Annotated in this window: 52 protein-coding genes and 3 pseudogenes; 32 read left to right on the top strand and 23 right to left on the bottom strand. The window is 72.7% G+C overall.

All coding sequences use genetic code 11. The annotated features are described in order from the left end of the window. Positions 1 to 73: 73 nt before the first annotated feature. Positions 74 to 514, top strand: coding sequence for a hypothetical protein (locus ACFWIS_RS27745; protein WP_380460247.1), 441 nt, complete (start codon positions 74 to 76; stop codon positions 512 to 514). Between the two features lie 131 nt (positions 515 to 645). On the opposite strand, the gene ACFWIS_RS27740 is transcribed toward ACFWIS_RS27745, so the two are convergent. Both ACFWIS_RS27740 and ACFWIS_RS27735 read right to left on the bottom strand, forming a co-directional pair. Next, positions 646 to 1071 (bottom strand): hypothetical protein, encoded by a 426-nt coding sequence (locus ACFWIS_RS27740; protein WP_380460249.1) that lies wholly within the window; start codon positions 1069 to 1071, stop codon positions 646 to 648. Positions 1072 to 1486: 415 nt separating this feature from the next. Further along, complete coding sequence (locus ACFWIS_RS27735) at positions 1487 to 2524, bottom strand: hypothetical protein (protein ID WP_380460251.1); 1038 nt, start codon at positions 2522 to 2524, stop codon at positions 1487 to 1489. Positions 2525 to 2615: 91 nt separating this feature from the next. On the opposite strand from ACFWIS_RS27735, the gene ACFWIS_RS27730 reads away from it, so the two are divergent. Both ACFWIS_RS27730 and ACFWIS_RS27725 read left to right on the top strand, forming a co-directional pair. Then, on the top strand, positions 2616 to 4532 hold the full coding sequence (locus ACFWIS_RS27730) for an SMI1/KNR4 family protein (RefSeq protein WP_380460253.1): 1917 nt from the start codon (positions 2616 to 2618) through the stop codon (positions 4530 to 4532). Next, entirely contained in the window at positions 4529 to 5110 is a 582-nt protein-coding gene (locus ACFWIS_RS27725) for a hypothetical protein (RefSeq protein WP_380460255.1), read from the top strand. The genes ACFWIS_RS27730 and ACFWIS_RS27725 overlap by 4 nt, the downstream gene beginning before the upstream one ends. 318 nt (positions 5111 to 5428) lie before the next feature. Here ACFWIS_RS27725 and ACFWIS_RS27720 read toward each other — a convergent pair whose 3' ends face one another. Together ACFWIS_RS27720 and ACFWIS_RS27715 are read right to left on the bottom strand one after the other, a co-directional pair. Continuing rightward, positions 5429 to 5575: a hypothetical protein gene (locus tag ACFWIS_RS27720; protein ID WP_380460257.1), complete on the bottom strand. Its 147-nt coding sequence runs from the start codon at positions 5573 to 5575 to the stop codon at positions 5429 to 5431. Positions 5576 to 5614: 39 nt separating this feature from the next. Next, positions 5615 to 6547, bottom strand: a complete 933-nt coding sequence (locus tag ACFWIS_RS27715) for a LysR family transcriptional regulator (RefSeq protein ID WP_380460259.1) — start codon at positions 6545 to 6547, stop codon at positions 5615 to 5617. Positions 6548 to 6718: 171 nt separating this feature from the next. On the opposite strand from ACFWIS_RS27715, the gene ACFWIS_RS27710 reads away from it, so the two are divergent. Beyond that, positions 6719 to 7564: an alpha/beta fold hydrolase gene (locus ACFWIS_RS27710; protein WP_380460260.1), complete on the top strand. Its 846-nt coding sequence runs from the start codon at positions 6719 to 6721 to the stop codon at positions 7562 to 7564. A gap of 682 nt (positions 7565 to 8246) precedes the next feature. Here ACFWIS_RS27710 and ACFWIS_RS27705 read toward each other — a convergent pair. Further along, on the bottom strand, positions 8247 to 9143 hold the full coding sequence (locus ACFWIS_RS27705; protein ID WP_380460262.1) for a LysR substrate-binding domain-containing protein: 897 nt from the start codon (positions 9141 to 9143) through the stop codon (positions 8247 to 8249). 136 nt (positions 9144 to 9279) lie between these two features. Between ACFWIS_RS27705 and ACFWIS_RS27700 the strand changes: the two genes are divergently transcribed. Then, the gene (locus tag ACFWIS_RS27700; protein ID WP_380460264.1) at positions 9280 to 9786 is read left to right on the top strand and encodes a nuclear transport factor 2 family protein; all 507 of its coding nucleotides are present in this window, start codon (positions 9280 to 9282) and stop codon (positions 9784 to 9786) included. 436 nt (positions 9787 to 10222) lie between these two features. Here ACFWIS_RS27700 and ACFWIS_RS27695 read toward each other — a convergent pair whose 3' ends face one another. Beyond that, on the bottom strand, positions 10223 to 11125 hold the full coding sequence (locus ACFWIS_RS27695; RefSeq protein ID WP_380460266.1) for a LysR family transcriptional regulator: 903 nt from the start codon (positions 11123 to 11125) through the stop codon (positions 10223 to 10225). 159 nt (positions 11126 to 11284) lie between these two features. Here ACFWIS_RS27695 and ACFWIS_RS27690 point away from each other — a divergent pair, with 159 nt between their 5' ends. Continuing rightward, positions 11285 to 11578 carry a DUF1330 domain-containing protein gene (locus tag ACFWIS_RS27690; protein ID WP_380460267.1) on the top strand — a complete coding sequence of 98 codons (294 nt, stop codon included), beginning with the start codon at positions 11285 to 11287 and terminating at the stop codon, positions 11576 to 11578. A gap of 146 nt (positions 11579 to 11724) precedes the next feature. On the opposite strand, the pseudogene ACFWIS_RS27685 reads toward ACFWIS_RS27690, so the two are convergent. Beyond that, positions 11725 to 12194 (bottom strand): annotated as a pseudogene (locus ACFWIS_RS27685) (IS630 family transposase); the annotation flags it as partial. Positions 12195 to 12454: 260 nt separating this feature from the next. Between ACFWIS_RS27685 and ACFWIS_RS27680 the strand changes: the two are divergent. The 5 genes and pseudogenes from ACFWIS_RS27680 to ACFWIS_RS27660 all read left to right on the top strand — a co-directional run bounded on the left by ACFWIS_RS27680 (position 12455) and on the right by ACFWIS_RS27660 (position 16013). Next, positions 12455 to 14044: an amidohydrolase family protein gene (locus ACFWIS_RS27680; protein WP_380460269.1), complete on the top strand. Its 1590-nt coding sequence runs from the start codon at positions 12455 to 12457 to the stop codon at positions 14042 to 14044. 45 nt (positions 14045 to 14089) lie between these two features. Continuing rightward, positions 14090 to 14305, top strand: a pseudogene (locus ACFWIS_RS27675) (transposase); the annotation flags it as partial. 197 nt (positions 14306 to 14502) lie between these two features. Continuing rightward, positions 14503 to 14688 (top strand): hypothetical protein, encoded by a 186-nt coding sequence (locus tag ACFWIS_RS27670; RefSeq protein ID WP_380460271.1) that lies wholly within the window; start codon positions 14503 to 14505, stop codon positions 14686 to 14688. Positions 14689 to 14827: 139 nt separating this feature from the next. Next, positions 14828 to 15436 (top strand): hypothetical protein, encoded by a 609-nt coding sequence (locus ACFWIS_RS27665; RefSeq protein WP_380460273.1) that lies wholly within the window; start codon positions 14828 to 14830, stop codon positions 15434 to 15436. Between the two features lie 211 nt (positions 15437 to 15647). After that, a complete protein-coding gene (locus tag ACFWIS_RS27660) occupies positions 15648 to 16013 on the top strand; it encodes a hypothetical protein (protein WP_380460320.1) in 366 nt (121 codons plus the stop codon). Positions 16014 to 16025: 12 nt separating this feature from the next. Here ACFWIS_RS27660 and ACFWIS_RS27655 read toward each other — a convergent pair. Continuing rightward, positions 16026 to 16322: pseudogene (locus ACFWIS_RS27655) on the bottom strand (leucine zipper domain-containing protein); the annotation flags it as partial. Between the two features lie 247 nt (positions 16323 to 16569). Here ACFWIS_RS27655 and ACFWIS_RS27650 point away from each other — a divergent pair. The 4 genes from ACFWIS_RS27650 to ACFWIS_RS27635 are packed head-to-tail and all read left to right on the top strand — an operon-like array spanning position 16570 to position 18913. Beyond that, positions 16570 to 17010 carry a DUF2690 domain-containing protein gene (locus ACFWIS_RS27650; RefSeq protein WP_380460275.1) on the top strand — a complete coding sequence of 147 codons (441 nt, stop codon included), beginning with the start codon at positions 16570 to 16572 and terminating at the stop codon, positions 17008 to 17010. A 38-nt stretch (positions 17011 to 17048) separates the two neighbouring features. After that, entirely contained in the window at positions 17049 to 17834 is a 786-nt protein-coding gene (locus tag ACFWIS_RS27645; protein WP_380460313.1) for a PIG-L deacetylase family protein, read from the top strand. A 37-nt stretch (positions 17835 to 17871) separates the two neighbouring features. Beyond that, positions 17872 to 18120, top strand: coding sequence for a DUF6879 family protein (locus tag ACFWIS_RS27640; protein ID WP_380460277.1), 249 nt, complete (start codon positions 17872 to 17874; stop codon positions 18118 to 18120). A gap of 4 nt (positions 18121 to 18124) precedes the next feature. Further along, positions 18125 to 18913, top strand: coding sequence for a hypothetical protein (locus ACFWIS_RS27635; protein ID WP_380460279.1), 789 nt, complete (start codon positions 18125 to 18127; stop codon positions 18911 to 18913). A gap of 128 nt (positions 18914 to 19041) precedes the next feature. Here ACFWIS_RS27635 and ACFWIS_RS27630 read toward each other — a convergent pair whose 3' ends face one another. Then, positions 19042 to 19977 carry a CAP domain-containing protein gene (locus ACFWIS_RS27630; protein WP_380460281.1) on the bottom strand — a complete coding sequence of 312 codons (936 nt, stop codon included), beginning with the start codon at positions 19975 to 19977 and terminating at the stop codon, positions 19042 to 19044. A gap of 707 nt (positions 19978 to 20684) precedes the next feature. Between ACFWIS_RS27630 and ACFWIS_RS27625 the strand changes: the two genes are divergently transcribed. After that, positions 20685 to 20906 carry a hypothetical protein gene (locus ACFWIS_RS27625; protein WP_380460283.1) on the top strand — a complete coding sequence of 74 codons (222 nt, stop codon included), beginning with the start codon at positions 20685 to 20687 and terminating at the stop codon, positions 20904 to 20906. A 196-nt stretch (positions 20907 to 21102) separates the two neighbouring features. On the opposite strand, the gene ACFWIS_RS27620 is transcribed toward ACFWIS_RS27625, so the two are convergent. The 3 genes from ACFWIS_RS27620 to ACFWIS_RS27610 form a co-directional block, all read right to left on the bottom strand. Then, a complete protein-coding gene (locus ACFWIS_RS27620; protein ID WP_380460285.1) occupies positions 21103 to 21975 on the bottom strand; it encodes a ketopantoate reductase family protein in 873 nt (290 codons plus the stop codon). A gap of 91 nt (positions 21976 to 22066) precedes the next feature. After that, positions 22067 to 22822, bottom strand: a complete 756-nt coding sequence (locus ACFWIS_RS27615) for a hypothetical protein (RefSeq protein ID WP_380460287.1) — start codon at positions 22820 to 22822, stop codon at positions 22067 to 22069. Further along, the gene (locus tag ACFWIS_RS27610; protein ID WP_380460288.1) at positions 22819 to 23337 is read right to left on the bottom strand and encodes a hypothetical protein; all 519 of its coding nucleotides are present in this window, start codon (positions 23335 to 23337) and stop codon (positions 22819 to 22821) included. The genes ACFWIS_RS27615 and ACFWIS_RS27610 overlap by 4 nt, the downstream gene beginning before the upstream one ends. Before the next feature lie 563 nt (positions 23338 to 23900). Here ACFWIS_RS27610 and ACFWIS_RS27605 point away from each other — a divergent pair. The 3 genes from ACFWIS_RS27605 (at position 23901) to ACFWIS_RS27595 (ending at position 27527) form a co-directional block, all read left to right on the top strand. Next, positions 23901 to 24674 (top strand): ABC transporter ATP-binding protein, encoded by a 774-nt coding sequence (locus tag ACFWIS_RS27605; protein WP_380460290.1) that lies wholly within the window; start codon positions 23901 to 23903, stop codon positions 24672 to 24674. Between the two features lie 5 nt (positions 24675 to 24679). Beyond that, positions 24680 to 26071, top strand: a complete 1392-nt coding sequence (locus ACFWIS_RS27600) for an FtsX-like permease family protein (RefSeq protein WP_380460292.1) — start codon at positions 24680 to 24682, stop codon at positions 26069 to 26071. Positions 26072 to 26327: 256 nt separating this feature from the next. Further along, positions 26328 to 27527 carry a sensor histidine kinase gene (locus ACFWIS_RS27595; RefSeq protein ID WP_380460294.1) on the top strand — a complete coding sequence of 400 codons (1200 nt, stop codon included), beginning with the start codon at positions 26328 to 26330 and terminating at the stop codon, positions 27525 to 27527. A 124-nt stretch (positions 27528 to 27651) separates the two neighbouring features. On the opposite strand, the gene ACFWIS_RS27590 is transcribed toward ACFWIS_RS27595, so the two are convergent. Beyond that, the gene (locus ACFWIS_RS27590) at positions 27652 to 28317 is read right to left on the bottom strand and encodes a response regulator (RefSeq protein WP_380460296.1); all 666 of its coding nucleotides are present in this window, start codon (positions 28315 to 28317) and stop codon (positions 27652 to 27654) included. Positions 28318 to 28528: 211 nt separating this feature from the next. Here ACFWIS_RS27590 and ACFWIS_RS27585 point away from each other — a divergent pair, with 211 nt between their 5' ends. Both ACFWIS_RS27585 and ACFWIS_RS27580 read left to right on the top strand, forming a co-directional pair. Then, positions 28529 to 28942, top strand: a complete 414-nt coding sequence (locus ACFWIS_RS27585) for a MarR family winged helix-turn-helix transcriptional regulator (RefSeq protein ID WP_380460314.1) — start codon at positions 28529 to 28531, stop codon at positions 28940 to 28942. Beyond that, positions 28939 to 30450 carry an MFS transporter gene (locus ACFWIS_RS27580; protein ID WP_380460298.1) on the top strand — a complete coding sequence of 504 codons (1512 nt, stop codon included), beginning with the start codon at positions 28939 to 28941 and terminating at the stop codon, positions 30448 to 30450. Before ACFWIS_RS27585 ends, ACFWIS_RS27580 begins: the two co-directional genes overlap by 4 nt. A 453-nt stretch (positions 30451 to 30903) precedes the next feature. On the opposite strand, the gene ACFWIS_RS27575 is transcribed toward ACFWIS_RS27580, so the two are convergent. Beyond that, the gene (locus ACFWIS_RS27575; protein WP_380460300.1) at positions 30904 to 31410 is read right to left on the bottom strand and encodes an ArsR/SmtB family transcription factor; all 507 of its coding nucleotides are present in this window, start codon (positions 31408 to 31410) and stop codon (positions 30904 to 30906) included. 57 nt (positions 31411 to 31467) lie between these two features. On the opposite strand from ACFWIS_RS27575, the gene ACFWIS_RS27570 reads away from it, so the two are divergent. From ACFWIS_RS27570 to ACFWIS_RS27560, 3 genes are all read left to right on the top strand, one after another. Further along, positions 31468 to 32385, top strand: a complete 918-nt coding sequence (locus ACFWIS_RS27570; RefSeq protein WP_380460302.1) for a S41 family peptidase — start codon at positions 31468 to 31470, stop codon at positions 32383 to 32385. Between the two features lie 368 nt (positions 32386 to 32753). Further along, positions 32754 to 33836 (top strand): lactonase family protein, encoded by a 1083-nt coding sequence (locus tag ACFWIS_RS27565; RefSeq protein WP_380460304.1) that lies wholly within the window; start codon positions 32754 to 32756, stop codon positions 33834 to 33836. 331 nt (positions 33837 to 34167) lie between these two features. Next, the gene (locus ACFWIS_RS27560) at positions 34168 to 35430 is read left to right on the top strand and encodes a hypothetical protein (protein WP_380460306.1); all 1263 of its coding nucleotides are present in this window, start codon (positions 34168 to 34170) and stop codon (positions 35428 to 35430) included. Between the two features lie 52 nt (positions 35431 to 35482). Here ACFWIS_RS27560 and ACFWIS_RS27555 read toward each other — a convergent pair whose 3' ends face one another. Then, positions 35483 to 36391, bottom strand: a complete 909-nt coding sequence (locus ACFWIS_RS27555) for a LysR substrate-binding domain-containing protein (protein WP_380460308.1) — start codon at positions 36389 to 36391, stop codon at positions 35483 to 35485. Between the two features lie 280 nt (positions 36392 to 36671). Here ACFWIS_RS27555 and ACFWIS_RS27550 point away from each other — a divergent pair, with 280 nt between their 5' ends. The 4 genes from ACFWIS_RS27550 to ACFWIS_RS27535 all read left to right on the top strand — a co-directional run bounded on the left by ACFWIS_RS27550 (position 36672) and on the right by ACFWIS_RS27535 (position 40855). Next, entirely contained in the window at positions 36672 to 37478 is an 807-nt protein-coding gene (locus ACFWIS_RS27550; RefSeq protein WP_380460310.1) for a gamma-glutamyl-gamma-aminobutyrate hydrolase family protein, read from the top strand. A gap of 86 nt (positions 37479 to 37564) precedes the next feature. Then, a complete protein-coding gene (locus ACFWIS_RS27545) occupies positions 37565 to 38242 on the top strand; it encodes a FadR/GntR family transcriptional regulator (protein ID WP_380460316.1) in 678 nt (225 codons plus the stop codon). A 68-nt stretch (positions 38243 to 38310) separates the two neighbouring features. Beyond that, positions 38311 to 39750, top strand: coding sequence for an amino acid permease (locus ACFWIS_RS27540; protein ID WP_380460318.1), 1440 nt, complete (start codon positions 38311 to 38313; stop codon positions 39748 to 39750). 88 nt (positions 39751 to 39838) lie between these two features. Further along, positions 39839 to 40855, top strand: a complete 1017-nt coding sequence (locus ACFWIS_RS27535; protein ID WP_380460312.1) for an asparaginase — start codon at positions 39839 to 39841, stop codon at positions 40853 to 40855. A 167-nt stretch (positions 40856 to 41022) separates the two neighbouring features. On the opposite strand, the gene ACFWIS_RS27530 is transcribed toward ACFWIS_RS27535, so the two are convergent. From ACFWIS_RS27530 to ACFWIS_RS27515, 4 genes are all read right to left on the bottom strand, one after another. Then, positions 41023 to 42501 carry a SulP family inorganic anion transporter gene (locus tag ACFWIS_RS27530; protein WP_380463004.1) on the bottom strand — a complete coding sequence of 493 codons (1479 nt, stop codon included), beginning with the start codon at positions 42499 to 42501 and terminating at the stop codon, positions 41023 to 41025. A 44-nt stretch (positions 42502 to 42545) separates the two neighbouring features. Then, positions 42546 to 43136, bottom strand: coding sequence for a carbonic anhydrase (locus ACFWIS_RS27525; protein WP_380463006.1), 591 nt, complete (start codon positions 43134 to 43136; stop codon positions 42546 to 42548). 212 nt (positions 43137 to 43348) lie between these two features. Next, positions 43349 to 43693, bottom strand: a complete 345-nt coding sequence (locus ACFWIS_RS27520; RefSeq protein WP_380463009.1) for a hypothetical protein — start codon at positions 43691 to 43693, stop codon at positions 43349 to 43351. A gap of 461 nt (positions 43694 to 44154) precedes the next feature. After that, on the bottom strand, positions 44155 to 44427 hold the full coding sequence (locus ACFWIS_RS27515) for an HPr family phosphocarrier protein (protein WP_380463012.1): 273 nt from the start codon (positions 44425 to 44427) through the stop codon (positions 44155 to 44157). A gap of 368 nt (positions 44428 to 44795) precedes the next feature. Between ACFWIS_RS27515 and ACFWIS_RS27510 the strand changes: the two genes are divergently transcribed. The 3 genes from ACFWIS_RS27510 to ACFWIS_RS27500 all read left to right on the top strand — a co-directional run bounded on the left by ACFWIS_RS27510 (position 44796) and on the right by ACFWIS_RS27500 (position 48634). Next, on the top strand, positions 44796 to 45557 hold the full coding sequence (locus ACFWIS_RS27510; protein ID WP_380463015.1) for a DeoR/GlpR family DNA-binding transcription regulator: 762 nt from the start codon (positions 44796 to 44798) through the stop codon (positions 45555 to 45557). Then, the gene (pfkB, locus tag ACFWIS_RS27505; RefSeq protein WP_380463018.1) at positions 45554 to 46513 is read left to right on the top strand and encodes a 1-phosphofructokinase; all 960 of its coding nucleotides are present in this window, start codon (positions 45554 to 45556) and stop codon (positions 46511 to 46513) included. Before ACFWIS_RS27510 ends, pfkB begins: the two co-directional genes overlap by 4 nt. A gap of 105 nt (positions 46514 to 46618) precedes the next feature. Continuing rightward, positions 46619 to 48634 (top strand): fructose-specific PTS transporter subunit EIIC, encoded by a 2016-nt coding sequence (locus ACFWIS_RS27500; protein ID WP_380463020.1) that lies wholly within the window; start codon positions 46619 to 46621, stop codon positions 48632 to 48634. A gap of 166 nt (positions 48635 to 48800) precedes the next feature. Here the strand turns inward: ACFWIS_RS27500 and ACFWIS_RS27495 are convergent, their stop codons facing one another. The 4 genes from ACFWIS_RS27495 to ACFWIS_RS27480 form a co-directional block, all read right to left on the bottom strand. Further along, positions 48801 to 49586, bottom strand: coding sequence for a hypothetical protein (locus ACFWIS_RS27495; protein ID WP_380463023.1), 786 nt, complete (start codon positions 49584 to 49586; stop codon positions 48801 to 48803). Beyond that, positions 49583 to 50113: a SigE family RNA polymerase sigma factor gene (locus ACFWIS_RS27490; RefSeq protein WP_380463026.1), complete on the bottom strand. Its 531-nt coding sequence runs from the start codon at positions 50111 to 50113 to the stop codon at positions 49583 to 49585. The genes ACFWIS_RS27495 and ACFWIS_RS27490 overlap by 4 nt, the downstream gene beginning before the upstream one ends. Positions 50114 to 50244: 131 nt before the next feature. After that, complete coding sequence (locus tag ACFWIS_RS27485) at positions 50245 to 51228, bottom strand: expansin EXLX1 family cellulose-binding protein (protein ID WP_380524024.1); 984 nt, start codon at positions 51226 to 51228, stop codon at positions 50245 to 50247. Between the two features lie 195 nt (positions 51229 to 51423). Further along, on the bottom strand, positions 51424 to 54075 hold the full coding sequence (locus ACFWIS_RS27480; RefSeq protein ID WP_380463031.1) for an RICIN domain-containing protein: 2652 nt from the start codon (positions 54073 to 54075) through the stop codon (positions 51424 to 51426). Between the two features lie 291 nt (positions 54076 to 54366). Here ACFWIS_RS27480 and ACFWIS_RS27475 point away from each other — a divergent pair, with 291 nt between their 5' ends. Further along, entirely contained in the window at positions 54367 to 54729 is a 363-nt protein-coding gene (locus ACFWIS_RS27475; protein ID WP_380463034.1) for a DUF1304 domain-containing protein, read from the top strand. Positions 54730 to 54876 lie beyond the last annotated feature (147 nt).

The raw sequence follows: 54876 nt of genomic DNA, 5'->3' as shown, positions 1-54876 counted from the left end.
GCGGCCGAACCCCTGGAGGCAGGGTCCGTACGAAGAGCGGTGGAACTCCCGATCACGGAAGGGGTGGCAACCAGTGGACAATGATCTGCGGCGTGCGTCCGTTGTGGCGCTCGGCGAGCTCGGGCGAAGCCGTGACTACCGCGATCGGGCGGACGCAGGTCGCGGATTGGCGGCCCTTGCCGAGATGCAGGAGGCCGTCGGGCCGCTGTTGGAGCTCATGCTCGACCGGGATGACACCTTCGTCACCCGAGCGACCGCAGAAGCCGTGCTTCGGCGAAAGGACAGGGTGGGGCTGGCGATGGTCGCCTCCGTGCTGGCAGCCGCCGATACGAATCACATCGACTGGATCCACACCGCAATCGTCGATGTGTTCGGCGTGTGCTCCTCCGACCGTGACGACGCAGTACGACTGACGGAAGAGATCGCACGGGACATCGATGATCGCGTCTGCCGGGGAGCTCGTCTGCTACTCGAGATCCTGGCCGAGCTCGATCCCGTCCTCCGCCCCGCATAGCGCGACGCGGACGCCGGCGCGGGCGCCCGGACGTCCGACGACACGGAACGTCGCGTCTGAACCTCGAACTCGTTCCGGCCTCCCACCTCTACCCCGGCCGCCTCGAGTGCGCCCTCAGTGCCGGGCCGTGGTCATCCGGCCGCCGGGGCCCGGTGGATCGCCTCAGGAGTTCCGACCGCCAGAACGACGTCTGCCCCGTCTTTCCATGAACGCAGCGAGTCGCCGGATCTCCTGTGCACCTGAGCGGAACCTCCGATCCCTTCCACCTTGACCGTCATGGCTTTCTCGCCGCAGCCGAGGGTCGTGAATGTGAAGGGGCTCAACTGGGCGGACGCCACGGTATACGTTCCGGCGAGGACCTTCCCCGGGAAATCCACGTGTGTATCCGCGAAGGAGCCGGGGGCGGGACGCGACGATCCGACGGAGTCCGGGGCGGTGGCGGTCGGCTCGGCGAGTCCGTCCGGCAGGAGCGCCACCTGGCAGGAGCCGTTCCTGACGGCGAGGACGACGGTGGCGACGAGACTCACCGCCCCCCAGCGCCGGCTGGATCGTTGCATGCTCTCAACTCTCATCCATCGTCCAGGCGTTGTAGCAGAACCGTACCGGCTTCCTCACCTCGGCGCGGCTGCCGGATGCGGCCCCGGGAAGTCTGGATTCCGAGACAGTCGGCGGGGCAGCCGCCGTTGGCGGGCGGCGCGCGGGCGTTCGAGGGGTGGGGCGTCCGGTGGGGCCCAGCCGTCGGGGCCGGGGGTCGGGAGGGGGTGGTCGAGGAGGACGGCGGGGGCCATGGCCAGGCGGTCGGGGGTGACGGTGTTCGGTTCGAAGACGAGTTCCGGTATATGGGTGGCGATGGCTTTGACGATGCGTCCGGTCATGGTGTTGGAGTCCGGTCACCGGCGTCCCTCGCTCGGTCGCAGTTGTTCAGCGTCTGGCCGAGTTCGGTCCGGCGGAGCTGTTCTCGGGTGGCTGCGGTCAGTGGGGGTTCCGGTTGTCGGTCGCCAGTACGTCGCCGGGCACCGTCGAGCCCGCCTGGCGTCGCAGCGTGCCGATCGCCGGGTCGGAGATGGAGACCGTGAGCCGGTAGGGCGGCTGGCCGGTGATGGTGTTGTGGGAGTCGGTCGGTGCCATCAGGCGTTGCTGGACGGCGAAGCCGTCGAAGCCCGGGCACAGGGCACCGGCGGGGAGGGTCACCTGTACGGACGCCCCGTTCTCGGGTCCGACGTGGACGGTGTCGCCCGCGTCGGGCGGGGTGTCGTCGTCGGGTGTGAGCGGGAGGCCGTGGGCGCCGGCGACCAGGCCGTTCGGGCCCTCGATCTCCACCGCCACGCCTTGCGGACCGAGTGGCGCGGAGAGGTCCAGCGCGCGGTCGCCGGGGCCCGGGCCGAGCTGCAGGCCGATGGTGAAGTGCCCGGGGTCGTCCGCCGAGGCCCGTGAGAACCCGTAGGAGCCGAGGACGAGTTGCGGTCCCGGCGGTGGGGTGTCCGGTGCGTCCGACGGTGATCCGGCGAAGGTGAAGGACGCGGGTGCCGGTTCGAAGTGGTGGAAGCCCTTGGTGCCGCACCTGGTGCCGTCGGAGACCCCTCCGCCGGGCAGTGCGACGTCCACGGTCGGCCGGGGCGATGCGGGCACGGCGAGCGGGGTGCGCGCCGCCGGGCCGTTCCGGTTCAGCAGACCGGCCGGGTCCGTTCCGACCGCGACGGCCAGCAGTGCCGCGAGCGCGGTGACCGCGATCAGTGCGGTGCGCGGGCGTCCGGGCCGGGTCCACCTGGAGCGGGCCGTGCCGGAGGCCGCGCCGGGTACCCAACGGCGGCCGCCCGGGTCCACCGGCGGTTCCTCCCGCCACTGCGCGGCGAGCATCCGGGTCCGGGCGGTCGGCTCCTTGACGGCGGCGTCCTTGATGAAGCGCCCGTCCAGCACGAGGCCCTCGAACGGGTCGGGTCTCGCCTGGTTCGGCGCCGTCGGCTCCGGCTCGCGGGAAGGGGGCTGGTGGGGGTCCTCGGCGGTTGGCACGGCGTCAGTATGCCCGCCCGTCCGGGGCGCGGCCGCCTCTGCCGCCCGGCAGCACGGAGCGGTGTCAGTGACGGCTGGCAGCATCGGGCCCATGACGAATGCGACACCGTTCGACTGGCGGCCGTTCCTGCTCGGGTGGAGCGGGGAGTGGTCAGACGCCCTGCCGTCCGATGACGAGACGCGACGTGAGGAGGACGAGGCGGCCCGGCGGGCGCGGTGGCTGGGGTTCCCGCCGGCGTCCGAGGAGCGGATCGTGGCCATGGAGGAGCGCCTCGGTCGGCGGATGCCCCCGTCGTACCGGCAGTTCCTCAAGGTCACCGACGGGTGGCGGCACGCCGGCGAGTTCATCGGGCTGCTGGCGGGCACGGCGGACGCGCGCTGGCACGGCAACGAGTCCGGGCTCGCGGACATGTTCGAGGAGTACCTGGACGACGACGCCGACGAGGCCGAGTGGCGGGAGGCGGGTATCTGGCGGCGCGGGCTCCAGCTCGACGTCGAGTCCGACATCACCCACGTCCTGCTGGATCCCGAGGACGTGGACGAGGACGGCGAGTGGGCCGTGTACACGTGGGCGAGCTGGCGGGCCGCGCCGCCCGAGCGGTACACGAACTTCGTCGAGTTCATGCGGGACATGCACCGGGAGTTCCACCGCCTGCGGGCCCACCGTGCCGACGGGGAGCCGGAGTTCGCCAACGACCTGACGCGGGAGCTGGACGCCCGGGTGGAGCGGGCCCGGCTGGAGGCGCTGCGCGGCGACTGGGAACGGGCCGGGCAGGCGCTGGACGAGGCGAAGGAGTACGGCCGGCCGCGGGCCGCCGGGCTGGGGGACCAGATACGCCGTCTGCTCGGACGGACGTACATGGTGTACTTCGAGGGCGTGGTGACCGACCCGCGGTACGCGCCCGAGCTGCTTCCGGCTCTGGTCGCCGAGCACGTGGCGCACTCGTACCGGGACGACGCCACGCTGATGTTCCACCTGCGGGGAGCCGGGGACGACGTGGTGTCGCTGGCCTACGCGACGCTGGAGCAGGTGCGCAACGGCACGTACCGGTACACGGCGGTCGGACCGTTCGGGGAAGCGGTCGAACGGGCGAGGCGGTCGGCCCGGTGGGGCGACACCGACGGGGCGTGGCGGACGCTGATGGACGCCCTGCCGGCCTGGCAGCCGCTGGGCCCCGACCACCTGGCGCCCCTGGGGTGGGTGGCCGACCCCCTGCTCGGGCCGCTGCTGACCCCGGAACGGGGCCGCGAGCTGCTGTCCACCCCCAGGGGTGGTCAGCCGGGAGAGGCACCGTTCCGCTCGGCGGACCTCGACCCGGACGGTCTGGCGTGGCTCGCGGACCCGGACGCCCAACACAACCTCACGTCCTACCGGTTCGTCCTGGTCGAAGGTGTGGAACCGGCGGACCTGCCCGGACGCCTCGCGGACGGGGACGAGGCGGCGCTGAACGATCCCATGACCTCCGACGAAGCGCGCCGCCGATCGATCGGCGGGGGGACGGTCCTGTCGCCCGTCGACGACAAGGCCCTCATGGCGGTCGGCCGGGCGGGTGCCCGTTGGAGCTTCGCCTTCGAGAGTGACCCCGCGCACTTCGTCCCGCAGCGCTTCGCCCTGCAGCGGTTCGTCTCCCCGGTCGCTGCTGCTGCCGCCGGCGAGGGCGCCCGCGCGGTGGTCGTGTGGAGCGGCCTGAGGACCTCGCACGGGGAACCGTTCTTCCACCTCTCCGTGGCGCAGGACGGCGCCGAGCAGTACGCCTTCACGTACGCGGGCGGAGAGATCCGCCGAACCGGGCGGATACCACGGGCGTTGGACCCGGAACGGTTCTTCGGCTCCCAGGGTCAGGACACCGGGGCGGAGCGCTCGCTGCTGGAGGCCGTGAGCGCCGAGTTCGGTGTCCGTCTGCCACGCCACGCGCTCACGAACCGGCGGCTGCACACGTTCACCACCCGCTCCTGGACGCGACCGCCCAGAGACGGGGAGATCCGAGGAGGAGGGGATTCGTCGTGAGCTTCCTGGGGATGTGGTGCCTGGTGCCCATGGCCGCCGACACCATCACGCACTACTGGAAGGACCTGGCCCCGGCGGTCGAGGCCGAGGCCGCGCTCCCGGCGTCCAGGGACCTCCTCCGGTGGTGGCAGCAGGCGGGCAGTTCCGAGGCGACCATGCACCGGTTCCTCGACGCTGCCGGCCCGTCCGCACTGGACGAGAGGATCTGCGTCGTCTACGAGGCCTGGGAACGCGGCCACGACGAGGCCCTGCCCCACCTCGCGGTCGCCGCCCGCAAGGCCTACCCGGCAGCCGCCATGGCCTTCGCCCTCGGACCCGAGCGCCATGCCGGACTGCCCGGCTGGTTCGGGGACCTCGCCCTCACCCCCGAACAGGTCCGCCAGGCCCTCCCCGCCGTCGAACGGGCCTTCACCTGGACCACCCGTACCCGGGACCAGGCCGGGCAGTTGCTCGCCGCCGCTCTCCACCCCGAGGGCGACCAGGAGGACATCGACACCCTCCTCGACGGGGTACCCCCGGTCTGGCGCGCCGCTGCCGACGCCGGCCGAGGCCTGCTCGGGGCGCAGTTCATCCCCTGACCGGTGACACCGTCATCGCGACCGTTGCCGGCCCCTACCGCCTTATACCGCCTTGTACCGCCTTGCCAGCGCTCCGGCCTGACGCACCTCGGCGGGCAGGCGTCGCCCCATCGCATGGTCCCCCGAGGAGACTCCCGTGCCAGGTGGCAGGGCCGACGCCGGTTCGGTAGATGGCCTGTTGGAGGTCGGCCAGCGCTTGGCCGCGGGGGCCTTCGTGCTGAGCGGCGGCCGCGCCGCTCGCGACGGCGAGAACTCCGAGGGTGGCCAGGAGCCGGCCGGTGAGTGCGACGTCCACGGGGGCGCCGTCCTTTCGTGCTGTCAGGCGAGGGAGAGGCCGAACTTGTCGATGACCGGCGAGATCGGGGTGTACAGCGGGGTGTCGTAGCAGCAGGGCCGCCCGTCGGCCACGGGACCGCAGATGACCTTCTCACCGCCGCCGGCGACGATGACGTCCCGGGCTTGCATGTCCTCGCCGCCGTCGATGCCGGCGAAGACCGGCCCGAATCACGTGTGGGGCCGGAGCCGGTCGTCGAGTGCGGCACCGACGTCGGGGCACGTCTTCCGGATGGTGTCGAGGAAGGCGTGGAGCACCGGGGAGTGATCGCGGGCCGTGAAGGACAGGACGAGATCGGGCAGGGGCGTGCGCGGGGTCACGTCACAGAACCGCACTCCCGGACGCGGGACCGCCCTCATGCGGGACGGCCCCAGGCCCACGCCAACGCCCGAGGCGGCGAGGCCGATGATCGTGTGCATGTCCCTCGCGACGGTCGCGCCGCCGAGGGCCGATGAGTCCGTGCCCAGCAGGGTACGCAGTCCGGCGACTACCGCGGGCTCGTCCTCGCCGGCCGACACGATCAGCGACTGTCGCCGCAACTGGTCGGCGCTCACCGACTGTTGACCCGCGTACGGGTGCGCCGTACTGACCACGGCGATCACGTGGTCGCGTCCGATCGGGACGGACACGAGGTGCTCGGCTCCGGCGCCCCGTGGCGGGCCGAGGGTGAGGGCCACGTCCAGCTCCCCGGCGACGAGCGCCGAGCTGCTGCGGCTGGTCGCCATCTCGTGCAGTTCCAGTCTCACGTCGGGCCGTTCACGGCCGAACCGGCTCAGGACGCCCGGCAGCGGGTCGAGCAGTGCCGAGGCGATGAAGCCGAGGCGCAGACGTCCGGTCTCGCCGCGCGCGGCCCGGCCCGCGTCGACCGTGGCGGCCGCGATCTCGTCGAGCGCCCGGCGTGCCCGCGCGAGGAACGCCTCACCGGCGGCGGTCGGGAACACCCCCTGACGGGTGCGGTCGAACAGCCGGGCCCCGACCTCGCGCTCCAGGTCGGCGATCTGCTTGGACAGCGGCGGCTGCGCGATGCCCAGCTCGCCGGCCGCCCGACCGAAGTGTCCGTGCTCGGCGAGAGCGACCGCGTACCGCAGGTGTCGCGCTTCCATGACGCGCCCTCCATCCCGTCAGTCCCGTCGGTCCCGTCGGTCCCGTCGGCCGCGTTGCTCCCGTCGGTCCCGTCGATCCCATCGACTGCCGACAAGACCTCAAAGATATCGCCACGTCACTTACCAGATCTATGAATGGATGGCGCGGTGGTTCCTGTCTGGAATGGAGCCATGAAGAACGCACCGCTGACCGACACCCTCTTCGTCTTCGTGCACGGCGCCTGGCACAGCTCCGGACAGTGGGCGGCGACGCAGCGCGCGCTGGCCGGACTGGGCGCTGCGAGCGTGGCCGTCGACCTGCCGGGGCACGGCTTCGACGCACCCCTGCCCACCGGGTACCTGCTGCCCGGTCAGCCGGGCCTGCTGACCGAGAGGTCACGGCTCGCCGCCCTGACGATGGACGACTGCGCCGAGGCAGTACTGAGCGTCCTGCGCCAGGTGCGTCACCACCGCACCGTCGTGCTCGTCGCGCACAGCGCGGGCGGCGGTCCCGCCTCCCTGGCCGCGGAACGGGCGCCCGAGCTGGTGGACCGGCTCGTCTACCTGTCCGCGTTCGTCCCGGGCGGGCGGCCGCGGTTCCGCGACTACCTGGCCTCACCCGAGAACGCCACCGCGCTCGGCCGGAACCTGAACCTCGGCGACCCCGAGGCCCTGGGCGCCATCCGGATCAATCCGCTCTCACCGGATCCCGCCTATCTCGACGAACTGCGGGAAACCCACTACCACGACACCCCGCCGGACCGCTTCGACCGGTGGCGGTCCGCGCTGAGCCCCGATCTGCCCCTGGCGATCCCGACGGCTCGGGTCATCCTGACCGCGGCACGGTGGGGACGCATCCCACGAACCTTCCTGCGCTGCGCCGAGGACCGGGCGCTGCCACCGGCCACGCAGGACCTGATGATCGCGGAAGCCGACCGGGCCTTCCCCGGTAACCCGTTCACCGTGCACACCCTGCCCGGCAGTCACACCCCGTTCGCGGCCCGGCCGGACGAGCTCGCCGCGGTCCTCGCCTCGTGAGCCGGCGTCGGCCCGTGAGCCGGCCTCGCCTCGTAAGTCGGCCTCGGCCCGTGAAGGGTTACCCGTCCCTGAGCGCGGGACGGCCTGCGGCCGGTGGCGGCGGGCGGCAGCACCCAGGACCGGTGGGCCGCCGTCGTCGGACCCGATGCCGCCACGCACTGGGCCCCGGCCGGGTTCGACACCGCAACCCGCACCCTCGGCGTCCTGGCCGAAGCCCCGGACCGGGCCACCCAGCTCCGCCCGTCCTGTCGTCGCTGCGGCTCCGTCCCGGGGTGGATCGTCCTCACGGCGAGAACCGGATCAAGAGGCGGAACTAGTGCCTTGGTTGCAGCGACGACGAGGCGGGCTCTGGTGCGGTGCCGGTCTACAGGGCAGTCTCGTATTCGATGACTTCGGTGTGAGTCAGGCCCGGGACGCGTTTCCGCAGCGGGTGCATGGCGGTGATCCGGCCAGTAGACGACCCAGACCAGTTCGTGCTCCTCGACTCCGGACACCGCCAGCCGTCCCGCGTAACTGCGGTCCAGGTCCTCCTGGGCTGTGCGCCTGGCGTACTCGCGGTCGATCACGCCCGGTCGCATCCCGTATGACCGCTTGGGTGACCGGTGGTCTTCGCGCCTGGGCCGGGGCCGTCATGCCGGGGTGATCCGCTCGACGGGTGAGGCCGGCTTCGGGCGGGGCGAGGCTAACCCTCGGCGCCCACGAGGTCTTGGGCCGCGTGGCTGAACGCCTCCGTGGCGGGCGTCGCGCGGTCACGGTGGTGGAGCAGGCCCCACCGCACCGGGGGTGCGTCGGCCAGCGGGCGGTAGGCGACATCGGGGCGGGGGTGGTAGCGGCGGGCCTGGGCGCCGAGCGGGAAGCCGGCCCGGCCCGTGCCGACGAGGGTCAGGATCTCGTTCAGTGTGCCGCCCTCCGGGCCGGATGGGATCGGTCGGCCGGTCGGCGTCCGCATCGGGGTGCGGTCGGCGCGGAAGGACTCCGGTACGGCGGAGGGAAGTTGGACGAGCGGGATCCCGGCCAGCTCCTCCAGTGTGACAGAGTCCTGCTGCGCGAGCGGGTGACCGGCGGGCAAGGCGATCATCCGGGGCTCACTCACCAGGACCGGACCCGCCACCAGATCGGGCTCGCGCAACGGGTACTCCGCGAACACCAGGTCCACCTCGCCCGCGCGCAGCAGGCCTATGCGGTCGACGAGTTCGGCCTCCCGGAGCACCGCCTCCCAGCCGGGCAGCCGTTCCCGGAACCGCTCCGCGACGCCGACGAGCAACTGCCCGGCCGCCGGGCCCGCGAACGCCACCCGCAGTGTTCCGGTGCGGCCGTGCCCGGCGTCGGCGACCCGCCGGACGGCGGCGCCTACCGCCTCCCACGCGGGCCGCAGCTCTTGCGCCAGCTGCGCCCCGAGCGCGGTCGGCTCCACCCGGCGGCTCGTCCGGACGAACAGCGGTGCGCCGAAACGCCGTTCCAGCTTCCGTACGGTCTGGCTGATCCGTGCGGTGGAGACGTGCAGCCGCTCAGCCGTCCGCCCGAAGTGCAGTTCCTCGGCGAGCGCCAGGAATGCCTCGATTTCGTGCCGCTCCAGCATCCGTACCGCCTCTCTCCAGCTACATCGTTAATCTTCGCTTCACGATCGTTGCGCAGCCTCTCATTGATCGTCCGACCGCTCCGACGGGAGGGTGGACCCATCGCCCAACGACAGCCACCCAACCGGGAGTTTCACCGTGTACGTCACCACTGACCGCGCCCTCGCCGCACCCGCCTCCGACCCGGCCGCCGTCGCCGCCGAGCTTCGCGACCGGACGGAGATCCTGGACGCCCTTCTCCGCTTCGGCCTCGGCCAGGACCTCCACGACCGCGAGCTCTTCGCCTCCTCCTTCACCCCGGACGCCGAACTGGACTTCCGCCCCGCGGCCGCCGCATGGGGCGCCGAGCCCCCGGTGATGGTCGGCCGGGACCACATCGTGACGACCATCCTCGGCATGTTCGCCGGGCGGGTGGCCACCACCCATCAGGTCACCAACCCCCGTATCACCGTGGCCGGCGACCGGGCCCGGCTCACCGGCCTCGTCGAGGCGCAGCACCTGCTGACCGCCGCCCCCGCGACGCGCGCGCTGCTCAAGAACCGCTACGACGTCGAGCTGCACCGTGACGGTGAGCGCTGGCTGATGCACCGGGTGCGGATCGACAACGTGTGGTTCACCGGTGAGCCGCGGGCGATCTTCGGGTGAGCGCCTCGGAGACCCAAGGAGCCCGATCACTGCGAGCTTCACCGTCCCGGGGCTGCGGCTCCCGGTCCAGGGCCCCCGTCGCCTCACACGCCGAAAGGGGGCAGCCGCGCCACGCGTGTCTGCCCCCGGCCTCGGGGAGCAATGGAACGGTGGTTGGTGTCGAGCGCTGACCGACGCCATGGACGCCGTTGACGACGGGTGTTCCCGCCGGCTATCCGTGCCTGTCCGGTTCGGCGTCGGCGAAGGCGCGCTATCCGTCGAGATCTCGGGCTGGGCAAGGACGTCGCCGCGGTGTACGACTCGGACCGAATCCGGGCCGTCATCGGATGCTGATCTGCCGGCGTAGTGAGGTCGTGTCGGACATTCAGCAGGTCCGCCGGACCCCGGTCTTCGGCCTCGCCACCGCAGGCGTCCGGCTCGCTCGACCGCTTGTGCGTCAGTCCGGCAGCCAGTGCAGCTCGTGCGCCAGGGTTTTGGCGGCGGCACGGATGCGGCGGTGCAGTGGCGACTGCTCGCGTGGGAGGACGAGGTGGATCGTCAGGCTGGGTGCGCCCCGCAGCGGTCGCCAGGTGAGACCGGCCGGTTGTGCCGTGGCCGCGGCTTCTCCGGCCGGGGCGAGCGTGACCCCGTCGCGCAGGTCGCGCTGGGACATGTCGAAAGAGACTGCGGACGTGTGGAATCGGGGCTGTGGTTGGGTGTCTCGGAACAGTGCGGACAGCTGATCGTGGATCACGGGGTTGGCCGCACGGTCCGGGAGGCGCAGCGGGTACGCGGCCGCGTCGGCGACCTCGATCTCCGGGTGTTCGGCCAGCGGATGGTGTTGCGCCAGCTGGACACCGACGCGCGCACGCCGCAGCAGGAACCGGCGCACGCCACGGCCCGGCTGTTCACCGCGGGTGATCCCGGCATCGATGCGGCCGTCGGCGACCGCGGGGGAGATCTCCGGTGTCGCCATCGGGACCGCGCCGACCTTGAGTCCGGTGTTGTCGCGAATCAGCCTGTCCACCAGGGCGGGTGCCGTCTCGGCCCCGGCGCTGAGGCTGTATCCGATGCGCAGGGTGCCCAGTTCACCGGCCGCCGCGCTCCGGGCGGTGTCCCATGCCCGGTCCAGCGCCGCCAGCGCGGGCGGCGCGGACTCCGCCAACGCCGCACCGGCCGCGGTCAATACGACGCTACGCGTGTTGCGGGCCAGCAGGGCCGTGCCGAGTTCCGCCTCCAGCCGGCGCATCCGGGCGCTGAGCGCGGGCTGTGCGATACCGATCCGTGCGGCCGCGCGGGTGAAGTTCAACTCCTGTGCCAGCACCAGGAAGTACCGCAGGCTCACCGTATCCGGTGCCACGTGCCCTCCCTGCCGATTGATAACGATCCGTTCTGAGTCTATTCCGTACCGGTCTTTCCCCCGGGCGCACATCAAGCCCTAGCCTGCGCATGCCGGGATCGATCGATCTGAGTGTCGATTCGAAGTCGGACCTCGTCCGGCCGAACACAGGAGGATTCCATGGCCAAGGGCTACTGGGTCAGTGTCTACCCCGCCATCTCCGACCCTGGGAGGCTGACTGCCTACGACAGGCTGGCCGGTCCGGCTGTCCGGGCTGGGGGCGGGCGCCTCCTGTCCCGTGGCGCTCGAGTCGTCGCCCGTGAGGCCGGAATCACGCAACGCGCCGTTCTGATCGAGTTCGACAGCTTTGAACAGGCCGTCGCGGCATACGAGAGCGAGGCGTACCAGAAGGCGCTGGCGGCCCTCCCCGACGGCTTCGAGCGCGACCTCCGCATCATCGAAGGCATCGACTGACGGGCGGGCCCGGCCAGCGCCGAGCAGCCGTCACCTGAGACGCACACGGTGCTGAACGACGACTCGCGAGACGAGTTCGAAGCCGGGGTGGTCGGTGCCGTCGAGGGTGAAGTAGCGCACGGCGGTGAACTGGGCCTCGATCCGGACTTGGACCGGTTCTTGGTTTTCTTGATGTGGCCGTAGAGCTGGTCCTTGCCCAGGTCGTAGGCTGCGAACAGGTGCCGCACCCCGTGCGGGCGGGTGTAGGTCGCCCGTTGGCGGGGTCTGGGCTCGCGGTCGGGGTCCTGGTGTCTGCCGCTGTGTTCGGCCTGCTGCCGGCCGGGGTGGGGCTGGAGGTTGAGCGGGCCGAACTCGTCCATGCGGAAGATGACTTCGGGCTCACCTTCCTCGGGTATGACCTCGCCGTCGGCGATCGCGTAGAGGTGTTCGACGCCAGCCTTCTTGGCCGCGCAGTCGGGGTTGCGGGAGGCCTTCCAGGTCTTCACGCTTTGAAGAGGAGACGCCTTCCTCGCGGAGCAGGACCCGCAGGCCCTCGTGGCTGATGTCGTCGACCACCCCCCTCGGCGACCAGGAAGTCGGCCGGCTTGGCCGGGCTCCAGGTCGAGAACGGCAGGCCGCCTACCCGGACGTGCCAGTCGATCAACTCTGGGCGGTGTCTGCCGAGCGACACGAGCCCGGCCGCCGGACGGGGACGTTGTCCAACCGTGCCGGCAGCGGCCATCGTGGAGTTCTCAGTGGACGGCCGGTTTCGGACGGCCGTGCCCGGGTTCCACTCATCGGGTGAACCCCACCCCTGAGTGGGGCGCTGCGAGCTGACGGCCTGCCAGGATTGCTCGGGTTCGAGTACGAATCACTTCGGCGACCAGGGAGATACCGATGACTGGCAACCCGCAAGCGGGCCAGACACAGCAGAACCAGCCCGGCCCGTATGACATTGTCCTCGTCGGGGGGCGCGTGGTGGACCCCGAGAGGGAGGTCGACGAGGTCCTCAACGTGGGGATCACGGGAGGCCGGGTCGCGGCGATCGCACCCGAGCCGCTGGAGGGCACGACGGTGATCGACGCCGAGGGCCTGGTCGTCGCCCCCGGGTTCATCGATCTCCACTCGCACGGCCAGCAGCTGCCCGCAGCGTGGATGCAGGCCTTCGACGGGGTGACCACCGCGCTCGAACTGGAATCGGGACTGCTGCCGATCGGGGAGTTCTACGACAACGTGGCCGCCGAGGGCCGCCCGATCAACTACGGCGCCTCCGTCGCGTGGACGTACGCCCGCATCGCGGAGAAGGAGGGCCTGGAGCCCAAGGCTGATCTGGTGTGGTTCCAGGAGGCGTTCTCGCGCGACGGCTGGCAGAACAGCCTGGCCGACGACGGCGAGGTCGAGCGCATCATCGCCCGCGTCGAGAAGGGACTGCTGGAGGGCGGCCTGGGCATCGGCATCAACGGCGGCTACGCGCCGGGCTACGGGCGCAAGGAGTACCACGCGCTCGCCAAACTCGCCGCGAAGCACAAGGTGCCGACCTTCACGCACGTGCGCTACCTCTCCGTCCAGGAGCCGGAAAGCGGCTTCGAGGCGCTCGGCGAACTCATCTCCCTCGCCGCGGCGACCGGCGCGCACATGCACATCTGCCACCTCAACGCCAACGCCGGCCGGGACGTCAAGGCCTGCGTGGAACTCATCGCCGAAGCTCAGGAGAACGGCGTACCGGTCACCGTCGAGTCGTACCCCTACGGCGGGTGCTCGAGCACCGTGGGTGCGGAGGTCTTCCGGGGGGACTGGCTCGCACGCTGGGGGGCGGAAGACGCCTCGGTGATGGAGCTCAACGGCGAACCGATGACCCAGGAGAAGATCGACGAACTGCAGAAGAACGCGCCCGGCACCGTCGTCAACATGCACTTCCTGCACCCCGACGACAAGCCCGAGGACGCCGAACTGCTCGACCTGTCCGTGCTGTTCCCCGGGGCCGCGATCGCGTCGGACGCGATGCCGTGGGTGAACAAGGACGGCACCCTGGTCGAGGGCGATGTCTGGCCGCTGCCCGCGGAGGCCTTCGCTCACCCGCGGTCGGCCGGCTGCTTCTCCCGCTTCCTCTCCCGCTGGGCGCGTGGCGCCGACGGGGAGAAGCCCAAGGTGTCGCTGGTCGAGGCGATCCGCAGGACGAGCCTCATCCCGGCGCAGATCCTGGAGAAGTCGGTGCCGCAGATGCGTAGCAAGGGCCGGATCCAGGTCGGCGCGGACGCGGACATCGTGGTGTTCGACCTCGCCACCGTGCAGGACAACGCGACGTTCACCGCGCCCGCGCAGCACTCCACCGGCTTTCGGCACGTCCTCGTGAACGGAACTCCCATCATCCGGGACGGCAAGGAGCTCCTGGAACAGCGCCCGGGCAAGCCGATCCGCCGAGCCCGAGCCACCACCCTGCCCGGAGCGCCGGGTACCGGTGCGGCCGAGCGCGTCGAAGCGAGCTGAGCCGCACGCCCAGCGTTCAGCGACCGTGTGCTGCAGAGTGTCCGGGTGCGTGTTGATCTCGTTCCGGACGACCTGTGGGAGCGGGTGGCCCCGTTGCTGCCACCCGCTCCCGACCGACGACACCGCCGTCCCGGGAGACATCGCGTTCCGGACAGGACAGCCCTCGCCGGCATCATGTACGTGCTGCGGACCGGTGTCGCCTGGCGCGACGTCCCCGCTGAAACCGTGGGCTGCTCCGGTGTCACGGCTTGGCGCCGGCTGCGGGACCGGACCGAGGCCAGCCGGAGCAGGAGGAGCTGGTGCACCCGGAGCTCGTGCACCGGGAGCTGGTGCACCCGGAGCCGGAGCAGCGGGCAGCGGGCAACGGGCGCAAGCCTGTGAAGAGCCCGCCGAGCGGCTCGAGTACCGCCTCGCCCAAACCCTCCGGCTCCCCTTCACCGCACGCCGGGGGAGGCCACGTGTCGTCACCCCTGCTGCACCCCGGCCGCTTCGGCCGCGGCAACGCCCCGCTGCCGCGCAACCTCCTGCTGCTGTTCTTCATGCTCCTGTTCGTTCCCGCGATCGCCGCCGGAGCCATCGCCTGGCGTCGCGGCAGGGCAGGGCGCCGCACCGACGAATCCTCAGGGGCACCATGGGACAGGTAAGGGGAGTGATCGACATTGTCGCCGGATTCGTCGTCGCCGGGGGCGCTGCTCTCCTCAACAGCCGTAAGACCAGGCGATCGGCCTCGACGGACGAGGCGCGCGCGACGACACGGCCGAGTACCTGACGATGATGGTCGGTGTGTTGTACGCCTTGGTGCTGGGCGTCGCGCTGGTTTCGGCGTGGGAGGCCAAGGACGACGCCAATACCGACATCAGTGCCGAGGCGGGGGCACTGCAGCAGACGTATCTGCTCGCCGACGGGCTGCCACCCGCCGACGCCCAGCGGGCCCGCTCGGCGACGATGACCTACGCCGCCTACGTGCGGGGCGAGGAACGGCCCCTCATGGAGCAGCGCGAACCGCTGGGCGCGCGCGGCTGGGTGCTGCTGCACGATGTGCAGAACGCGTGGGGGTCCTTCGAGCCCACCAGCAGCGCGCAACTGCAGCTGGACCAGCCGGCGTTCGGGCAGATCTCCGCCGCTTACCAGGCCCGCCACGGTCGGGAGGCGGACGGACGCCGGGGCATGTCGGGCGTCTTGGGGTTCGGCCTGATCGCCGGCGGTGCGCTCACCCTGGGCCTGATGTTCCTCTTCGGGATCGAGCGCAACCGTACCCATCTGGTTCTGGCGGCGGGCTTCACCAGCCTCATCGCCTTCATGGTCGTCCTCATCTACGCCTTGAACTCCCCCTTCGGAGGCCCGCTCGGCCTGAGTCCCGTGCTCTTCACCGACGTCGGTCTCGGCGGCTGAGACGGTGCCCGTCGGGTGACACGAGGGCGCCGGAGCCCGTGAGCCAGGGGCTTGTTCGCGGGCGCGAAGCGTCAGGCAAACGTCCGGCCAACAGCGTTCCTCGACCGGCGGCGCACGGGCAGAATGCTGCGCGGACGGCCAGGCGCCCCGCGCCGGGGGGCATGGTTGTCCACCGTTTCAGCACCCCGGGCCCACGGATCACGGAGGAACCATGCGTCGTCGTATCGGAGCAATCATCGCTGCCGCCTCGCTGACGGGCATCAGCGTCGTCGGCCTGTCGGGAGCCGCCCACGCCGGGACGACCGGCTCGGTGAGCATCTCGGTTCCCGGCTGCATCGGCCATCTGAACCTCTCGGCCAACTGGGCCTACGGTCACCTGGACTCTTACACCACCACCTGCTGGCTGACCATCTTCGACCGGAACGACCAAACCGGGGGAAAGACCTCCCAGACCATCTCCTACGGGCCCGGTGGAAGCGGCGACACCGGGCAGTTCTACCACGACAGCGTCGTCCACGCGGTCGCCATAGCGATCTCCAACGGCAGCCAGAGCACCGGCTCGGCCTGGTACCACTGAAGCGGGGGCGGGGTTGAGCCGCAGGAGGTAGGCGATGCGGGCTGGGCCCCAGCGTCGCAGGACGCGGACCTTGATGATTCGCCGCTCGGTGTGGGTCGGGGTCCGGCGCGGGCTGTGGTGAGGCCGGCTGGAGCGGTCGCTCATGCCGGCCTCGCCGAGCGCGCGGTAGCGGTCGGCCCAGCGCTTCGCGGTGGTGGGCGAGACCTGGAAGCGCTCGGCGGCCCGCCGCAGCGGCCAGCCGTCCTCGACCACGCACCGAGCCAGGCGCAGACGTCCGGTCTCGGTCAGCGGCGCGTTACGGTGTGGCATGAGGGCCTTTCTGGTCGCCGGTGAAGCTGTCGCAATCCACACCTGGCCAGAAGGTCCTCACTCATTTCAAGATCACCACGCACGGGGAGGCCGATGCTGCCGCCCACGGCATCACGTGTCGCGGTGCCCCAGTGCGTCCCCTTTCGGGTGAATGTCCCAAGTCCCGTGCTCGCACACGGTGGTGCCGGCTGTACTCACATGAGTGCAGAGCGGCCTCCGCCGGGGCTGCCGACGGAAAGGATGGACAATGCGCGTATCACGTGGGGCCTTTGCCCTGGTTCTCGCGGCCGCCACAGTGCTGGTTCCGACACTCCTGCCACCCACCGCGGCCGTTGCCGCGACGACCTGCCACGGCAATGCCTGCGACGGCCAGAGCCCGAAGGCGACCGGTTGCGCGGCGGACGCGCAGACGATTCCCGACACCGCGGTCCCCCCGGGACACCACCAGGCTGTGCACGCGTGGCTGCGCTACTCCAAGAAGTGCCACTCCGTCTGGGCACAAGCCGACAAGTCGAACGGCTGGGGCTTCCGGCTGCAGACCGACAAGGTCTCCTACGACGGGACGACCGTCATGTCCGGCCCGACCTACACCTCCATGACCGGCGCGGACCAGCGACACCGCGTCGGCCTCCAGGACGCCGGCGACGGCCAGTGGACGTACGGAGACTGGCGCAAGGGAGGCCTGTGACCACCGGCCCCGACGCCCGCGTCACCCAGCACCGCCAGATGACTTCCGGTCAGAAGACAGACGGACCAGCCGGCCTGCTGGCCGTGATGGCGCACCCCGACGACGAGTCCCTGGTGGCCGGCGGCGTTCTCGCGAAGCACGCCGCCGCCGGCGCCCGGACGACGGTGGTCACCGCCACCTGGGCGCACGGTACGCAGCGCGCGAGGGAGTTGGCCCAGGCGGTCCGGATCCTCGGAGCGGGCGAGCCCCGCCTGCTCGGGTGGGCCGACCACCGCGTCCCCGACTCCGCGCCCGGGCGGCCACGGCTGTGCGACGCGCCGCTGGACGAGGCCGTCGGACAACTCGTCAGGATCCTGCGCGAGGTACGGCCCCAGGTCGTCGTCACGCACGACGCCCACGGCGGGCTGACCGGACACCCCGATCACGTCCACACTCACCGCGTCGCCCTGCTCGCCGTCCAGGCCGCCGCACTTCGGCACTCCTACCCCGATGCCGGGGAACCCTGGCAGCCCCACGCCCTCTACTGCGCGACCCACCCGGACTCCGCCGTCGCCGACCTGGGTCCGCTGCTCACCCGGGTCGGCAAGTCCGCCCTCAGCGTTCCCGACGAGCACGTCACCGCGACCATCGACGTCCGTCCCTGGCTGACGCAGAAATGGTCCGCGGTGCTCGCCCACGCCAGCCAGCTCGGAAGGGACCGTCCGCTGCCCAGCCTCCTGTTCCGCCTGAGCGCCGACGCCCGAGAGCGGATCCTCGCCACCGAGTACTACACCCGCATCGCCCTCCGGCCCATGTCGGGAACCCAGCACGAGCTGACACCCTGACCGGGCATGCTCTGCCGGCGCTGGATGCTTACAGCGCATGGCGGTCGAGCTGGCCGACCCCGAGGAACATCTTCGGTGGCTTCCCCGCCCTCTCGTGTCGGCTCTTCCGCTGCCGGGGAACGATTGTCTGATCCGGGATGACCTGGTGATCTTCAATCTCATCGGGGGAGACAACCAGCAGACCGACATCCAGCTCTCAACCGATCCGGACGTGGTCAGGTTCTGCAACGACGCGTTCGAGCGGGCTTGGTCGCTCGGCGTCCCCAACGGTAAGTACAAGCCGTAACGACATGTCGGACCAAGAACCATCCGAGTCCGCGAAGCGCGCTTTCGGGACCCAGCTCAAGGAACTGCGCCGGGACATCAGCCTCTCGGCCGTCGAACTCGCGCGGCGATGCGGTTGGCACGGGACCAAGGTGTCGAAGATCGAGCTGGACTTGCTGGAAGAAGGCGCCTACGAGGTGGAGGACGGCTCCATCCGCTTTCTGGAGCGCGCGGGCGGCTCCAGCCACAACGAGGTCGTGAACGAGATCCCGACGCAGATCCCGCCGACCCTCCAGGACATCCATATCAACAGCCCGTCCGGCGCAGTCGATTTCACCCCGCTCACCGCCGCCCCGAACCTGCGACGACTCCACCACCACAACGGTGCGACCACCGACCTGGCCCCGGTCCGCGCCCTGCCCGTCGAGGCCCTGCGGGTCACCCTCGACGGCAACGACCTGACCCCCATCGCCGGCCACCGCCACCTCGCCACCCTCAACCTGGGCACCACGGCCGCGACCGACCTCGCACCGCTGCGCACCGTCCCGAACCTGCGCTGCCTGGACCGCTCCCGAGTCGACACCCAGGACCTCGCCGTCCTGGCCGATCTTCACGGTCTGCGCTGTCTGGCACTCACCGCACAGCAGTGGTCCGTCCTGCTGGACGAAGGCAACGCACCCCCCAACCTCGCTGCCGCGCGTCTGGTGAGCGACGACGTCGGTTTCGACGACGCCCCGGCCTGGTCGGCCCGCCTCGGCGGTATCAGCGGTGACGCGTTCCGCGTTTCCGGCACCTTCGGGTCCAGCGGCGGTTGAGTCCCTGACCTCACACCCTCGTGGAGGGCGAGGGGCCGCTCCGGGGCCGCTCCGGGGAGGTGGAGCGGCCCCGGCGGACATCAGCGGGTGCTGACGTCTGTGGGTGCTGACGTCTGCGGGTGCCGAGGTCAGCGGGTGCTGAAGTCGGCGTTCCAGGAGGCCGTGCCCGTGCGGGCCAGGCCGACCTCGTTGTAGTTGCCGATCATGATCCCCAGGTGGCCGGGGGAGTTGATCCAGCCGTCGACCGCCGCGTCGATGTTCGTGGGCCCGTAGAAGGCGATCTCGCCGAAGCCCCGCCCGGTGTAACCGAGGCCCGCCGCGATGCTGCCCGAGTCGCAGAAGTGCCCGGAGACCCGGCGCTGGTCCATCTGGTCGGCATTGCACTTCGCGGCCTGGGAGAGCGTCGAGTTGAGCCGCACCGGCGCCTTGCCGTACTGGGCGCGGACGGCGTTCAGCCGGTCCAGGAAGCGCTGCTGGTCGGAGGTGACCGGGCCGGGACCGGGGCCCGGGCCGGTGCCCGACCCGACCAGGTCGAAGCGCTGGGACATGGTGCCGTCGCAGCCCTCGACGGTGACCTCCCGGTCGAGGCCGTGGTAGGTCAGGCAGCCGTTGCCGTTGGCGTTGTGGAGGTAGGTGCCGCCCTCGGCGGCGGACTCCAGGGTCCACTGCTGGTTGTCGCCCGCCCACCAGTGGATGAACTGGGTGGTCCGGCCGTCCCGGGTGTCCATCTCCAGCACGCGCTCGGTGCCGTTGACGTTGCGGGCGAAGTCGACCCGGTCGCCGGGCTTGTTGGAGATCCAGAACGAGGTGGAGGCGTCCTGGTAGCTACGGGCGACGATCCGCGAGCCCTCGCCGTCGGCGCTGGCCAGCGAGTGGTGGTTCTGGTGGTCCTGGATCGTGACCATCTGCTCGACCACGCCCGTGGGCGCGGCGTTCGCCGGCGCCGCGAGCAGCGTGGCGCCGCTCGCGGACATCGCGGAGACGGCGAGAGCCAGGGCCGCCAGCCGGGTGCGGCGGCGGGCGCCGGCGTCCGGACGGTGGGTGCGGGTGGACGGGTGGGACACGGGAGTCTCCTACGCTCGGCGGACCGCGTGCGGATGTGCAGGCGGATGCAGGGCATGACAACAGGGCCGGGTAGACAACCGGTCAACGGTGCGTCAACGCGATCGGCGCCGGGCCGCGTGAGTGGTGGGCGGGGTGGGCGGGGCGGCAGGTTCGTGGAGAGGGGCGAATGCCTCCGCCGCCGCGCGCCCTTCGGAAGGGCCCACACGCCCCCTGCCGTCCGGTGCACGGCTGCGCCAGGATGGCGGACGACTCTGTCCATCACGGCCGAAGGGGACGCGCACGGGTGACCACTCCAAGCCCGCACCGGATCCGGGGAAGGGCGATCCGCCCCCGAACAACGCGGACGGCAAGGTGGAGAAGCTGGCCGCCGGCACGGGCAGGCACAAGAAGGACTGAGTACGGGTGAGCGACGACGACGTCCTGGCCACCCAGCGCAGGGCCCTGGACGCGGAGATGGAGCGGCACGGGCAGTGGCCGACCGGTGCGCCGTGGCTGCGCGAGGCCTTCGCCGTACTGCCCCGCGACCGGTTCGCGCCGGAGCGACTGTGGAGCTGGGGCGGCTGGGCGTACGTGCCGGTCGACCGCGCGGCCGACCCGGACGCCTGGGCCGACGAGGTGTACGGCGACGTCAGTTCGGCCGCGATCACCCAGGTCGCCGGCGGGCATCCCGTCGTCGTCGCTGTCCGCGCCCGGCGTGGTGGCCGACATGCTGGACAGCCTGCGACTGGAACCCGCACACCGGGTGTGGGACGTCGGCACCGGCCAGGGCCGGACGGCGGCGCTGTCCGCCTGGCGGGCCTGCCCGATGCGCTGGACGGGAAGGAACGGCGAGGGTCTGCGGCCTCGGCTACAGAGATTCCCGACGGTGCCGGGTAGTCAGGCGTTCATGGAGAACGAACGGCGGCTGACCCCGCGTGGGTGGTGCTGACGGCGTCCCGCTCGCGCGCCGCCCGGGGACCGCGGCCAGGCCCCCGGGCTCCGGCGCCGACCGCTCCACCGTTCCGAACCGGGAGAGGTAGTGCCGTCGCAGGTGCGGCGGGGCCGGAGCCTCGGGGTCTCGGCTACGGGCACGGAAGCGCACGGCTTGCCTGCCGGTACTGCTCACGCGACTTCGAGCCAGCTCGTCAGGAGAGTTCCCGCACCAGCCGGGCGATGGTCGGGGTGGGGACGGAGTGGGCTTCGGCGGCCCGCAGTACCGCGCCGCCGATGGCGTCGAGTTCGGTCGGTCGGCCCGCTTCGACATCGCGCTGCATCGAGGACCTCATCGTCCCCGGGATCCGGTCGAAGGCGGCGAGCAGCGTCGGCAGGTCGGCCGGGGCGCCGACCGCTGCGGTGACGGCGGTGATCTCGGCCAGGACGGCGAGGAGTTCGTCCCGGTGCTCGGTGCGTACGACGCCGATCTCGTCGGCGTGCCGGGTGGTCAGCAGGGCGAAGGGCGCGAGGAACGAGAGCTTGCTCCAGAGCACCGCCGTCTCGTCCTCGCGGAGCGTGACGTCCAGCCCGGCGTGCCGCAGCTGCTCGGCGAACTCCTCTACGGGCGCGGCGAGTTCGATGGCCGCGAACGGGCTGGCGTGCTCGATCCGGCCGGGTGCGGTCCGGGTGGCCTCGACCCGGATGGCCCCGGCCACCACCCGCCCGGCCGGGTAGCGCTCGTGCAGCAGAGCCATGTGGTCCAGGCCGTTGAGCAGCGGCACCACGATGCCGGTGCCGAGGGCCTGCGGCGGCATCCGGTCGAGTGCGGCGGCCAGGGACGTCTCCTTGACGGTCACGAAGGCGGCGTCCACCGGCTCGCGCAGCTCGGTCGCGGCCTCCACCCGGGCGGTGAACTCGCCGAACTGGGTGCTGCGCACGTGCAGTCCGTCCCGGGCGAGGACAGCCGCGGTCTGCTCGCCGGCCAGGCAGATGACGCGGTGGCCGTCGCGCGCGAGCAGGCCGGCGATCAGGCCGCCGACGCCGCCCGGGCCGAGGACGGCGACGGTGAGGGGGGTGGTGGTCATGCGAACTCCTTGTGGCGTCGGGAGTGGTGGAGAGGAGTCGGAAGGGATCGGAGAGGAGCCGGACGGGGTCGGTGGGCGCGGGTCGGTGCCGCTAAGGGATCTCCCAGTAGAAGCGGCCCTCCAGGCCGTCCGGGCTGAGGAAGCCGGTGCCGACGCCGTAACCGAAGTTGAGGAAGTACGGGTCGTCGTCGTCCGGGGCGTCGGAGAGGGAGAAGAGGTACTGCCAGGGCGCGGGCACCCGGGCCTGACCGTTGGGGAAGGACGGGAGGCCGCCGAGGTGGTCGTAGACGTGGCCGCCGTCGGGGAACCGGACCTCGGGGCCTTCGTGGCGCAAGTACCGCTGGAACGCGGCCCGTTCGTCCATCGAGTGGTCCAGTTCGGCGGACAGCGCCAGCAGGTCGAGGTGGAACTCGACCGGCATCGTCGCGTCGCTCCCGGGCTCGTGGCGCCAGAGCGTGCGACCCCGGGTGCCGGGCGGGCCGATCACGGCGAAGGACGGGATCCGGCCGCCCGGCTGGACGAGCAGCACGCCGTCCCCGGCCTCCGGGTCCATGCCGCCCATGATCTGCTCGACCTCGGCCAGGAAGAGGTACGCCAGCCGCAACTCCTCGCCGGGGACGGGGAACTGGCCGATGAACACCAGAGGATCGCCGGTGCCGGGGGTGAGCGGCCAGGTGGGCTCGGCCAGCCAGCAGGGCTCGCCGCCGAGTTTGGGGACCGGCTCGGTGATCGGCCGCTGGGCCGGGCGCGCGGACAGCTCCAGGCGGGGGAGGAAGGCGGCGTCGTGCGGACCGGTGGCGGTGCCGGTCGGGTACGGGGACGGGTCCGGCGGGGTCATCGGGGTCATCGGGTGGCCTCGGGAGCGGTGCAGTGGAGGGAGACGAAGTCGAAGTGGTAGGGCGCCTCGTGGCGCGGCTTGCGGCCGGGCGCCGGCCGGGGTGGCCGACCGGCGTCCGCGCGGAGGTGGAGCGGGCCGTGGCGCAGGTTGCCGTGGTCCGGGTCGGGCACGGGCTGGCCCTGGGCGCGCAGGGCCTCGGCCAACTCCCGGCCCGGCCAACCGAACACGTCGATCCCGAGGTAGCCGACCGGGCAGGCGGGCCGATCGTCGCGCGGGTTCCGGCTCACCCAGACGCTCGCCAGAGCGTCGTCCTCGTGCGCGGAGAGCGTGACGTTCACACCGGGGAGCCGGAAGCTCAGGGCCCAGCGGGTGCCGCAGACGAAGGTCGGGTGCACCCCGTCCGGCAGCAGTTCGTCGTGTGGGGCCAGCAGCGCGAGCACCGCTGCCTCAGCGAGGCCGAACCGCAGTTCGGGCAGCGGGCCAGGCAGGCGGACGCCGTGGCCGGGGAGCAGGTCGATGGTCACCTGATCATGATTCCTCCTCGACGGCCCGGATGGCAGCCGGTTTTCTGTGGCGGGGATCATGGTCCCGGGCGGGGCCGCTGGGGGCCCGTCGGGGCGGGGCCGCTGGGGGCTGTCGGGCTGTCGGGCTGGGGCCGCTGGGGGCTGTCGGGTGAGGGCCCGGCCGTAGGTGGCGGGACCGTCTGCGCGGGGCGGTTCCGTTGACGGGGGAGCGGATGATGGCGGATCGGGTTCCCGGCGGACGCCCGGCTGGTGGCCGCCCTCCCCGGGCTGCTGGACGAGGCGGAGCAGCGGACCCGGCTGGTGGGCGCGTACGGGCTCGCCCGGCGGGACGACCCGGGGACGGCGGCGGCGGTCCAGCGGTCGGACCGCTCCCCTGGGCGGAGTACCGGTACGACTCCTGGGCGTACGCGATCCGGAGTTGGGAAGCGCGGAACCGGTCCGAGGGGGCGTAGGGCCAGTGGGCGGCGGGGTCTGGCCCCACCTGCGGGGTTCGGTTTTCCGAACCCCGGATTGGGGTGCCAGCACAATCGACCGGGCGGTCCCGGATGTCCAGGATTGGGGACATGAACGGGATGACCACGGCCGCCGTCGGGGCGGCGCACGACGGAGTGACGGGTGCGGCGCTCAGCGGCGAGGGGCTGCACCGCGAGTACGGGCGCGGCACGACCGCGGTCCGGGCGCTGCGCGGGGTCTCGGTGGCCTTCGCGCCGGGCACCTTCACGGCGGTGATGGGGCCCTCGGGCTCGGGCAAGACCACCCTGCTGCACTGCCTGGCCGGCATGGACCGCCCCACCCGGGGGACCGTCCGCTGGGGCGGTACGGAGGTGTCCGGCCTGCCCGAACGCCGACTGGCCGAGCTGCGGCGCACCAGGGTGGGGTTCGTCTTCCAGGCCTTCAACCTGATGCCCGCGATGACGGTCGCGCAGAACGTCGAACTGCCGGGGCGGCTCGCGGGGCACCCGCCGGAGCGGGCCCGGGTGCGGGAGGCGCTCGCCCGCGTCGGGCTGGCCGGGCGGGAGCACGAACGGCCGGGCCGGCTCTCCGGTGGCCAGCAGCAGCGGGTGGCGATCGCCCGCGCCCTGGCCGCCCGGCCCGAGGTGCTGTTCGCCGACGAGCCCACCGGCGCCCTCGACCGGGCGACCGGGCACGACATCCTCGACCTGCTGCGCGCGGGCGTGGACGAGGACGGGCGGACGTGCGTGATGGTCACCCACGATCCGGTGGCCGCCGGCTACGCGGACCGGGTGCTGCTGCTGGCCGACGGCACGCTGGTCGACGAACTGGTCCGGCCGACGGCCGCGCAGGTCGGCGAGCGGCTGAGCCGGCTGGGCGGGTGAGGGCGATGCGCGGCTCCGTGCCGGCCCTGGCGGTCGGTCAGATCAGGCGCCGACCGGCGGCCTTCGCCGGGCTCGCGACGGCGCTGTTCCTGGCGGTGGGGACGGTGACCCTGTTCGGCTCGCTGGTCGCCGCCCAGCTCACGGCCCCGGCCGCGGTGACGAGAGCGGTGGTGGCCGGACCGGGGCTGATGGTGATCGCGGGGGCGTTCGGTGAGATCGCCGTCCTGGTCGCGCTGTTCGTCGTGGTCAACGCGCTCGGCTTCACGCTCCGGCAGCAGCACCGCGACCTCGCCCTGCTGCGGACGGTCGCGGCGACGCCCCGTCAGATACGGCGGCTGGTGCGCCTCCAGATCACGGCGACCGTCCTGCTGGCGGCCGTCCCCGGCGGTGCGGCGGGCCTGCTCGCCGCCCGGGCCTTCCTCGACGCGCTGCAACGGCGCGGGATGGCAGCGCCCGGCCTGCGGATACCGGCGACGCCGGTGCCGGTGCTGACAGCGCTAGCGGTGGCGCTGCTGGTCGGCCTGGCGGCCACCGCGCTCACCGTCCGGCGGATCACCCGGCCCGCGCCGGCCGCCGCGCTGACCGACAGTGCGGCCGGTCAGGCCAGGATGGGCGTGGTGCGGCTGCTGGCCGGTGCGGCGGTGCTCGCGGGCGGCGTGCTGCTGCTGCGGCTGGCCGCCGGCCGACCGGCCGGGGAACTGGACAAGGCAGGGCAGGCGGCCCTGCTCGGTTCGCTGGTGCTGATGGTCGCGGTCGCCCTGCTGGGGCCGGTGGCGGCCCGGTTGTTGGCGACGCTGCTCGGCGCCCCGGCCCGGGTGCTGCTGCCCAGGGTCGGCTGGCTGGCGGACGCCAACATGCGCGGCTACGCGGTCCGGCTCTCCTCGGCGGTGGTCCCGGTCGCCCTGCTGGTCGGGCTCGCCACCACCATGCTAGTCCTCACCGGTACGGCGGAGCAGGCGGCCAGGGCGAGCGGGGCCACGACCAGCGTCACCAAGGCGAGCGACGTCTGGCTGCGACAGGCGGAACTCGGCCTGCTGGTCTGCTTCGCGGCGGTCTCCACCGTCAACACCCTGGTCGCGCTGACCGCTGACCGGCGCCGCGAGTTCGCCCTGCTGCGGCTGGTCGGGGCGACGCGGCGGCAGCTGCTGCGGATGCTCACCGTCGAGGCCGCGCTGACCACGGCGGTGGGGGTCCTGCTCGGCTCAGCGGTGGCGGGCGCGGCGACCGGGGCGTTCAGCCGGGCCGTCACCGGCTCGGTGGTGCCGGTGGTGCCGTGGGCGGCCTGCGGCTGGGTCGTCGCGGGGGCGGCGGTGCTGACGGTGCCGGGGATCGTGGGGACGGGGCTCTGGGCGGTCGGAGGGCGTGCGGTGGAGGAGGTGGCGGGAGAACGGGGGTGAGGCGGGCGGTGGGCGCGGGGCCGGAGTGGTTCGCCGGGCCGTCATCGCGTCGGTGGCGCAGGTGTGCCGCCGAAGGCGGTGTGGGGTGGAGAAAGGTGCGGGGGAGCGGGGCGAGGCGGGCGGTGGTGCCGGGTGGTTCGGGCGTGCGGCCGTTCCGGTGGTGACTGGGAGATGCTGGGGGTCGGTTGATCGGTGGATGGTGAGGCGTGTGGTGAGTCGTCGGCGGTGGCAAGGGCGGTCGGTGCGGGGCGGCGAGGTGGCGTTCGCCGTCCTCGGGCTGCCGCTGGGAGTGCTCGGCGGGGTCTACGCCGTGGCCGTGCTCTACGCGGGGGCCCTGCTCTCGCTCACCGTCCTGGGGTTGCCCTTCGTCGCCGCCGCCCTGGCCGGGGCCCGGGGGATCGGTGGACTGCACCGGAGGCTGGTCGGGCGACTGCTCGGCGAACAGGTTCCCGTACCAACGCCGTTGGCGCGCCCCTCGGGGCTGCTGGCGCGGGGCCGGGCGGTGCTGACCGACCCGGTCGCCTGGCGGGCGCTGCTCTACCTCCTCCTCCGGCTGCCGCTCGGAGCGCTCGGCTTCCTGGCCGCGGTCGGGCTGCCGCTCAGCTCGGTGTGGCTGATGGGCTTCCCGCTCTGGGTACGGCTGTTGGAGCCGGGCCCGAGGCCGGTCGACTGGCTGGACGTCGCCGGGATCCCGGTCGGCCTCGCGGTGCTGGCCGCCGTACCGGCCGCGCTGCGCGCACTGAGCCGCGCCAACCGGGCGCTGGCCCGGGCGCTGCTGGGGCCGGTGCGCTCGCAGCAGCGGGTGCGCGAGCTGGAGGCCGCCCGCGTCACGCTGCTGGCCGAGGGCACGGACCGGCTGCGGCGCCTCGAACGCGACCTGCACGACGGCACCCAGGCACAGCTGGTCGCGCTCGCCATCACCCTGTCGCTGGCGGACGACGCCCTCGGCGACCCGGCGGCCCCCGGGACGGACGCCGGCCCCGACCTCGGGCGGCTGCGGACCCTGGTCGACCGGGCGCGCGCGCAGACCGACGACACCATCACCGGGCTGCGCCGCCTGACCCAGGGCATCCACCCGGTGGCGCTGGACGCCGGGTTGGCCGAGGCGCTGCCCGGGCTGACCGCCACCTCACCAGTGCCGGTGGTGCTCCGGCTGGACCTGCGGGAGCGGCCCGCAGAGGTGATCGAGCGGGCCGTGTACTTCTGCGCGGCCGAACTCCTCACCAACGTGGCCAAGCACAGCGGCGCGCAGTCCGCCGGGCTGACCGCGAGCGCGGTCGACGGGAGGGTCCGGCTGACGGTCCATGACGACGGGCACGGCGGCGCCGCGATCGGCGCGGGTACGGGCTTGGCGGGGCTGGCCGAGCGGCTCGCGGCGGTGGACGGGGTGCTGCGGGTGGACAGTCCGCGCGGCGGGCCGACGGTCGTCACCGCGGAGCTGCCGAGCAGCTTGTGACGGGGGCCGTGGGCGGGGGCCGTGGGGGCGGGGGTCGTGGGACGGGGACGGGGGCCGGAGCTTGGGTCGGGGCTGAGGCTGAGGAAGGTGTGCCGGGCAGGGCGGCGGCCGGGGCGCGGGGCCGTCAGGAGCCGGTCTCCGCGAGGTAGGTCAGGACGGCCTTGACCCGGCGGTTGTCGGCGTCCGTCGCGGGCAGGTCGAACTTGCCGAAGACGGCCGCCACGTGCTTCTCCACCGCCCGCTCCGAGACCACCAGCAGCCCGGCGATCGAGCGGTTGGAGTGGCCCTGGGCCATCAGCTCCAGGACCTCGCGCTCGCGGGCGGTGAGGGAGTCCACCCGGCTGCGCCGGCCGCTGTGCAGCAGGCCGTTGACGATCTCCGGGTCGAGCGCGGTGCCGCCTGCGGCGACCCGGTGCAGGGCGTCCACGAACTCGGAGGTGCGGGCCACCCGTTCCTTGAGCAGGTAGCCGATGCCGGCGGCGCCGCCGGCCAGCAGTCGGGCCGTCCAGGCGGTCTCCACGTGCTGGGAGAAGACCAGGATCCCGACCTCCGGCGTGGCGGCCCGGATCTCGACTGCGGCCCGGATGCCCTCGTCGGTGTGGGTGGGAGGCATCCGGATGTCCACCACGGCGACATCGGGCCGGTGCTCGTGGACGGCGGTGACCAGCTCTGGGCCCGTACCGGCGGTGGCGACCACCACGCACCCGCGGGCGGTCAGGAGTTCGACCATCCCCTCGCGGAGGATCACCGAGTCCTCGGCGAGGACGACGCGGAGCTGCTTGTCGATCATGTCGCCATTATCGGGGTGGGCGGAGGAGGGCAGATATACAGCAAGGCTGGACAGTCTGGACTGATGAAATTACCGTGGAGTGGTGACCGAGAAGCGAACTGCCCCAACGATCCCGGACAGCCCGGCCGAAACCACCGGCCCGGTCGGTCCAGTCGATTCCGCCGGCCCCGCCAACCCGGCCGACTCCGCCAACCCGGCCGACTCCGCAGCGTTGGCCGCCCGGGAGCTCCGTGCCGTCTTCAGCCGGCTGCGCCGGACCCTCCGGGAGAAGGGGCAGGGGTCCAGCGACCTCACCCCCTCCCAGACCGCGGTGCTCAACCGGCTGATCGTCGACGGCGCCGCCTCCGCGAGCGCGCTGGCCGCCGCGGAGCGGGTCCGTCCGCAGTCGATGGCCGTCACGCTGGCCGCACTGGAGGGGCACGGGCTGATCGATCGCCGCCCCGATCCGGAGGACGGACGTCGACAACTGGTCGACCTGAGCGCCGCCGGGCTGGCGTGGATCGCGGACAGCCGTCGGGCCCGGGAGGAGTGGCTGGCCCGGGCGCTGCGGGAGGAGCTCACCGAGGCCGAGCGTGCCACCGTGCTGGCGGCGCTGCCCCTGATGGACCGGCTGAACCGGCGATGACTGGCCCGTCGACGCTGCTGGCACGGTTGCGCTCCCGCCGCCAGGACCCGCCCGGCCCGACCGGGGTTGACGGGGTGGACAGCCGGACCGGGGTGGACAGCCCGACCGGAGCGGACGGCCCGACCGGGGCCGACGGGGGCGGCCCGGCCGAGGTCGGGTTCAACCGTCGGCTGCTCGCCCCGATGGTGCTGGGCTCGGTGCTGAACCCGATCAACTCCTCGATGATCGCGGTGGCCCTGGTGCCCGTCGGCACCGCCTTCGGGGCGCCGCCCGCCGAGACCGCCTGGTTGGTGAGCGCGCTCTACCTCGCCACCGCCGTCGGCCAGCCGGTGATCGGGCGGCTGGTGGACAGCCACGGTCCGCGCCGGCTCTATCTGGCCGGGACGGCCCTGGTCGGCCTGGCCGGGCTGGTCGGCGCGCTCGCGCCCACGTTCGGGCTGCTGATCCTCGCCCGGGTGCTGCTCGGGATCGGCACCTCGGCGGCGTACCCGGCGGCGATGCACCTCACCCGCAGCGAGGCGGAGCGGACCGGCCGAAGCAGTCCCACCGGGGTGCTGACCGTGCTCGCGGTGGCCAACCAGACCATCGCCGTGGTCGGGCCCACGCTCGGTGGTCTGCTGATCGGGTTCGGCGGGTGGCGGTCGATCTTCGCCGTCAACGTCCCGCTGTCACTGGCCTGTCTGGTGCTCGGGGCCGCCCGGCTGCCCGCCTCGGTGCCGCGCCGGAAGGAGGGGGAACGGCTGGACCACGCGGGGATCGCGCTGTTCGCGGTCTTCCTGCTGGCGCTGCTGCTGTTCGTGATGAAGCCCGGCTCCGGGCGCTGGTACCTGCCGGCGCTCGCCGTGCTGGCCGGTGCCGGTTTCGTAGTCCGGGAGGGCGGGGCCCGCAGTCCCTTCATCGACCTCCGGGCGCTCGCCCGCAACCGTCCGCTGGTCGCCACCTATCTGCGCCAGGTGCTCGGCTACACCGCCGCCTACGCCTTCCTCTACGGCTACACCCAGTGGCTGGAGGAGGGGCGCGGGCTGAGCGCCGCCTCCGCCGGGCTGGTGCTGCTCCCGCTGTCGCTCACCGCGCTCACGGTCTCCGGCGTGACCGGTCGCAGTCCGGCGGTGCGCGGCAAGCTGCTGGTCGGCGCGGTGGTCCAAATGGCCGCCTGCGCCGCCCTGTTGGCGGCGGGGTCGGCGAGTCCGGTCGTGCTGCTGATCGGGGTCGGGGTGCTCGCGGGCATCCCGCAGGGGCTGATCGGGCTGGCCAACCAGACCGCGCTCTACCACCAGGCCGACCCGGCCGGCATCGCGGCCGCGGCCGGGCTGCTGCGCACCTTCATGTACTGCGGGGCGATGGCGGCCTCGGCCGCGAACGCGGCCTTCTTCCCGCGCGGCGCCAGTACGGGCGGGCTGCACCACCTCGCACTGTTCATGCTCGGTGGCGCGGCCCTCCTCTTCCTCCTGGTCCTGCCGGACCGCTCGCTCGGTCGGCTGGAAGTCACTTCTCCGGATCGGAGTTGACGGACCATCAGTTGGTTCGGCGATCGGATCAGGGCGGCCGGTCGTCGCCGGAGGGGCGGCCGCGCCAGGCGTGGACGCCGGGGCGACCTTGACCGCCTCGACGGCCTCGACGGCCTCGACGGGGTAGGCGTCCCGGACGGGCTTGAGCCGGGCGCGCTGCTCGTCCAGCCAGCGCGCCGCGGAGCCGAGTGTGAGTTGGCGTTCGGTGGCCAGGGTGACGAACTGCCCGCGAGTCGAGTCGGCGTGACGCTGATCTCGCAGTCCAGCCAGTCCAGCCAGGGGTGCCCGAGCGGGGGGCGCGGTGCGTGGCGTCCGAGGATCCGTACCCGTACGTCGCGGCCGCCGTTGCGGAGCCGGGTCGGCCGGGTCGGCCGACGGCTGGGGCAGGACAGCGGAACGGCAGGGGAGCCGCAGGGGCGGGTCCCTCAGTGCACGCCGGCCCGAAGGCACGCCCTACGCCTCGGCCTGCCGGTAGAGCGTGACCAGGAGGCCGTGCACCGGCGCGCCCTCCGGGTCCTCCTCCGTCTCGTCGACCAGTGCGGCCAGCGTCTCGGCGAGTCGTGCCGCCTTGGCCGGGCTGAGGCGGAGGTGGCGCAGTGTCAGGAGGTGGTCGGTGGGTGAGCGGTCCAGCTCCTGGGCGACGGCGCCGAGGAGCGCGGCCGTGCCCTCGGCCTGTGGTTCGGCGACGAGGAGGCGTTCGGCGCTCCGCCGGTAGTACTTCTCGGTGCCGCCGCGCACCTGTCGTGTTCCGGCGTCCTGGACCAGTCCCGCTTCGCAGAGCACCCGGAGGTGGTGGGAGACGCTGCCCTTGTTCACTCCGAGCTGCGCGGCGAGCCGGCTGATCGTCGACGGCCGGCTGCCGAGGGCGAAGAGCAGGCGCTGGCGCAGGGGGTGGGCCAGTGCGGTGTGCTGCAGTGGCGTGCTGATCGGCTGGACGTCTTCGTCTGGTTGGTGGCTCACCCCATCAAGCGTTAAGTACGTTTGACGCTTTGGCAAGTCGCTGGTGTACTCCGTGCCATGACCTCCACCACATCGCCACCCGCGCTGGACGCTCTTGCCGTCGTCGAGTCGATCGCCGACCTGGTCCGCGAGAACTACGTCTTCCCCGACGCCGCCCGGCAACTGGCCGCCCTGCTGCGGAGCCGCAGTGCCGGGGGCTCCTACCGGACCGAATCCGCGGAGGAGTTGGCCGAAGCCGTCACCACGGACCTGCGGTCCGTCAACGGTGACCTGCACCTGGCCCTCAAGTACCACGACGTGCCGGTGCCGCCGGAGCAGGGCGCGGCGGTACTCGCCGCGATGCGCCGGGAGTTCGACGCCTCCCTGGGCGGTGTCCCGCGGGTGGAACTGCTCGACGGCGGCGTCGCGGTCCTGGAGATCGCCCCCAAGATGTTCCCGCTGGACTGGGCGGCGCAGCCGCTGGCCGCCGCGCTCTCCCTGGTGGCCCCCGCCCGCGCCCTCATCCTGGACCTGCGCCGCAACACCGGCGGCGACCCGGACACGGTCGCCTTCGTCTGCGGCTACCTGCTCGACGGCCGCACCCACCTCAACACCATGCTCTGGCGGCAGGGAGAGGTGGCCAATCAGTCCTGGACGCCCCCGTTCGTACCCGGTGCCCGTTTCGGCGCCGACAAGCCGCTCTACGTGCTGACGAGCGCGAACACCTTCTCCGCGGGGGAGGAACTCGCCTACGACCTCCAGCAGCTCGGGCGCGCCGAGGTCGTCGGGGGAGCCACCCGGGGCGGCGCGCACCCGCGCGACGGCTGGACGGTGCATCCGCACCTGGAGCTCAGCGTCCCCATCGCCCGCGCGGTCAACCCGGTCTCGGGCACCAACTGGGAGGGCACCGGCGTCCAGCCCGACGTGCCGTGCGACGCCGAGACGGCACTCGACCGCGCGCAGGCCCTGGCCGTGGCGCGCCTGGCCCGCGGGTAGTCGTTCCGACCGGCATGAGCGACGGCACCGCTTCGCAGGCTGGCCTCCTCCGGTTCGGGCGGCACGGACCCGAAGTGCCGTGATCTCGAAGTGCCGTGATCTCGAAGTGTCGTGATCTCGAAGTGCCACGGGCTCGAAGCGCAACCGGGCCGTTGCCTGCCGGCCAGCCCTGTCGCGCTCGGCCGTCAAGTGGCCGACCACGAACCGCTGTTGCGGTACCGAAGCGGCCCGCTCGGCGCGTTCGCTCCCGCGCTCGGCCTCCGGATAGACTCCGGAAACTCCTGGAGCTCGGAATCTCCCGCCTCGCGCCACGGCACCCCGGGCCCGCCAGGCCGTGCGCCACCCGGAGAGCAGAGAGTGAGACCTACGTGAACAATCCCCCGACCGCGTCGCCCGGCGGATTGCTGGTCATCGGCAGCGCCGCCCCGGCGGACGTTCCCGGGGCGGGGCTCTGCACGGTCGGCTACGACGGCACCGGTGCCATGAGTCTCCTCGGGACAGTGCCGCTGGACCACTCCTCCTACGCCGCCGTCGACCCCACGCGCGCGGTCGTCCACGCCGTTCTGGAACGGGAGGCCGGAGGGGTCGTCTCCCTCCGGGTGGATGCCGGGAGCGGGTTGCAGGGACCGCCCGCCGCCGCTGCCAGTGGTGGTGCGGGCCCCTGTCACCTCGCGGTCCACCCCAGCGGTTCGTACGTCTTCGCGGCCCACTACGGCGACGGCGTCCTCTCGGCCGTCCCCATCGGCGCGGACGGCACGGTCGCCACCGCCGAGCCGGCGCAGACCATCCGGCATCCGGGCCGGGAGGCCTCCGACGGTCTGCTCACGTCCCCGCACGCCCACATGGCGGCCCCCTCGCCGGACGGGCGGTTCCTGCTCTGCACCGATCTCGGCACCGACCGGGTGTACGTCTACGCCTTCGACCCGGACAACGGCCCGCTCAGCGCCCACCGGACGACCCAACTGCCGCCGGGCAGGGGCCCACGGCACCTGACGTTCCACCCGTCGGCCCGGTACGCCTACGTCCTGAACGAACTCTCCTCCACCCTGACCGTCTGCACCTGGGACGTGCTCTCCGGCAGCCTCGAACCGGTCGCCGAGGTCGAGACCCGACGGGATCCGGGCGCGCCGAACGCCAACTCCGCCGCCGCGATCGCGTTGTCCGGGGACGGCCGTTTCCTCTACACGACCAACCGCGGTGACGACGCGATCGCGGTCCACGCCGTCCACGACGACGGCGGGTCCGTGGAACTGCTCACCGCCGTTCCCTGCGGCGGGAGTTGGCCGCGCGACATCGCCCTCACCGCGGACGGTCGGCTCCTCTTCTGCGCCAATCAGCGCTCCGACACCATCACGGCGTTCCACCGCGACCCGGCCACCGGCCACCTGGGCCCGGCCGGTGAACCCCTCGCGGTCACCGAGCCCACGTCCGTCCTGCCGATCGGAGGCTGAGCGGAGAGGCGGGAGGCGTCCGGCACGAGGGTGTCGGGCGCCGGGGTGCTTATGAGCCGTGGCCCGGGCTGTCCGTCCAGCTGTCTGACAGGTCGACGGGGCGATCCTGCGGGGTGCGGCGACGCGGTGTCAAACCCGGTCCGAAACCTGCTCGTTGGCGAGGCGGGCCCGGCTGCTGTGGTCGCCGTAGTCTCGTCCAGTCCGGTCGTGTGCGGACTTGCTTGGGCGACAAGACCGCATGTGATCGGATTTGATCGGGAAGGCCCTGGCAGGGCAGGCTCGGTGTCGTAAAGTGGCGGATCAGTCACGGTCCGGCACGGGAGGGAGCCGCATGTCCGGGACCGAGTACAGCAAGCCGACCGCGCACGTCGTGGTCGGTTACACCCCTCAGGAAGGCTTTGTCGCCGTCCAACTCAGCCCGCCCCCGGCGGAATACGTGTGGCACGACCGGGAGGCCGAGCACTACCAGGAGCGGTTCGGGCCGGGTAACGGCTATCAGCAGTGGCTGGCTGTCGACGCCGGCACCGGTGCCGTGTGGTTCGGAGACACCGACTGGCGAACGCAGGACGGGGATGCCGTCCCCCGGTTCCCGGGCCACCGCCGACCCGAACTGGGCGACGGCGCCCTGCCGTCCCCGGCGGTCTTCTCGCTCCCGCTCGCCCACCGGGCCGTCGACGAGCAGGGCGCTTGCAGCTGGCGGTTCTTCACCGCGCAGGAGCTCTACGCACTGGCTCGGCGGATCCTGCCCGTGGTCCAGCGGGTGATCGGCTCGCTGCACCGCGTGGGCTCGACCGCGGACCTGGAATGGTCCGCCGAGGCTGCGACGGCCTGGACCGATCTCGAAGAGGGCTGCCGTTACGCGCTGGACGGGACGGGAGCGGTGGCCTGGGCCGGACCCCGCATGAGCCGGGTTCCCGGATGGCGGGTCGAGGTGGCGGACTTCCTCGCCCGGAACCCGGAGCTGTGCGACCCGGCTTGGGCGACGGCCACCGACGCCGAGCTGGACGCGTACGCCGCCTACGAGCCCGATTCCGGCTACGCCGGCGTGCCGGGACGGATGTGTGCTCCGGCGGATGTCGGGATCGAGGAGGGATACACCTTCTACGGCCACCGTGCGGCCCTGTACGCCTATCGGGCGGCCGCCTGCGGGGACCGCACCCCGGTCGAGGCCCGGCTCTGGCTCGGGAGCAGCGAGGCCGGGCGGAGCAGCTGGGAAGCCGCCAAGGTCGCGGGGGCGAGTCTCGCCGACGCCACCGACTGCGTGTTGGACCACCTCGCCGAGACGTTCCGCGGCGCTGCGGCGGACGAGGGCGTGGTCCTCACCGGCCTGCCGGCCTACCTGCGGCAGCGGCGGACGGAGGAGCGGGCGGCGGTGGACGAGACGCTCGCCGCCACCGGAGAGGAGCTGAAACGGCTGGAGGAGCTGCTCAAGGAGATCCGACTGGTCCGGAACACCATCCTGACCCGGGTCCTCAGCTGGACCGACGGACGGGACGACGGGGCGATCGCCCTGCTGGCGGCGATGTCCCCGGGCGCGGTGGCCGAGTGGCGGGAGCGGCTCACGGCCGATCAGAGCGTCCAGTCGGGGCGGTGACCGGACCCGCAGGGCCCCGGTCCGGTCAAAGGGGTGGGGCGTGGGGCGCTCCTCAGGACAGGGCGGCCAGCGCCTGTGCGGCGAGCATCTGCTCCAAGGCCAACAGGGCGCGCGGGGAGTGCCGGGTGTCGATGCGGACGGCGTAGATGAAGCGCGTCAGCTCCGGGTCGGCCAGGGGGCGCGCGACGACCCGGGTGCTACCGCGGGGGAGGGCCAGCTGGGGCATGACGGCGACGCAAAGGCCGGCGGCCACGAAGCCGAGCACGGTGTTGAAGTCGTCGCCCTCGTAGTCCAGGCGGGCCTGGAAGCCCGGTGTCTTGGCCATCTGGGCGAGCAGTTCCAGGCGCAGCGCCGCCTCCGGGGCTGCTATCCACGTCTCGGAGGCGAGGGTCGCCAGGTCGATGACGTCCCGGTCGGCGAGGTGGTGGTCGGCCGGGACCACCGCCACGACCGGGTCCCGCGCGACCAGTGTCCGGCGCAGTGTCCGCGGCGCCGGCAGGGGGATGAAGTCGTAGTCGTAGCTGAGGGCCAGGTCCATGTCCCCGCGCCTGAGCCGGTTGTAGCTCGCGTCGGGTTCCAGTTGGGAGAGGCTGACCTGCACGTCGGGGTACGTCATGTGGAGCTGTGCGAGCGCCTGCGGGACGATGCCGGTGGCGGCGGAGGCGAAGGCACCGAGCCGGATCCTTCCGGCCGTGCCCGCGCGCATGGCGTCGAGTTCCACGGACGCCGCCGCCAGCGCGCTCCGGACGCGCTGTTCGGCGTCGAGGAGGACCTCGCCGGCCGGCGTGGCGCGCACGGGTCGGCGCTCCAGCACTCTGAGGCCCGTGCGGCGTTCGAGTTCGGCGACCTGTTGCGAGACGGCGGGTGCGCTGTAGCCGAGCTCGCGTGCGGCGGCGTTGAAGGAGCCGTGGCGGACGACGGCTTCGAGGGTGGCGAGCAGGCGGGGGTCGAGGCTCTGCACGGAGTTAAGGCTCACTTATCTGTCGCGAAGACGTCTTTTCTTGTACTTAAGGGTGAATGGCAGCAGGATTCTTGCTCGCGGCCCGGTACGCAAGTGCCGGATGCCTGAGTGTCCGCTCCCGGGTCCGCAGCGAACCCGTTCCCCCGTCGCCGGGCGCGTCCGTGCGCCCGTAACGCCGTGCACCCCCTCCTCCGCAGCCCGTTCGTCCGCGCGTCGGTCGGGCGCTCTGCCGAGGAGACGGCCGTCGACGATCGACTCCCAGGACCTGAAAGGAAGCGGTATGCCCAAGCCGCTCGTCGGACTCACCACCTACCTCACCGATGCCCAGTGGGCGGAGTGGGAATTGCCCGCGGTGCTCCTGCCCGCGGCGTACGCCAGCGCCGTGCAGGCCGCAGGCGGCCGTGCGGTCCTGCTGGCGCCGGATGCTCCCGAGGCCGCGGCCGACGTCGTCGCGCGACTGGACGCGCTCGTCCTCGCCGGCGGGGAGGACCTCGATCCCGCGCTCTACGGAGCGGAACCGCACCCGTGCTCGGGTGCCCCGGTCCGGGAACGCGACCGGTGGGAACTGGCCGTCCTGGCCGCCGGTCTCGCGCGGGACGTCCCGGTGCTCGGGGTCTGCAGGGGAATGCAGTTGATGAACGTGCACGCGGGCGGGACATTGGTCCAGCACCTGCCCGACAGGGTGGGGCACGACGGTCACAACGTGCACCCGGGCCATTTCGGCTCGCATGCCGTCACCACCGTCCCGCGCACCCGGGTCGGGGCGCTCCTGCCGGGAACGAGGCAGGTCGCCACACACCACCACCAGGCGGTGGGGCAGCTCGGGGCAGGTCTGGTCGTGGCCGCCCACGCCGCGGACGGCACGGTGGAGGCGGTGGAGAGCACCCGGCACCGCTTCGCCGTCGGCGTGCAGTGGCATCCGGAGATGGCCTTCGATTCGGCGGTGGTGTACGCCCTGGTGGCCGCCGCGCGGTCCGGTGCCGCCGCGCGGTCCGGTGCCGGCGCCCGTCCGGGCCGGGTGGGCGAACGGGTGGCACACGCCGTCCGGGAGACAGCGCTTGCCGTCCCGTCGGCACTGACCCCTTGACACCGCTCGGTCGCAGCCCCCAGGATCAGCCCGTGAACCTGTCAGACAGCCAGACAGCTGGGTCGCCGCCCCGGCGCGTGAGCGCGATGGAAGCGGTGTTCGGCCACCTGCGCAGCGCCATCGAGCGCGGCGAGTACGTCGTGGGGGACAAGCTGCCCTCCGAAGCGGAGTTGTGCCGCACCCTGGAGGTCAGCCGGCCCGTGTTGCGCGAGGCTCTCCGGGCCCTCCAGGCCATGGGCCTGACCGTCTCCAAGACCGGCAAGGGCACCTTCGTCGTGGCGAACACGGTCGAGGACCCCACCTTCGGCGACTACGCCGCCAGCGACCTCCTGGAGGTGCGTCGGCACGTCGAGATCCCGGTGGCCGGGTACGCGGCGCTGCGCCGCACCCCGGAGGACCTGGACCACCTGACCCATCTGCTGGAGCGGATGGAGCGGGAGACCGACACCACCGCCTGGGTCGCGCTGGACACCGTCTTCCACCTGGCGGTGGCCGAGGCCTCCCGCAACCCGGTCTTCCGCCGGGTCATCGAGGAGATCCGTGACGCACTGGCGCGTCAGTCGACCTTCCTCAACGAACTCGGCGGTCGGCGCGAGCAGTCCAACTGCGAGCACCGGGCGATCGTCGAGGCGCTGGTCGACGGTTCCGAGCCCGACGCGGTCGCGGCGATGTCGCACCACCTCCACCGCGTCGAGGCGACCCTCACCGACATCGTGCGCCCCAGGCGCACGGACACCCCCACGGAAGGCAGTGCCGAGGCGTGAGCGAGCAGTTCCTCGAAGACGAGAAGCGCCCCACGACCCCTACGACCCCGACGACCCCCGCGAACTCCATAACCTCGACGGCCCCCGCGAGCCCCACCACCCCCACCGCCCGCCACGTCGACGCCGGTGACGCCGGCTACAGCAAGTCCTTGAAGCCCCGTCACGTCAACATGATCGCCATCGGCGGTGCCATCGGCACCGGCCTGTTCCTCGGCGCGGGCGGGCGGCTCGCCGACGCCGGGCCCTCCCTGTTCATCGCGTACGCCGTCTGCGGCGTCTTCGCCTTCCTCGTCGTGCGCGCGCTCGGCGAACTCGTCCTGTACCGCCCGTCCTCCGGCGCCTTCGTCTCCTACGCCCGGGAGTTCCTGGGGGAGCGGGGCGCGTACACCGCGGGCTGGATGTACTTCCTCAACTGGGCGACCACCGGTATCGCCGACATCACCGCCGTCGCCACCTACGCGCACTACTGGCACCTGTTCTCCGACATCCCGCAGTGGGTGATCGCGCTCACCGCCCTGGCCGTGGTGCTGACCGTGAACCTCATCTCGGTGCGGATCTTCGGTGAACTGGAGTTCTGGTTCGCCATCGTCAAGGTCGGCGCGCTGCTGGTCTTCATGGGCATCGCGATCTTCCTGCTGGTCACCCGACACCCGGTCGACGGCGCCGTCCCCGGCCCGTCCCTGATCACCGACAACGGCGGGATCTTCCCCAACGGCCTGATGCCGATGCTGCTGATCATCCAGGGCGTCGTCTTCGCCTACGCCTCGGTGGAGCTCGTCGGCGTCACGGCCGGGGAGACCGAGAACCCCGAGAAGATCATGCCGAAGGCGATCAACTCGATCATGTGGCGGGTGGGCGTGTTCTACGTCGGCTCGGTCCTCCTGCTGTCGATGCTGCTGCCCTGGAACAGGTACGGCTCGGGCCAGAGCCCCTTCGTGACCGTGCTCTCCCACATCGGCGTCCCGGCGGCGGGCGGCGTGATGAACCTGGTCGTCCTCACCGCGGCCATGTCCTCGCTCAACTCCGGCCTCTACTCCACCGGCCGCATCCTGCGCTCGATGGCCGTCAGCGGCTCGGCCCCCCGGTTCACCGCCCGGATGAGCCGCACCCAGGTGCCGTACGGCGGCATCCTGCTGACCAGCGGCATGTGCGTCCTCGGTGTCGGCCTCAACTTCGTCGTCCCGGCCGACGCGTTCGAGATCGTGCTGAACTTCGCGGCGATCGGCATCCTCGCCACCTGGGGCATGATCATGGTCTGCCACCTCCTCTTCTGGCGGAAGACCCGGGCCGGCGAACTGACCCGTCCCGGCTACCGGCTGCCCGGCTCGCCCTGGACCGAACTGGTGACGCTGGCCTTCCTGGTCACCGTGCTGGTCCTCATGTACGCCGACGGCGGCGCCGGGCGCACCACCGTGCTGTGCCTGCCGCTGATCGTCGGGGCGTTGGTCGCGGGCTGGTACGCGATCCGCGGACGGATCGCGCGCGCCGCGGCCGGGGCCGACGGCTGATCCGCGGGCGGACCGGGGGAACCTCCGCATCCGCCCCGGCCTCCTCCCCGCGAGGTCTCCGGCACATCCACCACCGATCGAGGCAGTCATGTTCAGCAGTCCCCAGGCGGACGCACCCGCGATCCGCGAGCCCCGCCACGCGCCCGTCGCCCACGTCACCCGCGGCGGAGTGGTCGAGGGCATCCACCACGGCTCCGTCGTCGTCCTCGGCGGCGACGGCGACGTCCGGTTCCGGCTCGGCGACGTCGAGGCCGCCTGCTACCCGCGCTCGGCCCTCAAGCCGGTCCAGGCCGTCGCCATGGTCCGGGCGGGGCTGCCGCTCGACGGCGAACTGCTCTCGCTCGCGATGGGCAGCCACTCCGGTGAGGAGCGCCACCTCGCCGGAGCCCGGCGGATCCTGGAACTCGCCGGCCTCTCCGAGGACGACCTGCGCAACGTCCCGGACCTGCCGTACGACCCGGCGGTCCGCGACACCTGGGTCCGGGAGGGCCGCCCGCCCTCCCGGCTCGCCCAGAACTGCTCGGGCAAGCACGCCGCGATGCTCTACCTCTGCAGGCTCAACGGCTGGCCACTGGTGGACTACGACGACGCCACCCACCCGCTCCAGCGGGTGATCGCCGGGGTCGTCGAGGAACTGACCGGTCAACGCATCGCGCGGGTCAGCGTCGACGGCTGCGGCACCCCGTTGTTCGCCGTCTCACTGCACGGCCTCGCCCGCGCCGCCGCCCGCATCGCCACCGGCGCGCCCGGGACGCCCGAGTTCCGGGTGGCGGACGCGCTGCGCGGGCACCCCGAGATGGCCTCCGGCGCCGGCCGGGACGTGGCCGCGCTGATGCGCGCGGTACCCGGGCTGCTGGCCAAGGACGGCTTCGAGGGCGTGCAGGTCGCCGCGCTGCCGGACGGCCGCGCCGTGGCCGTGAAGATCGCCGACGGGGCGAACCGGGCGCGGGTCCCGGTGGCCGCGGCCGCGCTGGCCCTGGCTGGAGTCGATCCGCGGCTGCTCATCGGGTTCGCGGGGGAGCCGGCGACCGGCGGTGGCCGGCCGGTCGGCGGCGTCCGGCCGGTGGCAGCGCTCGACCCGTCGGCCCTGCTCGCCCCCGCCTGACCGGACCCACCGATCCACGAAGAACACGAAGAACACGAAGAACACGAAGAACACGAAGAACACGAAGAACACGAAGAACACGGAGGAGCACGGAGGAAGGGCGCCCGCCCGAACGGCGCGCCGCCGCACCGGGGTTGTGGTGCGGCGGCGCGTCCCGGGTGCTCGGATCAGGCCGGACCGGCGAGTGCCGGGATCAGCCGCACGGCCTCGGGGGCCCGGGTGTTGTGACGTTCGGTCCAGGTGGCCAGCGCGGACTGGCAGGCGTGGTCCAGGTGTCGGAGCCGGGTGAGGTCCAGCTCCACCACGCGGTCGGCCGGCAGTGCTTCGAGGGTGTCCAGGAGCTTGGGCAGCCGGAGGAAGGTGGCGTTGCCGGTCAGCCGGACCCGGACCACGCCGCCGGGCTGCTCCTCGGTGTCCACGTGCAGGCGGGACGTCTCCCAGGCCGACTTGACGACCGAGAGGCCCAGGCCGATCAGGACGCCCTCGAACATGTTGACCGTGACGATGGCCACGGCGGTGGCCGCGAGGACGAGCGCCTCCGCCCGGTGCTCGCGCCACAGCGGCCCGAACTGCTTGAACGGCAGGAGCTTGAACCCGGCGTGCACCAGCACCCCGGCGAGCGCCGCGACCGGGATGACGCCGAGGGCCGCCGGGAGCAGCGCGGCGAAGAGCAGCAGCCACACGCCGTGCAGCACGCGGGAGGCCTTGGTCCTGGCGCCGGCCTGGACGTTGGTGGCACTGCGGACGATGACCGCGGTCATCGGCAGGGCGCCGAGGGCGCCGCAGAGCGCGTTGCCCGCGCCCTGGGCCATGAGCTCCTTGTCGTAGTCGGTGCGCGGTCCGTCGTGGAGCCGGTCGACGGCTGCCGCGCTGAACAGGCTCTCGGCCGAGGCCACCAGGGTGAAGGCCACGACCGTCACGAGCAGTGCCGGGGTGAGCTGGTCGAGCACCCCGCTGCCGGGCGGGTGGATGGTGTCCAGGAGGCCCTTGACCTCCACCTTCTTGACGGGGCGGTGCAGCAGCCAGACGGCGGCGGTGGCGAGCAGCACGGCCACCAGCGCGCCCGGGACGGCGCGCGCCCTGGCGGGCAGCCGCTGCCAGAGCACGATCACCGCGATGGTGCCGGCACCGATCACGAAGGAGTAGCCGGCCGTGGGGGAGGAGAGGAGGCCGGTCAGCAGGCCGGGAAGGCCCAGCAGCTTGTCGATCCCGCCGGCGGGCGCCGACCGGCCGGCCATCGCGTAGAGCTGGCCGGCGATGATGACCAGGCCGATGCCGGCCAGCATGCCCTCGACCACGGCGACGGAGATCGCGCGGAACCACCGGCCCCAGCGCAGCGCGCCGAGCAGCAGTTGGAGCAGGCCGGTGGCGGCGACCACCAGGCCGAGGGCCGGCAGGCCGAACCGTTGGACGGTCTCGGCGACCAGGACGGTCAACCCGGCCGCCGGGCCGCTGACCTGGAGGCTGCTGCCGGGGAGCAGGCCGGTGACCAGGCCGCCGACGATGCCGGTGATCAGGCCGAGTTCGGCGGGTACGCCCGAGGCGACGGCGACCCCGACGCACAGTGGAAGGGCGACGAGGAAGACCACGACCGACGCGGTCAGGTCGCGGGTGAGCGTGGGAAGACTGGGGGTGCGAAAGCGCATGGGAGCCCTCATCCGGGGGAGTTCGGGGGTGGTGGGCCGCAGGGTCACAGCGGCAGGAAGACGTCGGTGCCGGGGCGGTGGGTGAGGACGGCGCCGGTGTGCACCTCGTAGAACCAGCCGTGCAGGCCGAGCAGGCCCCCGTCGACCCGGCGCGCGACGCTCGGGTGGGTGCGCAGCTTCTCCAGTTGGTCCAGCACGTGGCGCTGGACCGGCGCGGCCAGGTCGTGGCTCGGTTCCCCGGCGGGAGTCAGCGCGGTGCCGTCGGCGAGCCAGTCGCGCACCGAGGGCACACCGGTGAGGTCGTCGCCCCGGACGACGGCGCCCACGGCGCCGCAGTGGGAGTGGCCGCAGACCACGATGTCGGCGACCCCGAGGACCTCGACCGCGTACTCGATGGTCGCGGCCTCGGCCGAAGGGGCGGAGGGGCGGTGCGGCGGGACGATGTTGCCCGCGGTCCGCATCTCGAAGAGGTCCCCGGGCCGGGCGCCGGTGATGGCGGAGGGGATGATGCGGGAGTCGGAGCAGGTGATGAACAGTGCCTGCGGGCTCTGGCCTTCGGCCAGCCGCCCGAAGGCGGCGGCCTTCTGGGCGGCGTGCCGGCGGAAGGTGCGGGCGTGGTCGATGAATCCTTGCATGTCGGTGCCTCGGGCCCTTCGGAAGTCGGATGGGAGCGGTGACTTCGGGACCGGGCCTGCTCGCTCGGTGCGGTGGCAGCGCGAAGCGCGGCGGCGGTGGCAGGCGGGAGCACTGCTGTGGGCCGTCGTGAGCTGCCGGGATGTGGGACGGCGGGCGCACCCGTCCGGGGTGCCGCCGTCGTCGGTGAGCGTGCGGGCGCGGTCGGTGCCGATCAGCAGCGGAACACCTGGAGGACCGCGGTTCTGGGTTGTCTGCGTGCCCCGTGCGGCGGGGCGGGGACGCCGGCCGGCGACGGGTCGGCGTCGTCGTCGTCGAACAGGGCCGGGGGCAACTCCCTCTGGTACCGGGGTACTTCGATGCTCCGGTGCCGGGTCCAGCCGAGGCCGGGCGCGCACTTGGGGAGCGCCGCCTCCTCGGCGAGCTTCGCCTCCGCGACGATCCGCGGGCAGCGCTCCTCCCGGGTGAGGGCGGACGCGGTCTGGGACAGCACCCACAGGCCCAGCACGGCCACGAGGGCCACGGCCGTGGCGCCGATCACCCTCCTGACCAAGGACATTGCCGTTCCTTTCCCTGCCTGGGGGGATTTGTTTAACCGTCATCGATTCTGACGGCTGCAGGCAGGGGTGAGTTCCGGTGTGCCGTGAACGGTCCGTGAATCACTTCGGCCGACCGGTGATGATCCATGAACTGGCAGGGCGGAATGCGGGCGACCGGTGAATCCCCGGCGGTGTGAACGTTAACTTGTTCGATTTCGGTGCTATTCGGCGGTCCGCCGGACGCATCACCGGGACGTCGGCGGGGCGGTCGTCCGCCCGGCGCCGGAGCGTTCCCACCGGCGCCGGGCGGATCCGGCTCAGATCCCCGACACCCTCGCCGGGAAGGCGGCGCGGACCGCGGCGGCCTCGGCCGGGGGATGGGCGACCGCCCTCCGTGCGGGCGGCGACGGCACGGGCGCCGTTCGGGCGACCGGGCCTGCCGCGCTGCCGGTGCGGACACCGATCCCGCGCATCAGGTCGGTCATGCCGCTGCGTCGAGGTCGGAGGCGAGCAGTTCGGCGAGCGCCTTGAGGGCGTCCTCGGCCCCGTCGCCGGAGGCGGTGAGCTCCAGGGCCTCGCCGCAGCGGGCGGCCAGGGCGAGGACGGACAGCAGGCTGCGGGCGTCGACCGGTGTCTGACCCGGACGGCCGACGGTGACCTTGACCGACTGTCGGGCGGCAGCCTGGACGAACCGTGATGCCGGGCGGGCGTGCAGACCGCTGCTGGAGCCGACGGTGACCTGGATCGAGTGCATGGGAGTCCTTGAAGGAGACAGAGGAGACGGATGAGAGGGAGGAGACGATCGCCGACCCGGGTGGGATCCGGGTCGGCGGGAGAGCGGGGCACGGCGGCCCGCGCGGAGGGTGAGGCGCGGGCCGCCGTGGTCGGCGCCTGGTCCTCGCAGTACGGGGGCAGTCGCAGGGGACCGGGCAGCCTGTGGTTTCACGCCCGTTGGCGTGTTGTTTCGGTTGGTTCTACGCCGGGTTGCCAGCGGATGTCAACACATTCGGGCGCATCTCAGGGAGTGGGCCGGAGGCGGAGTGAACACTTGCTTTTCCGTCCGAAGGGCGTATGGTCTGCCTTCATCAGGCGTAAACGGACATGAAACGGACCCAATCCCACATGTACGCACCCGAGCGGCAGCAACAGATCCTCCACCTCGCCCAGGAGCGGGGCCGGGTGGACGTGCCGACCTTGGCCGAGGACTTCGGCGTCACCCAGGAGACCATCCGGCGTGACCTGAGCGCCTTGGACAAGGCAGGCCTGCTGCACCGGGTGCACGGCGGCGCGCTCCCCGTCGGCGCACTCCACCTGGAACCCGGCCTGGCCGAACGGGACTCCACGGCCGCGGCGGAGAAGGAGCGCATCGCCAGGGCCGCCCTGGCCCTGCTGCCCGACGAGGGCAGCGTGATCCTGGACGCCGGGACGACCGTCTCCCGGCTGGCCGGACTGCTGCCCCTGGACTGCGCGCTCACCGTCGTCACCAACGCCCTCCCGGTCGCGGCCCGGCTGGCCGACCACCCCGCGCTCGCCCTGCACCTGATCGGCGGACGGCTGCGCCACCGCACCCAGGCGGCCGTCGACGCCTGGGCGCTGCGCGACCTGGCCGACATCCACGCGGACGTCGCCGTGGTCGCGACCAACGGCTTCTCCCCGGAGGGCGGCCTGTCGACGCCGGACCTCGCCGAGGCCGCCGTCAAGCGGGCCATGCTCGCCGGGGCGCGCCGAGTGGTCCTGGTGGCCGACTCCTCCAAGTACGGCGCCCGCCACTTCGCCCGCTTCGGCTCGCTGGACCAGGTCGACGTCCTGGTCACCGACACTGGACTGACCGACGAGCAGGCCACCGAGATCGAGAACCACGGACCGGAAGTCATCCGCGCATGATCGTCACCATCACCCCCAACCCCAGCCTCGATCGCACCTACGAACTGGGAACGCTCACCCCGGGCGAGGTCAACCGCGCCGGGCACGACCGGCTCGACCCCGGCGGCAAGGGCGTCAACGTCTCCCGGGCGCTCACCGCCGCCGGCCACCGCACCACCGCCGTCCTGCCGCTGGGCGGCCTCTCCGGCGGGCTGCTCTCCGATCTGCTGCGCCGCCAGGGCATCGACGTCGCGGCGGTCACCATCGCGGGCGAGACCCGGATCAACGTCTCGATCGCCGAGGACGGCGGGAGCCTGACGAAGATCAACGCGATGGGTCCGGAGCTCAGCGCCGCCGAGTCGGCCGCGCTGCTGGCCCTCGTCAGGGAGACCCAGGAGGCCGGGCGGGGCACCGGGAACGGCGTCGACTGGCTGGCCTGTTGCGGCAGTCTGCCGCGCGGCCTGGAGCCGCACTGGTACGCCGAGTTGGTGGCCCAGGTGCACTCCGGTGGCGCCCGGATCGCCCTGGACACCTCCGGTGCCGCGCTGCTCGCCGCGCTCTCGGCCCGTCCCGACGTGGTCAAGCCCAACCGGGAGGAGCTCGCCGAGGCCGTCGGCCGCCCGGTGGCGACCGTCGGCGACGCCGTGGACGCGGCCGGGGAGCTGCGCAAGCGCGGCGCCCAGCAGGTCCTCGCCAGCCTCGGTGCGGACGGGATGCTGCTGATCGCCGAGGAGGGCAGCTGGTACGGGAGCGCGCCGGTCGCCGTCGTCCGCAGCGACGTGGGAGCGGGCGACGCCTCGCTCGCCGGATTCCTCGGCGCCGGTGGCACCGGCCCCGGGGCCCTGGCGGCGGCCCTGGCGCACGGCGCCGCCGCCGTACAACTGCCGGGGAGCGTCATGCCCACCCCGGCCGATCTGGACCCGGCCGCCGTGGTCGTGACGGCGGACATCCCGCTCGAACGACCGCTCGGCGGTTGAGAACCGCCTCCTGCCGGAGGCAGCACGCCGGACCGTGTGGGACGGAACGGCGAACCATCCCGGGGGCAAGGGACATTGTCAGGCACCAGTTGAAGGACCGACACGATGAGCGAAACCAGCGGACTGATCACCCCCGCACTCGTTGATCTCCACCTCGCCCCCGCGGACAAGGGCGAAGCCCTCCGCTCCCTCGCCCAGCGACTGGTCGCCGAGGGCCGGGTGACCGACCTCGACGGCTTCCTCGCAGACGTCGCCGCCCGGGAGGCCCAGGCCCCGACCGGGATGGGGGACGGGATCGGCATCCCGCACTGCAGATCACCCCACGTCACCGAGCCGAGCCTGGCCTTCGGCCGCAGCACCAGGGGCGTGGACTTCGGCGCCCCGGACGGTCGCCCCGCCGACCTGATCTTCATGATCGCCGCACCGGCCGGTGCGGACGACACCCACCTGCAGATCCTCGCGGGGCTGGCCCAGCGGCTGATGGACCCCGCGTTCACCGGCGCCCTTCGCGATGCCGAGAGCCCGGTCGCGGTCGCGGCCCTGGTCAACGGGGAGGAAGTGTCGGCCACCGCTCCCGAGACGGCCACCGCTCCGGACGCGGTCACCGCTGCGGAGGCGGGCGGCGCCGACGGCGGGCTGCGGCTGGTCGCGGTGACCTCCTGCCCGACCGGCATCGCCCACACCTACATGGCCGCCAAGGCCCTCGAACTGGCCGCCGCCCGGGCGGGTGTGCGGATCCAGGTCGAGACCCAGGGATCGGCCGGTACGACGGTGCTGGCCCCCGAGGCGATCGCGGCCGCCGACGCGGTGATCTTCGCCCATGACGTCGAGGTCCGTGACCGCGCCCGGTTCGCGGGCAAGCCGACCGTGGACGTGGGGGTGAAGGCCGGCGTCAACCACGCCGACGACCTGATCGCCCGCGCCGCCGGACTGGTCGCCGAAGCCGCTCCGGGAGCACGTCCCGCCACCGTCACCGCCCCCGTGGCCGCGGCGAGTGCGCCGACGGGCGGGCACTGGGCCCAGCGGCTGCGCAAGTACCTGATGACGGGCGTCAGTTACATGATCCCGTTCGTCGCGGCGGGCGGTCTGCTGATCGCCCTGGCCTTCGCCATCGGCGGGTACCAGATCGCCTCCGCGCCGTCCGTGCTGGGCCACTTCGACTGGACCTCCTCGCACAGCTGGGCGGCGATGCTGTTCCAGACCGGCAAGACCTCCTTCGGCTTCCTGGTCCCGATCCTCTCCGGGTACATCGCCTGGGCGATCGCGGACCGGGCGGCACTGGCCGCCGGCGTCGCGGGCGGCGCCGTCTCGGTGGCGGTCGGGGCGGGCTTCCTCGGCGGCATCGTGTCCGGTCTGGCCGCGGGCTTCCTGGTGCTGTGGATGATCCGCTGGAACGTGCCGCGCGCGATCAGGGGCATCATGCCGGTGGTGGTGATCCCGCTGCTGTCGGTGGCCGTGGTCGGCTTCCTGATGTTCGTGGTGGTCGGCTCGCCGATCGCCTCGGCGATGAACGGCCTGACCGACTGGCTGAACGGCCTCTCCGGCTCCAACGCGGTCCTGCTCGGCGTGCTGCTCGGCGCGATGATGGCCTTCGACATGGGAGGTCCGCTCAACAAGGTCGCCTACACCTTCGCGGCCGGTGCGCTCACCACCGCGGGCACCACCCCGGACGCCGGCAGCCTCAAGGTGATGGCCGCCGTGATGGCCGCGGGCATGACGCCGCCGCTGGGCATGGCCCTGGCGACCCTCCTCCGGCGGAAGCTGTTCACCCCCGAGGAGCGGGAGAACGGGAAGGCGGCCTGGGTGCTCGGCGCCTCGTTCATCACCGAGGGCGCCATCCCGTTCGCGGCGGCGGACCCGCTGCGGGTCATCCCGGCGAGCATCGTCGGCAGCATGACGGCGGGCGGACTGGTGATGGCCTTCGGCTCCACCCTGCGCGCGCCGCACGGCGGCATCTGGGTGCTCCCGCTGATCGGCAGCCCGTTCCTGTACCTGCTCGCGGTGGTGGCCGGCACGGTGGTCACCACGGCGGTGGTCGTCCTGCTCAAGGGGCTGCGCAAGGACGCCGCCGCGGCGGCTCCGGAGGCCCCCGCCGTAGAGGCCGGACTGGTCCGCGCCTGATTCGAGGACGGGCCGGCGTAGCGGCGGCCGGTGCCGGCTCACCCAGGAGTGAGCCGGCACCGGCCGCCGAGTTCGTCCGTCGTCCGCCGCAGACGGCCCGGCCGGGCGGGGAGGGCCTCCGGCCGGCGCCGCACCCCCGGCCGGGCGAGGCCCGCGCCGGGGATCCCTACCGGGTCGGTGTGAATCCTCCCGAGACGGACGCGCTGCCGCCCGCCGACTGGGCGTCGACGCGGTAGCCGTCGCCGCCGGTGGCCCGCACGCCGGTGGCGTGGTTGAACTGGCCGGCGAACTCGTGCTGTCCCGCCGGTACCGTGCGGCCCGGCTTGAGGACCCAGCGGTAGACCAGTACGCCGCCGGACTCCTGAACGGTGACGGTGAAGTCGTCGACCGGCAGGGTCCGCCAGTTTCCGGTGTCCCGTACGTCGCCGGTCTGGGCGACGCGCAGCTCCACGGTGAGCGCGGAGAGCGGCTGGGTGGTCTTGAGGAGGAGGTTGTCCTGGCCCCAGTAGACGGTGCTGTGCGGGTCGATCGATCCCTCCGACCACAGCGGCCCGTTCTGGGCCCGGCCGGTGGCCGACGGGGTCGGCCGGGGGCTGGTCGGGGTGGCGGTCGCCGGAGCCGGAGCCGGAGCCGGTGCCGGGACGGTGGTGGCCGGGGGCGCCGACGGGGTCGGCGTCGGCGTGACCGTGGGGGAAGGGGCGGCCGGAGCGGTGCTGGGCCCCGGTGTCGGATTCTGGACGATTCCCGCCACGGCGAGACCGCCGGTGGCGAGGATGCCGGCGGTGGCCAGCGCGGCCATCGCGGCCTTGGGCCAGGACCTCAGGCCCGAGCGCGTGCGGTGGCGGACGGCGGGACCGGCCACGCCGCGCTGTACGCGCGCCAACATCCTCGCCCGGTCGGGCTGGTGGGCCTCGGCGGCCTCGCGCAGCCGCTGGGTGATGTGCTCGTTCACCGGTTCCTCCTTCCTGTCGTCAGTTCGCCGACCGCTCGTGCGCCGAGTGCGCGTTCCAGCTCGGCCATCGCCTTCGAGGTCTGGCTCTTCACCGTACCGACCGATATGCCGAGCGCCGCCGCGGTGTCCTTCTCCGACAGGTCGAAGGCGTGGCGCAGTACGACGCACGCCCGCTTGCGGAACGGCAGTCGGGCGAGGGCCGCGCGGACGTCGAGCACGGCCGCGGCGTCGGGGCCCGAGGTCTTCTCCGGGGTGCGGGACCAGAACAGCAGGACGCGGCGCCGCTCGCGGATCGCGCTGCGGATCCTCGCCCGGGCCATGTTGGCGACCACCCCGCGGGCGTAGGCCAGCGGGTGGTCGGCCGCGCGGAGCCGGTCCCAGCGTTGCCACAGAGCGATCAGCGCATCCGAGGCGAGGTCGTCGGCCGCGTCCGTCTCGCCGGTCAGGAGGTGGGCGAGACGGGCGAGTTCGGCGTAGTGGCGTTCGAAGAATTCGTGGAACTCCGCGGACGCGTCGTCGAGGGGCATGTTCCCCGGTCGCCCTCTCCCTGCAATGTGAACGTTAACAAGCGGCATGAGCCTAGCAGTGCCCTCCTCCGGGGCCGGCGGGTGGTCGCCCCGGCGGGCGGCCTCTCTCGATCGCGGGGCGAGCGACGTGGTCAATGCCGGGCGAACTGGACGCGGGTCGGCTGGACGACGTCCGGTTTCACCGCGATCCCGTCGACGGTGAGCTGCTCCCCGTAGACGTCGGTGACCCTGATCGGTCCGCCGCACCCGCTGCCGTCGGGGGAGAGGAAGTAGTTGTAGTCGGTACGGGACAACTGCCGCCAGCCGCCGCCGGACCGGACCTCCAGGGCCGCCACCGGATTCCGGTGGCCGACCACCTGGATCCCGCACCACCACTGGGAGGACCCGGCCTTGTACCGGATCGACATCGTCGCGGGCGCCGTGCCGGGGCTCAGCAGGCTCCAGGTGATCGGCAGGCGGCCCACCGAGAGGTCCGCGAGCTTGCCGAAGGCCTCGTGGCTCAGGTCGAGCTGCCCGGGTGCGCAGGGCAGGGGGCACTCGTTGACGATCCGCACCGTGATGCTCGCCCCGTTGGCGGCGCGGACCAGCACGGTCGCCCCGCACGCCTTGGACGTCTCGTAGTCGGTGTGGTTCATCGCGGCGATCATCAGGTCGTCGGAAGGCCCGAACGAGCAGGCGCCGTTGCCGTCGGCGGCGTCGTAGGACGTGGCGACGCCCTGGTAGCTCGTCCCGGGCTTGACCCGCCCGGCCGGTGACGCCGTGGCCGGGACGGTGCGGGCACCGCCGGTGGTGGCCGAGGGGGCCGGGGCGGCCGACGGCGGGGGAGTGCGGGTCGCGGAGGGCGAGGGGGTGCCGGTGGCCGACGGCGCAGGCCCGGTGCTCGACGGCGGTGCCGTCGAGGGCGCGGGATCGGCCGGGTCGGCGGTGCCCGGCGGCGTGCTCGGCTCGGTGGCCGCCACGGAGGCGGCGGCCGGCTCGGCGCCGCCGCCGCCGCCCGGCAGCAGTGCGAAGGCCAGGAAGACCAGCACACCGACCGCCACCAGCGCCACCGGTATGCCCATGATCAGCCCACGCCTGCGGTTCGGCGGTGGGGCCGCGTGCTTGGTTGCCTTCATTCCCGTCCATTTCGGTGGATCGACTTCGGTGGATCGACTCGACGTCGCGTTGACCAGTGGTCGCCGGGGGCGGAAAGGTTGCCGTTCCGGCACAGGATTTTTCGGGGGCGGCCCGGGCCGTGCCGCCTGCCCCGAACCGGACCGGTCAGTACCCGTCAGGACCGGTCAGGACCCGTCAGGACCGGTCAGGACCCGTCAGGACGGGTCGCCGTAGACCACGCCGCGGCCGTAGCCGCCGAGGTACACCCGGCCGTAGACGTCCGGGTCGCCGGAGACGATGTTGATGACGCTCCCGCCGAACTGGTGCTGGTCGTCGTTGATCCGGGCCCAGGTCGAGCCGCCGTCGGTGGAGCGGAACAGCCCGATGACGCCCTTGACCCTCCCGCTCAGGTAGACGGCCTGGTAGCCGGCGCCGGGCGCCGCCTTGCCGAAGCCGACGCCGACCGCCTGCTCCACGCCGTCGAGCTTGCGGAAGCTCGCCCCGCCGTCGGTGGAGTGCCGGAGCCCGTCGCCCCCGCCGGCGAGCCAGAGGTCCCCGGCGACCCCCGGGAGGGCCTTGAGCTGCCCGCCGCCCAGCCCGGTGGCCCGGGCGGCGAAGTGCCTCCCGCCGTCGGTGGAGGCGTACAGGGTGCCGCCGACGAGGGAGTAGAAGGTGCTCGCCGCGGAACGGTCGGCCACCACCGCCGCGTCCTTGGGCAGGCCGGGGACCGCCGACCAGGACGCGCCGCGGTCGGCCGACAGGAACGGCACCTGACCCGCCGGGGTCCACACCACGGTGCCCCCGTCCGCCGAGACGGCCGCGGACCCGCCGCCCGCGTCGCCCACCGGCGCCGCCGCGAACGGCGCCCAGTTCGCTCCGCCGTCGGTCGAGTAGGCGCCGTGCTGCGCGCCGCCGAGGCCGACCCGCACCACGAACTCCGGCTTGGCCTGGGCGAAGTCGAGGCCGGTGGTGTTGGTGAACAGCGGCCCGCTCAGCGCCTTGGCGGGGACCTTGGTCAGGTCCTCGTGCCGGAACCCGCCGACGTCGCCGAGTGCGCTGATCAGCGGCTGGCCGGGCGGCTTGACCAGTCCCAGCGCCGCCGTCTCCTCCAGGCCCTTCGCCGGGATGCTCCAGTGCGTCGGGCGCCCGCTGTCCGCCGCCGTCACGTCACCGCTGCCCCACATGCCCGAGCCGGTGCCGTACAGCACGTGCCCGGAGTCGAACGGGTCGATCGCCAGCGCGCCCATCCAGTGCCCGATGCCGGTGCCCACGTACGGCGCCGCGGAGTCGTCGCGCTGCGAGCTCGCACCCAGCGCCTTCCAGGAGGCTCCGCCGTCGGTCGAGCGGTACAGCTCGTCCGAGGGCCACCAGCGGTCCAGCGTGGTGACCATCACCGTGGCCGGGTGCTGCGGATCCACCGCCAGGCCGGCGAAGCCGTAACCGCCGCTGGACGGCGAGACGTTCTTCCAGGCCCCGGTGGACGGCGTGTACTTCCACACCGAACCGGCCGTCACCCCGTTCGGTCCGGGCGCGTTGGTGTACGTCAGGTACAGCGAGCCGTCACCGGACAGCACGCCGTGCTGCGGCAGTTGCCCGGTCGGCTGTCCCGGCACGGCCTGCCAGGTGGCGCCGCCGTCGGTGGAGCGGTACAGCGACGTCGACTTGTCGGCCACCCCGACGTAGATCGTCCTGCTGCCGGACGGGCCGAAGGCCACGAAGGACAGGCCGACCCCGCTGCTCGCGCCGTCCTTGACGGGGAAGCCGCCGACCTGGCTCCAGGTCACGCCGTAGTCGGTGCTGCGCCACAGGCCGTTCTTGCGGGTGCCCAGGTAGAGCGTGCGGTTGTCGGAGGGATCCACCACCAGCCGTTCGCCCATCGACCGGCCGTCCTCGTTGCCGCCGAGCTTGAACGGCAGGTCGGTGCGCTGGAAGGTCCGCCCCTGGTCGGTGGAGCGCAGGATCGCGCCGTTGCCCGCCCAGTCGTTGGTGTACGTGCCGCTGGCCAGGTACAGCCGGTTGGGGTCGACCGGGTCGGTCGCCAGGCTCTCGATCCCGAGCAGGTTCCAGTCGGCGCCGCCGATCCAGTCGGTCAGCGAGCTCCACCGACCGGCGGCCGCGTCCCAGCGGTACGCGCCGCCGATGTCCGTCCGGGCGTACAGCAGGTCCTTGCGGGAGGGGTTGAAGACCAGTCCGGTGACGAACCCGCCGCCGACTATCTGCGCGTTGTGCCAGGTGTACCCACCGGTGCCGGGCGCCTTCACCAGCCGCCACTGCTGGTTGGTGCTGCCGATGTCGCCGTACTGGATGAGCGGTACGCCCTCCTCCTTGCCACCGCCCCGGACGTCCAGCACCAGGCCGCTGGCGCGCGAGACGAAGGTCACCGTGCCGTCGCCGACGTCCTGCATCCGCCACTGCTGGGCGGCGGAGGCGTGGTCGCTCTGCTGCTCGACGGCGGCGGCGGACTGAGATGAACCACCGCGCACCCCGAGGACCTTGTGGGTGCCGTGGTTCTCCAGTTCGTAGTAGCCGTCCCCCACCAGACGCAGCCGCCACTGCTGGCTCACGGCCCCGGCCGCGCGGTTCATCTGCCGGGCCCAGGCGCCGTCGGCCGTGTCCGCACCGGGGATGTCCAGCGCCTTGTCGCTGCGGACGGACACCAGCGTGTAGTAGGCGTCGGGGTCCACCGACGCGGCCTTCGAGTCGGGCTGCACGAAGAGCAGGTAGGGGCCGAGCACACCGGGCACGCCCAGGGTCAGGCCCAGCGCGGTCCAGCGCCGACGGTGACGCCCACGGGGACGCCGCGCACCGCCGGTGGCCGGGCGGGCACGCCGACCGCGGCCGTTCGCGGTGGGATCCGTCTCGTGCATGGGGCTGCTCCTTGCTCTGGCCCCGCCCTCACGTACCCGCCCCGGGTCGGGCGGTGCGCGACGGCGGTCGGCGGATCGGACGACCCGTGGGCACTTCGCCCTCGGTGTCATCCGTCAGTTGCCGCCGCCGGCGGAAGGGTTGCCGCGTCCTCGGAGAATTCTTTCGGCGGGGGTGAGCGCGGGGCCGGACTTGACGGTTGGGCAAGGGCCTGAACAAAATGCCGGTTCACGCACCGCGGGCGCTCGGGTGCCGCCCGGTTCGGACCCGCGTCGAGGCGTAATATGCCCGCTATGTCCACATTCGCCGTGATTGCGGTTGTCGCGCTCGCCCTCCTGCACGTCTACATCCTGGTCCTGGAGATGTTCCTGTGGACCACTCCGCGGGCCCGGGCCGCCTTCGGCACGTCCCAGGAGTTCGCGGTCTCGACCAAGGCGATGGCCGCCAACCAGGGCCTGTACAACGGCTTCCTGGCGGCCGGTCTGCTCTGGGGCGCGTTCGCCGCCGACCCGGTCGGGTTTCAGGTGCGGGTCTTCTTCGCCTCCTGCGTCGCCGTCGCCGGTGTGTTCGGCGCCGTGACCTCCTCCCGGAAGATCCTCTTCGTGCAGACCGTGCCGGCCCTGGTCGTGCTCGTCCTGGTGCTGCTGGCCCACTGAACCCGGAACCGCCCGCCGAGGGGTGCCTCTCTCCGAGAGGCACCCCTCCCCCTTTTCTCACGCCCGGATCCGGAACCGGTCCGCACCGGGGACGGACACGGGGCAGGAGGAGCGCGGAAACGGAGCAGGACGGGCACGGTGACACCG

The sequence above is a fragment of the Kitasatospora sp. NPDC127060 genome (genome assembly GCF_042724935.1).
Taxonomy (GTDB): Bacteria; Actinomycetota; Actinomycetes; order Streptomycetales; family Streptomycetaceae; genus Kitasatospora.
This window is presented reverse-complemented; position numbering and strand designations above follow the sequence as displayed.

Excerpts from the sequence above, each read along its gene's own strand:
- ACFWIS_RS27740 (WP_380460249.1), bottom strand. The coding sequence starts at position 1,071 with ATGCAACGATCCAGCCGGCGCTGGGGGGCGGTGAGTCTCGTCGCCACC.
- ACFWIS_RS27730 (WP_380460253.1), top strand. The coding sequence starts at position 2,616 with ATGACGAATGCGACACCGTTCGACTGGCGGCCGTTCCTGCTCGGGTGG.
- ACFWIS_RS27720 (WP_380460257.1), bottom strand. The coding sequence starts at position 5,575 with ATGCAAGCCCGGGACGTCATCGTCGCCGGCGGCGGTGAGAAGGTCATC.
- ACFWIS_RS27715 (WP_380460259.1), bottom strand. The coding sequence starts at position 6,547 with ATGGAAGCGCGACACCTGCGGTACGCGGTCGCTCTCGCCGAGCACGGA.
- ACFWIS_RS27710 (WP_380460260.1), top strand. The coding sequence starts at position 6,719 with ATGAAGAACGCACCGCTGACCGACACCCTCTTCGTCTTCGTGCACGGC.
- ACFWIS_RS27705 (WP_380460262.1), bottom strand. The coding sequence starts at position 9,143 with ATGCTGGAGCGGCACGAAATCGAGGCATTCCTGGCGCTCGCCGAGGAA.
- ACFWIS_RS27690 (WP_380460267.1), top strand. The coding sequence starts at position 11,285 with ATGGCCAAGGGCTACTGGGTCAGTGTCTACCCCGCCATCTCCGACCCT.
- ACFWIS_RS27680 (WP_380460269.1), top strand. The coding sequence starts at position 12,455 with ATGACTGGCAACCCGCAAGCGGGCCAGACACAGCAGAACCAGCCCGGC.
- ACFWIS_RS27660 (WP_380460320.1), top strand. The coding sequence starts at position 15,648 with ATGCGTCGTCGTATCGGAGCAATCATCGCTGCCGCCTCGCTGACGGGC.
- ACFWIS_RS27650 (WP_380460275.1), top strand. The coding sequence starts at position 16,570 with ATGCGCGTATCACGTGGGGCCTTTGCCCTGGTTCTCGCGGCCGCCACA.
- ACFWIS_RS27645 (WP_380460313.1), top strand. The coding sequence starts at position 17,049 with ATGACTTCCGGTCAGAAGACAGACGGACCAGCCGGCCTGCTGGCCGTG.
- ACFWIS_RS27640 (WP_380460277.1), top strand. The coding sequence starts at position 17,872 with ATGGCGGTCGAGCTGGCCGACCCCGAGGAACATCTTCGGTGGCTTCCC.
- ACFWIS_RS27635 (WP_380460279.1), top strand. The coding sequence starts at position 18,125 with ATGTCGGACCAAGAACCATCCGAGTCCGCGAAGCGCGCTTTCGGGACC.
- ACFWIS_RS27625 (WP_380460283.1), top strand. The coding sequence starts at position 20,685 with ATGCTGGACAGCCTGCGACTGGAACCCGCACACCGGGTGTGGGACGTC.
- ACFWIS_RS27620 (WP_380460285.1), bottom strand. The coding sequence starts at position 21,975 with ATGACCACCACCCCCCTCACCGTCGCCGTCCTCGGCCCGGGCGGCGTC.
- ACFWIS_RS27615 (WP_380460287.1), bottom strand. The coding sequence starts at position 22,822 with ATGACCCCGATGACCCCGCCGGACCCGTCCCCGTACCCGACCGGCACC.
- ACFWIS_RS27605 (WP_380460290.1), top strand. The coding sequence starts at position 23,901 with ATGAACGGGATGACCACGGCCGCCGTCGGGGCGGCGCACGACGGAGTG.
- ACFWIS_RS27600 (WP_380460292.1), top strand. The coding sequence starts at position 24,680 with ATGCGCGGCTCCGTGCCGGCCCTGGCGGTCGGTCAGATCAGGCGCCGA.
- ACFWIS_RS27590 (WP_380460296.1), bottom strand. The coding sequence starts at position 28,317 with ATGATCGACAAGCAGCTCCGCGTCGTCCTCGCCGAGGACTCGGTGATC.
- ACFWIS_RS27580 (WP_380460298.1), top strand. The coding sequence starts at position 28,939 with ATGACTGGCCCGTCGACGCTGCTGGCACGGTTGCGCTCCCGCCGCCAG.
- ACFWIS_RS27570 (WP_380460302.1), top strand. The coding sequence starts at position 31,468 with ATGACCTCCACCACATCGCCACCCGCGCTGGACGCTCTTGCCGTCGTC.
- ACFWIS_RS27560 (WP_380460306.1), top strand. The coding sequence starts at position 34,168 with ATGTCCGGGACCGAGTACAGCAAGCCGACCGCGCACGTCGTGGTCGGT.
- ACFWIS_RS27550 (WP_380460310.1), top strand. The coding sequence starts at position 36,672 with ATGCCCAAGCCGCTCGTCGGACTCACCACCTACCTCACCGATGCCCAG.
- ACFWIS_RS27545 (WP_380460316.1), top strand. The coding sequence starts at position 37,565 with ATGGAAGCGGTGTTCGGCCACCTGCGCAGCGCCATCGAGCGCGGCGAG.
- ACFWIS_RS27535 (WP_380460312.1), top strand. The coding sequence starts at position 39,839 with ATGTTCAGCAGTCCCCAGGCGGACGCACCCGCGATCCGCGAGCCCCGC.
- ACFWIS_RS27530 (WP_380463004.1), bottom strand. The coding sequence starts at position 42,501 with ATGCGCTTTCGCACCCCCAGTCTTCCCACGCTCACCCGCGACCTGACC.
- ACFWIS_RS27525 (WP_380463006.1), bottom strand. The coding sequence starts at position 43,136 with ATGCAAGGATTCATCGACCACGCCCGCACCTTCCGCCGGCACGCCGCC.
- ACFWIS_RS27520 (WP_380463009.1), bottom strand. The coding sequence starts at position 43,693 with ATGTCCTTGGTCAGGAGGGTGATCGGCGCCACGGCCGTGGCCCTCGTG.
- ACFWIS_RS27515 (WP_380463012.1), bottom strand. The coding sequence starts at position 44,427 with ATGCACTCGATCCAGGTCACCGTCGGCTCCAGCAGCGGTCTGCACGCC.
- ACFWIS_RS27510 (WP_380463015.1), top strand. The coding sequence starts at position 44,796 with ATGTACGCACCCGAGCGGCAGCAACAGATCCTCCACCTCGCCCAGGAG.
- pfkB (WP_380463018.1), top strand. The coding sequence starts at position 45,554 with ATGATCGTCACCATCACCCCCAACCCCAGCCTCGATCGCACCTACGAA.
- ACFWIS_RS27500 (WP_380463020.1), top strand. The coding sequence starts at position 46,619 with ATGAGCGAAACCAGCGGACTGATCACCCCCGCACTCGTTGATCTCCAC.
- ACFWIS_RS27490 (WP_380463026.1), bottom strand. The coding sequence starts at position 50,113 with ATGCCCCTCGACGACGCGTCCGCGGAGTTCCACGAATTCTTCGAACGC.
- ACFWIS_RS27485 (WP_380524024.1), bottom strand. The coding sequence starts at position 51,228 with ATGAAGGCAACCAAGCACGCGGCCCCACCGCCGAACCGCAGGCGTGGG.
- ACFWIS_RS27480 (WP_380463031.1), bottom strand. The coding sequence starts at position 54,075 with ATGCACGAGACGGATCCCACCGCGAACGGCCGCGGTCGGCGTGCCCGC.
- ACFWIS_RS27475 (WP_380463034.1), top strand. The coding sequence starts at position 54,367 with ATGTCCACATTCGCCGTGATTGCGGTTGTCGCGCTCGCCCTCCTGCAC.